The sequence below is a fragment of the Kineococcus rubinsiae genome (assembly GCF_011839805.1).
GTDB classification, from domain to species: domain Bacteria; phylum Actinomycetota; class Actinomycetes; order Actinomycetales; family Kineococcaceae; genus Kineococcus; species Kineococcus rubinsiae.
In genome coordinates this window covers 1-57,162 of record NZ_VWPY01000015.1, presented here as the reverse complement: position 1 = coordinate 57,162, position 57,162 = coordinate 1, and the positions used below count along the sequence as shown (strand labels likewise).

The 57,162-nt window shown below is 74.7% G+C and carries 51 protein-coding genes and 1 pseudogene (1 of these 52 only partly in view); 21 read left to right on the top strand and 31 right to left on the bottom strand.

Annotated elements, in window-relative coordinates:
* From F1544_RS10145 to F1544_RS10115, 7 genes are all read right to left on the bottom strand, one after another.
* On the bottom strand, window positions 1-975 hold the beginning of the coding sequence (locus F1544_RS10145) for an AAA family ATPase (RefSeq protein ID WP_308469989.1). It extends 1,047 nt beyond the left edge of the window; the window shows 975 of its 2,022 coding nt (coding positions 1-975); its start codon is at window positions 973-975; its stop codon lies beyond the left edge, outside the window.
* A 218-nt stretch (window positions 976-1,193) separates the two neighbouring features.
* On the bottom strand, window positions 1,194-2,279 hold the full coding sequence (mshB, locus tag F1544_RS10140; RefSeq protein ID WP_208971627.1) for an N-acetyl-1-D-myo-inositol-2-amino-2-deoxy-alpha-D-glucopyranoside deacetylase: 1,086 nt from the start codon (window positions 2,277-2,279) through the stop codon (window positions 1,194-1,196).
* 142 nt (window positions 2,280-2,421) lie between these two features.
* Window positions 2,422-4,314 (bottom strand): translational GTPase TypA, encoded by a 1,893-nt coding sequence (typA, locus tag F1544_RS10135; RefSeq protein WP_167584857.1) that lies wholly within the window; start codon window positions 4,312-4,314, stop codon window positions 2,422-2,424.
* A gap of 184 nt (window positions 4,315-4,498) precedes the next feature.
* Window positions 4,499-4,909 carry a (deoxy)nucleoside triphosphate pyrophosphohydrolase gene (locus tag F1544_RS10130; protein ID WP_167584854.1) on the bottom strand — a complete coding sequence of 137 codons (411 nt, stop codon included), beginning with the start codon at window positions 4,907-4,909 and terminating at the stop codon, window positions 4,499-4,501.
* Between the two features lie 13 nt (window positions 4,910-4,922).
* The gene (locus F1544_RS10125) at window positions 4,923-5,558 is read right to left on the bottom strand and encodes a DUF305 domain-containing protein (RefSeq protein ID WP_208971626.1); all 636 of its coding nucleotides are present in this window, start codon (window positions 5,556-5,558) and stop codon (window positions 4,923-4,925) included.
* Between the two features lie 5 nt (window positions 5,559-5,563).
* Window positions 5,564-6,205: a thioredoxin-like domain-containing protein gene (locus F1544_RS10120; protein ID WP_167584851.1), complete on the bottom strand. Its 642-nt coding sequence runs from the start codon at window positions 6,203-6,205 to the stop codon at window positions 5,564-5,566.
* 164 nt (window positions 6,206-6,369) lie between these two features.
* The gene (locus tag F1544_RS10115) at window positions 6,370-6,552 is read right to left on the bottom strand and encodes a hypothetical protein (protein WP_167584848.1); all 183 of its coding nucleotides are present in this window, start codon (window positions 6,550-6,552) and stop codon (window positions 6,370-6,372) included.
* Between the two features lie 91 nt (window positions 6,553-6,643).
* On the opposite strand from F1544_RS10115, the gene F1544_RS10110 reads away from it, so the two are divergent.
* Window positions 6,644-7,357, top strand: coding sequence for a VIT1/CCC1 transporter family protein (locus F1544_RS10110; protein WP_167584845.1), 714 nt, complete (start codon window positions 6,644-6,646; stop codon window positions 7,355-7,357).
* Between the two features lie 33 nt (window positions 7,358-7,390).
* Window positions 7,391-9,358, top strand: coding sequence for a S9 family peptidase (locus tag F1544_RS25815; RefSeq protein WP_167584842.1), 1,968 nt, complete (start codon window positions 7,391-7,393; stop codon window positions 9,356-9,358).
* A 101-nt stretch (window positions 9,359-9,459) separates the two neighbouring features.
* Here F1544_RS25815 and F1544_RS10100 read toward each other — a convergent pair whose 3' ends face one another.
* The 5 genes from F1544_RS10100 to ychF form a co-directional block, all read right to left on the bottom strand.
* Window positions 9,460-11,229, bottom strand: a complete 1,770-nt coding sequence (locus F1544_RS10100; protein ID WP_167584839.1) for a dipeptide ABC transporter ATP-binding protein — start codon at window positions 11,227-11,229, stop codon at window positions 9,460-9,462.
* Window positions 11,226-12,173, bottom strand: a complete 948-nt coding sequence (locus F1544_RS10095) for an ABC transporter permease (RefSeq protein ID WP_167584837.1) — start codon at window positions 12,171-12,173, stop codon at window positions 11,226-11,228. The genes F1544_RS10100 and F1544_RS10095 overlap by 4 nt, the downstream gene beginning before the upstream one ends.
* A complete protein-coding gene (locus F1544_RS10090) occupies window positions 12,166-13,092 on the bottom strand; it encodes an ABC transporter permease (RefSeq protein ID WP_167584835.1) in 927 nt (308 codons plus the stop codon). The genes F1544_RS10095 and F1544_RS10090 overlap by 8 nt, the downstream gene beginning before the upstream one ends.
* Window positions 13,093-13,218: 126 nt before the next feature.
* The gene (locus F1544_RS10085) at window positions 13,219-14,883 is read right to left on the bottom strand and encodes a peptide ABC transporter substrate-binding protein (RefSeq protein ID WP_167584895.1); all 1,665 of its coding nucleotides are present in this window, start codon (window positions 14,881-14,883) and stop codon (window positions 13,219-13,221) included.
* 354 nt (window positions 14,884-15,237) lie between these two features.
* Window positions 15,238-16,323: a redox-regulated ATPase YchF gene (ychF, locus tag F1544_RS10080; protein WP_167584833.1), complete on the bottom strand. Its 1,086-nt coding sequence runs from the start codon at window positions 16,321-16,323 to the stop codon at window positions 15,238-15,240.
* Between the two features lie 155 nt (window positions 16,324-16,478).
* On the opposite strand from ychF, the gene F1544_RS10075 reads away from it, so the two are divergent.
* A complete protein-coding gene (locus F1544_RS10075) occupies window positions 16,479-17,705 on the top strand; it encodes a DNA recombination protein RmuC (RefSeq protein ID WP_167584831.1) in 1,227 nt (408 codons plus the stop codon).
* On the opposite strand, the gene F1544_RS10070 is transcribed toward F1544_RS10075, so the two are convergent.
* Window positions 17,671-18,753 (bottom strand): 4-hydroxy-3-methylbut-2-enyl diphosphate reductase, encoded by a 1,083-nt coding sequence (locus F1544_RS10070; protein ID WP_167584829.1) that lies wholly within the window; start codon window positions 18,751-18,753, stop codon window positions 17,671-17,673. The two genes, F1544_RS10075 and F1544_RS10070, sit on opposite strands and share 35 nt — an antisense overlap.
* 142 nt (window positions 18,754-18,895) lie before the next feature.
* Between F1544_RS10070 and xseA the strand changes: the two genes are divergently transcribed.
* On the top strand, window positions 18,896-20,158 hold the full coding sequence (gene xseA / locus F1544_RS10065) for an exodeoxyribonuclease VII large subunit (RefSeq protein ID WP_167584827.1): 1,263 nt from the start codon (window positions 18,896-18,898) through the stop codon (window positions 20,156-20,158).
* A 9-nt stretch (window positions 20,159-20,167) separates the two neighbouring features.
* Window positions 20,168-20,479 (top strand): exodeoxyribonuclease VII small subunit, encoded by a 312-nt coding sequence (locus F1544_RS26280; protein ID WP_167584825.1) that lies wholly within the window; start codon window positions 20,168-20,170, stop codon window positions 20,477-20,479.
* A 30-nt stretch (window positions 20,480-20,509) separates the two neighbouring features.
* Here F1544_RS26280 and F1544_RS10055 read toward each other — a convergent pair whose 3' ends face one another.
* Window positions 20,510-21,169, bottom strand: a complete 660-nt coding sequence (locus F1544_RS10055) for a DUF4245 domain-containing protein (protein ID WP_167584823.1) — start codon at window positions 21,167-21,169, stop codon at window positions 20,510-20,512.
* A gap of 141 nt (window positions 21,170-21,310) precedes the next feature.
* Between F1544_RS10055 and glpX the strand changes: the two genes are divergently transcribed.
* Together glpX and F1544_RS10045 are read left to right on the top strand one after the other, a co-directional pair.
* Window positions 21,311-22,351 (top strand): class II fructose-bisphosphatase, encoded by a 1,041-nt coding sequence (gene glpX / locus F1544_RS10050; protein WP_167584821.1) that lies wholly within the window; start codon window positions 21,311-21,313, stop codon window positions 22,349-22,351.
* Window positions 22,348-23,265, top strand: coding sequence for a carbohydrate kinase family protein (locus F1544_RS10045; RefSeq protein ID WP_167584819.1), 918 nt, complete (start codon window positions 22,348-22,350; stop codon window positions 23,263-23,265). Before glpX ends, F1544_RS10045 begins: the two co-directional genes overlap by 4 nt.
* A 91-nt stretch (window positions 23,266-23,356) precedes the next feature.
* On the opposite strand, the gene F1544_RS10040 is transcribed toward F1544_RS10045, so the two are convergent.
* The 5 genes from F1544_RS10040 to F1544_RS10020 form a co-directional block, all read right to left on the bottom strand.
* Window positions 23,357-24,694, bottom strand: a complete 1,338-nt coding sequence (locus F1544_RS10040; RefSeq protein WP_167584817.1) for a GNAT family N-acetyltransferase — start codon at window positions 24,692-24,694, stop codon at window positions 23,357-23,359.
* A 211-nt stretch (window positions 24,695-24,905) separates the two neighbouring features.
* Window positions 24,906-26,177, bottom strand: a complete 1,272-nt coding sequence (locus tag F1544_RS10035; protein WP_167584815.1) for an ABC transporter ATP-binding protein — start codon at window positions 26,175-26,177, stop codon at window positions 24,906-24,908.
* A gap of 50 nt (window positions 26,178-26,227) precedes the next feature.
* Window positions 26,228-27,061: a carbohydrate ABC transporter permease gene (locus F1544_RS10030; protein WP_167584893.1), complete on the bottom strand. Its 834-nt coding sequence runs from the start codon at window positions 27,059-27,061 to the stop codon at window positions 26,228-26,230.
* Window positions 27,062-27,071: 10 nt separating this feature from the next.
* The gene (locus tag F1544_RS10025; protein ID WP_167584813.1) at window positions 27,072-28,028 is read right to left on the bottom strand and encodes a carbohydrate ABC transporter permease; all 957 of its coding nucleotides are present in this window, start codon (window positions 28,026-28,028) and stop codon (window positions 27,072-27,074) included.
* Entirely contained in the window at window positions 28,025-29,278 is a 1,254-nt protein-coding gene (locus F1544_RS10020) for an extracellular solute-binding protein (RefSeq protein WP_167584891.1), read from the bottom strand. The genes F1544_RS10025 and F1544_RS10020 overlap by 4 nt, the downstream gene beginning before the upstream one ends.
* Window positions 29,279-29,520: 242 nt before the next feature.
* On the opposite strand from F1544_RS10020, the gene F1544_RS10015 reads away from it, so the two are divergent.
* The 3 genes from F1544_RS10015 (at window position 29,521) to F1544_RS10005 (ending at window position 33,143) form a co-directional block, all read left to right on the top strand.
* Window positions 29,521-30,957, top strand: a complete 1,437-nt coding sequence (locus F1544_RS10015; protein WP_167584811.1) for a class II fumarate hydratase — start codon at window positions 29,521-29,523, stop codon at window positions 30,955-30,957.
* 87 nt (window positions 30,958-31,044) lie between these two features.
* On the top strand, window positions 31,045-31,416 hold the full coding sequence (locus F1544_RS10010; protein WP_167584809.1) for a VOC family protein: 372 nt from the start codon (window positions 31,045-31,047) through the stop codon (window positions 31,414-31,416).
* A gap of 107 nt (window positions 31,417-31,523) precedes the next feature.
* A complete protein-coding gene (locus F1544_RS10005; RefSeq protein ID WP_167584807.1) occupies window positions 31,524-33,143 on the top strand; it encodes a Na+/H+ antiporter in 1,620 nt (539 codons plus the stop codon).
* Between the two features lie 200 nt (window positions 33,144-33,343).
* Here the strand turns inward: F1544_RS10005 and rpsD are convergent, their stop codons facing one another.
* Window positions 33,344-33,952, bottom strand: a complete 609-nt coding sequence (rpsD, locus tag F1544_RS10000) for a 30S ribosomal protein S4 (protein WP_166607132.1) — start codon at window positions 33,950-33,952, stop codon at window positions 33,344-33,346.
* 170 nt (window positions 33,953-34,122) lie between these two features.
* Here rpsD and F1544_RS09995 point away from each other — a divergent pair, with 170 nt between their 5' ends.
* Window positions 34,123-35,010, top strand: coding sequence for a DUF2470 domain-containing protein (locus tag F1544_RS09995; protein ID WP_167584805.1), 888 nt, complete (start codon window positions 34,123-34,125; stop codon window positions 35,008-35,010).
* A 126-nt stretch (window positions 35,011-35,136) separates the two neighbouring features.
* Here F1544_RS09995 and F1544_RS23455 read toward each other — a convergent pair whose 3' ends face one another.
* The 3 genes from F1544_RS23455 to F1544_RS09980 all read right to left on the bottom strand — a co-directional run bounded on the left by F1544_RS23455 (window position 35,137) and on the right by F1544_RS09980 (window position 38,642).
* A complete protein-coding gene (locus F1544_RS23455) occupies window positions 35,137-35,835 on the bottom strand; it encodes an aggregation-promoting factor C-terminal-like domain-containing protein (RefSeq protein WP_208971625.1) in 699 nt (232 codons plus the stop codon).
* 386 nt (window positions 35,836-36,221) lie between these two features.
* Entirely contained in the window at window positions 36,222-37,604 is a 1,383-nt protein-coding gene (phoH2, locus tag F1544_RS09985; protein WP_167584803.1) for an RNA 5'-3' helicase PhoH2, read from the bottom strand.
* A gap of 276 nt (window positions 37,605-37,880) precedes the next feature.
* Window positions 37,881-38,642 (bottom strand): isoprenyl transferase, encoded by a 762-nt coding sequence (locus F1544_RS09980; RefSeq protein ID WP_167584801.1) that lies wholly within the window; start codon window positions 38,640-38,642, stop codon window positions 37,881-37,883.
* Between the two features lie 75 nt (window positions 38,643-38,717).
* On the opposite strand from F1544_RS09980, the gene trhA reads away from it, so the two are divergent.
* Entirely contained in the window at window positions 38,718-39,431 is a 714-nt protein-coding gene (gene trhA / locus F1544_RS09975; protein ID WP_167584799.1) for a PAQR family membrane homeostasis protein TrhA, read from the top strand.
* 15 nt (window positions 39,432-39,446) lie between these two features.
* Here trhA and F1544_RS09970 read toward each other — a convergent pair whose 3' ends face one another.
* Window positions 39,447-40,571, bottom strand: a complete 1,125-nt coding sequence (locus tag F1544_RS09970; protein ID WP_167584797.1) for a serine hydrolase domain-containing protein — start codon at window positions 40,569-40,571, stop codon at window positions 39,447-39,449.
* Window positions 40,572-40,655: 84 nt separating this feature from the next.
* On the opposite strand from F1544_RS09970, the gene F1544_RS09965 reads away from it, so the two are divergent.
* Entirely contained in the window at window positions 40,656-41,588 is a 933-nt protein-coding gene (locus F1544_RS09965; RefSeq protein ID WP_167584795.1) for a Gfo/Idh/MocA family protein, read from the top strand.
* 21 nt (window positions 41,589-41,609) lie between these two features.
* On the opposite strand, the gene F1544_RS09960 is transcribed toward F1544_RS09965, so the two are convergent.
* Together F1544_RS09960 and mca are read right to left on the bottom strand one after the other, a co-directional pair.
* Complete coding sequence (locus F1544_RS09960; protein ID WP_167584793.1) at window positions 41,610-41,927, bottom strand: hypothetical protein; 318 nt, start codon at window positions 41,925-41,927, stop codon at window positions 41,610-41,612.
* Window positions 41,924-42,820: a mycothiol conjugate amidase Mca gene (mca, locus tag F1544_RS09955; protein WP_167584791.1), complete on the bottom strand. Its 897-nt coding sequence runs from the start codon at window positions 42,818-42,820 to the stop codon at window positions 41,924-41,926. The genes F1544_RS09960 and mca overlap by 4 nt, the downstream gene beginning before the upstream one ends.
* A gap of 142 nt (window positions 42,821-42,962) precedes the next feature.
* Here mca and F1544_RS09950 point away from each other — a divergent pair, with 142 nt between their 5' ends.
* Window positions 42,963-43,388 carry a DUF4307 domain-containing protein gene (locus F1544_RS09950; protein WP_167584789.1) on the top strand — a complete coding sequence of 142 codons (426 nt, stop codon included), beginning with the start codon at window positions 42,963-42,965 and terminating at the stop codon, window positions 43,386-43,388.
* 214 nt (window positions 43,389-43,602) lie between these two features.
* Window positions 43,603-44,100 (top strand): transcription elongation factor GreA, encoded by a 498-nt coding sequence (greA, locus tag F1544_RS09945; RefSeq protein ID WP_167584788.1) that lies wholly within the window; start codon window positions 43,603-43,605, stop codon window positions 44,098-44,100.
* A 73-nt stretch (window positions 44,101-44,173) separates the two neighbouring features.
* Here the strand turns inward: greA and F1544_RS09940 are convergent, their stop codons facing one another.
* Complete coding sequence (locus tag F1544_RS09940) at window positions 44,174-45,355, bottom strand: AI-2E family transporter (protein ID WP_167584786.1); 1,182 nt, start codon at window positions 45,353-45,355, stop codon at window positions 44,174-44,176.
* Window positions 45,356-45,503: 148 nt separating this feature from the next.
* On the opposite strand from F1544_RS09940, the gene F1544_RS09935 reads away from it, so the two are divergent.
* Window positions 45,504-46,934, top strand: coding sequence for a sigma 54-interacting transcriptional regulator (locus F1544_RS09935; protein WP_167584784.1), 1,431 nt, complete (start codon window positions 45,504-45,506; stop codon window positions 46,932-46,934).
* A gap of 52 nt (window positions 46,935-46,986) precedes the next feature.
* Here the strand turns inward: F1544_RS09935 and F1544_RS09930 are convergent, their stop codons facing one another.
* The 3 genes from F1544_RS09930 to F1544_RS09920 all read right to left on the bottom strand — a co-directional run bounded on the left by F1544_RS09930 (window position 46,987) and on the right by F1544_RS09920 (window position 49,902).
* Window positions 46,987-47,952, bottom strand: coding sequence for an aldo/keto reductase (locus F1544_RS09930; protein ID WP_167584889.1), 966 nt, complete (start codon window positions 47,950-47,952; stop codon window positions 46,987-46,989).
* Window positions 47,953-48,041: 89 nt separating this feature from the next.
* Window positions 48,042-48,389 (bottom strand): hypothetical protein, encoded by a 348-nt coding sequence (locus F1544_RS09925; RefSeq protein ID WP_167584782.1) that lies wholly within the window; start codon window positions 48,387-48,389, stop codon window positions 48,042-48,044.
* A 7-nt stretch (window positions 48,390-48,396) separates the two neighbouring features.
* Window positions 48,397-49,902 (bottom strand): CoA-acylating methylmalonate-semialdehyde dehydrogenase, encoded by a 1,506-nt coding sequence (locus tag F1544_RS09920; RefSeq protein ID WP_167584887.1) that lies wholly within the window; start codon window positions 49,900-49,902, stop codon window positions 48,397-48,399.
* Between the two features lie 259 nt (window positions 49,903-50,161).
* Between F1544_RS09920 and F1544_RS09915 the strand changes: the two genes are divergently transcribed.
* On the top strand, window positions 50,162-52,177 hold the full coding sequence (locus tag F1544_RS09915; RefSeq protein WP_167584780.1) for a vWA domain-containing protein: 2,016 nt from the start codon (window positions 50,162-50,164) through the stop codon (window positions 52,175-52,177).
* Between the two features lie 85 nt (window positions 52,178-52,262).
* Here the strand turns inward: F1544_RS09915 and F1544_RS09910 are convergent, their stop codons facing one another.
* Window positions 52,263-53,429, bottom strand: a complete 1,167-nt coding sequence (locus F1544_RS09910) for a cystathionine gamma-synthase (RefSeq protein WP_167584885.1) — start codon at window positions 53,427-53,429, stop codon at window positions 52,263-52,265.
* Window positions 53,430-53,601: 172 nt separating this feature from the next.
* Between F1544_RS09910 and msrA the strand changes: the two genes are divergently transcribed.
* The 4 genes and pseudogenes from msrA to F1544_RS09890 all read left to right on the top strand — a co-directional run.
* Window positions 53,602-54,243, top strand: a complete 642-nt coding sequence (gene msrA, locus F1544_RS09905) for a peptide-methionine (S)-S-oxide reductase MsrA (RefSeq protein ID WP_167584883.1) — start codon at window positions 53,602-53,604, stop codon at window positions 54,241-54,243.
* 259 nt (window positions 54,244-54,502) lie between these two features.
* Window positions 54,503-55,213: a response regulator gene (locus F1544_RS09900; protein ID WP_167584778.1), complete on the top strand. Its 711-nt coding sequence runs from the start codon at window positions 54,503-54,505 to the stop codon at window positions 55,211-55,213.
* A 28-nt stretch (window positions 55,214-55,241) separates the two neighbouring features.
* A complete protein-coding gene (locus tag F1544_RS09895; RefSeq protein ID WP_167584776.1) occupies window positions 55,242-56,462 on the top strand; it encodes an ATP-binding protein in 1,221 nt (406 codons plus the stop codon).
* A pseudogene (locus F1544_RS09890) lies at window positions 56,459-57,162 on the top strand (hypothetical protein); the annotation flags it as partial. The gene F1544_RS09895 and the pseudogene F1544_RS09890, both read left to right, overlap by 4 nt.

Genomic DNA, 57,162 nt, shown 5'->3' with positions numbered 1-57,162 from the left:
GGGTTCGGCCACGGCGCGCTGCAGCTGGCGGTGCTCGGGCAGGAACCGGTTGACGGCGTCGAACACCTTGCCCTGCAGCGACTGCCAGCCCGTGGGCTCGTCGAAGGACTGCATCTGCACGAGGAGCTCGTTGACGACGCCGCTGGCGCCCTCGCTGCTGGCGACCCGGTCCACGCGCAGCGCCGGCGAGGCCGCCGAGGCGACGAGGCCCGTGAGCCCGCCGCACGACGACAGGGAGAACCCGGCGGCCGACGCGGCGGAGGCCACCGCGGCGTTCATCCCGCCGCGGGCGCCGGCGATCGCGTCGATCTCCTCGATGAACCCGATCGCGCCGCCCTCGGCGCGCGCGGCGCGGCGCAGGGCCTTGAAGTAGGAGCGCAGCTTGCGGGCCGTCGCGCCGTACCACATCGACTGGAACGAGGTCGCGGAGACGAAGAGGAACGGGACCCCCGCCTCGCGCGCCATGGCCTTGGCCATGTGCGTCTTGCCGGTGCCCGGGGACCCCTCGAACAGCAGCCCGCGCCGCGGGCGCCCGCCCATGTCCCGGCGGAAGCTGCGGGCCGCGAGGAACAGGTCGAGGCTGCGCTCGACGTCCTCCTTCACGGCCGCGAGGCCGACCACGTCGTCGAGGCCCACGTCGATCTGCTCGGGCCGGTACAGGACGTGCGGGGAGCGGCCCGCGACGACGGTCTGGCCCAGCAGCACCACGATCAGGACGGCGAAGAACAGCCCCGACATGAGGTAGATCGGGTCGATGCTCGGCAGGGCCGGCAGCAGCGAGCCGCCCGTGGCCAGCCGCACGTCGACGACCAGCAGCACCGCGAGCACGACGAGCAGCAGCACGCTCGTGCGGCGGAGGCGGTTGCGCTCCCGGGTCCGGCCGACGTCGGCGGCGTCGCGGCGGCGTCGCGGGGCCGTCCCGCCGGCCGGGTGCACGGTCGCGGCCGCCTCGGGGGTGCTGACCTGCGGGGCCACGGCCGCTCCTCTCGTCGCGACCGGGCGGGGAGCCGGGCCGTGGCCCCACCCAACCCCGGATGCGCGCAGGGTGCGCCCCTCATCGACCGTCCGTGACCGGAACGGGTGAGGGGTTCACCCGGGCGGCGCAACGACCTGCGCCCCGTGGCGGCCCGCCCGACGCCCCACCCCTCCGTGATCATGCAGGGATTCCCTGGGTGATCACGGGGGGAGGGTGTTCAGGACAGGGCGATGCCCGCGAAGAGGTCCGTCTCGCGGCCGTCGGCGTCGAAGGGCCCGCCGGGGACGCCGTGGGCGAGGTGGAAGTGCTCCAGCGGCTGCAGGGCCTGCGGGACCCCGTTGCTCAGGCGCATCGCCGGCACGGGGGCGTCGAGGTCCAGGGTGAGCTGGGTGGCGTGCGCACGCAGCGCGGCGAGCTTCGCGGCCGTCTGCCCCGAGGCGTCGACGACCGTGGTGACCTCGGCGTCGGGCACGACCGCGCTGGGCAGGGGCCCGTCGGGGTCCGCCGCGCCCTCGGCACCGGCCTCAGCGAGCGCCCGCACCCCCGCCCGGGCCAGGGACTCCGGCTGCACGCTCCAGTAGACCTTCGCGACCGACCACGGCACGACGTCGGGCTGCTCGCGGTCCTCCCCCGCCGCCAGGACGAGGGCGCGCACCGTGGCCTCGTGGACGCGGACGTGGTCGGGGTGGCCGTAGCCGCCGCCCGGCTCGTAGGTGACGACGACCTGCGGGCGCACCTCGCGCACGACGTCGGCGATGCGCTGGGCGACCTCCTCCGGGTCGGCCGCGGCCAGCGAGCGGGGGTCGACGTCCTCGCCCACGGCGGCCTGACCGGGGCGCAGCCACACCATCCCGGAGTCGCGGTAGCCCGTGCCGTCGCGGCGGACGAGGAAGCGGTGGTCCTCGACGCCGAGGGCCTCCATGGCCGTGGCCAGCTCGCCCGTGCGGTGCTCGGCGAGCTCGTCGGGGCCCAGGTGCGCGAGCTCGGCGGGGACGATGTCGCCCAGCTCCCCGCGCGTCGCGGTCAGCAGGGTCACCGCGGCGCCGGCCTGCGCGTAGCGGGCCATGGTGCCGCCCGTGCCGATGGTCTCGTCGTCGGGGTGGGCGTGCACGAACAGCAGCCGGCGCGGCTGGTCGAGGCGCTCCATCGACTCCAGCCCGGCCGGGTCCAGCTCCCCCGCGACGTCGTCGACGAGGTCGGCGGCGGCCTCGAGGGCGTCGTGCGACGCGGTGCCCGCGCCGGCGGTGTCGCCCGGCGCCAGCGCCGGGCCGGGGTCCTCGGACGGTCCAGGGAGAGTCGTCATGGGCTCATCCTGCACGCCGGCCCCGGGCGGGCGGCGCCGAGGGACCCCCCGCCGGAGGGGCCCGGGACGCGACGAACCCCCGGTGCGGGGCACCGGGGGTCCGTCGAGCGGTCGCGGCCGACGTGGTCGTCAGCCGTGCGGATCAGCCGCGGCGGGCCTTCGCGGAGTTCTTCGCGCGCGACGACGCGTCGAGCTCGACCTTGCGGATGCGCACGGCCTCCGGGGTCACCTCGACGCACTCGTCCTCGCGGCAGAACTCGAGCGACTGCTCCAGCGACAGGTGCCGCGGGGGCACGAGGCGCTCGAACTCGTCGGAGGTCGACGAGCGCATGTTGGAGAGCTTCTTCTCCTTGGTGATGTTCACGTCCATGTCGTCGGCGCGGGAGTTCTCGCCGACGATCATGCCCTCGTACACCTCGGACGTGGGCTCGATGAACATCTGCCCGCGCTCCTGCAGGTTCGTCATCGCGAACGCGGTGGCCGCACCGGCGCGGTCGGCGACGAGCGAACCCGACTGGCGCGTGCGGATGTCGCCCGCCCAGTGGTCGTACTTCGCGAACAGCGCGTGCGCGATGCCGGTGCCGCGGGTGTCGGTGAGGAACTCGGTGCGGAACCCGATGAGGCCGCGGGAGGGGACGTAGAACTCCATGCGCACCCAGCCGGTGCCGTGGTTGGTCATCGTCTCCATGCGGCCCTTGCGGGCGGCCAGCAGCTGGGTGATCGCGCCCAGGTACTCCTCGGGGGAGTCGATCGTCAGGTTCTCGAAGGGCTCGAGCGTCTTGCCGTGCTCGTCCTTGCGGGTGACGACCTGCGGCTTGCCGACGGTCAGCTCGTAGCCCTCGCGGCGCATCTGCTCGACGAGGATGGCCAGCGCCAGCTCACCGCGGCCCTGGACCTCCCACGCGTCGGGGCGCTCGGTCGGCAGGACGCGGATCGAGACGTTGCCGACGAGCTCCTTGTCGAGGCGGTCCTTGACCAGGCGCGCGGTGACCTTGGCGCCCTTGACGCGGCCGGCCATCGGCGAGGTGTTGATGCCGATGGTCATCGAGATCGCGGGCTCGTCGACCGTGATGAGGGGCAGCGGGTGCGGGTCATCCGGGTCGGCCAGGGTCTCGCCGATGGTGATCTCCGGGATGCCGGCGACGGCGACGATGTCGCCGGGGCCCGCCTTCTCCCCGGGCACGCGGGTGACGGCCTCGGTGACGAGGAGCTCGGTGACCTTGACGCGCTCGATGGTGCCGTCGTGCTTGCACCACGCGACCTGCTGTCCCTTGATGAGCTCGCCGGAGAAGATGCGCAGCAGCGCGAGGCGGCCCAGGAACGGCGAGGCGTCGAGGTTGGTGACGTGCGCCTGCAGCGGGGTCTCGGGGTCGTAGGTCGGCGCCGGGATCGTGTCGATGATCGTCTGGAACAGCGGGACGAGGTCCTCGTGGTCCGGCAGGCCACCGTCCTCGGGCTGGTTCAGCGAGGCGCGGCCGTTCTTCGCCGAGGCGTAGACGACGGGGACGCCGAGCAGCTGCTCGACGTCGATGCCCTCGATGTCCCCGCCCAGGTCGAGCAGCAGGTCGATGGTCTCCTCCACGACGGCGGAGATGCGCGCGTCGGGGCGGTCGACCTTGTTCACGAGGATCACGACGGGCATCCCGGCCGCGAGCGCCTTGCGGAGCACGAAGCGGGTCTGCGGCAGCGGGCCCTCGGAGGCGTCGACGAGCAGGACGACGCCGTCGACCATGGACAGCCCGCGCTCGACCTCGCCGCCGAAGTCGGCGTGGCCGGGGGTGTCGATGATGTTGATCGTCATGCCGCCCTCGGGCGCACCCGGGCCGCTGTAGCGGACCGAGGTGTTCTTCGCGAGGATCGTGATGCCCTTCTCGCGCTCGAGGTCACCGGAGTCCATGACGCGGTCGGCGACGTCGGCGTTGGCGCGGAAGGCGCCGGACTGCCAGAGCATCGCGTCGACGAGGGTGGTCTTGCCGTGGTCGACGTGGGCCACGATCGCGACGTTGCGCAGGTCGTCACGGGTGCTCAAGGGCATGGGGGGGCTCGCTCCACAGGAGGGGGTGTTGACAGGGGTCACGGAAGAGGTTCACCCCAGTCTACCTCTCGGGCCGCCCACCCCTCACCGCTCGCGCGGGTCGCAGGCCCCTGACCTGCGACGACACCTCCCAGCCCACCGTGATCACGCTGTTGGTACCTGCTCGTTCACCTGCAGCACGGGGTCACGGGGCGGAGGCGGCGGCCATCGCGGCGACCAGGGGCACGTCGCCCGGCAGCCAGTCGACCGACGCCCACGCCCCGGCCGGCAGCCAGCGCAGCTCGTCGTGGTCCTGCAGCGGTGCGGGGGTGCCGCACAGCAGCCGGGCCCACCACACGCGCATGACGAGGTCGCCCCCCAGGGGCCAGCCCTGCGCCGCGGGGGCGGCGACCTCCGCGCCGAGCTCGACGAGGACGCCGAGCTCCTCCGCGAGCTCGCGGTGCAGCGCCGCGACGGGCGTCTCGCCCGGTTCGACCTTGCCGCCGGGCAGCTCCCAGCGGCCCGCGAGCGCCGGCGGGGCGCTGCGCCGCGCGGCGAGCAGCCGCCCCGGGCGCGTGAGGTCGTCGACGATGGCCGCGCCGACCACGAGCCTCACGGCCGCTCCCCCGTCACGGCGCGGGCAGCGGCCGGGCGCCGCGGGCGCTCAGCAGGTCCGTCAGGACGGTGACCTCGCCCTCCTGGCTCGCCACGACCGCGGTCGCGAGGTCGCGCACCTCGGGGGTCGTCGCCCGGTCCGCGCCGACCTGCGCCATCTCGATGCCGCCCTGGTGGTGGCGCAGCATCAGCTGCAGGAAGTCCACCTCGAACGTCGCCCCGGTCTCCGACTGCAGGCGCGCCAGCTCGGCGGCCGTGGCCATCCCCGGCATGAGGTCGGAGCCGGTCGCGGCCTGGGTGGCGAGGTGGCGGCTGTGGGCGTCGGTCCCGCTCATCCACGTCATCGCGGGCGTGCTGGTCGCGAGCGGCCGGCCCCACACCACGAGCAGCTCCTGCAGGCGCCCCACCTGGTTCTGCTGCGTGCCGACGATGTCGACGGCGAGCTGGCGCACCTCGGGGGTGGGGGCGGTCTCGATCGCCTCGAAGGCCATCGACACCGCCTGCGCGTGGTGGGTGGACATGTCGCGGGCGAACCCGACGTCGACGGACTGGTCGCCGGGGGCGGTGGGCAGGGAGCGGCCGGCGAGGATGCCGCCGACGAGGACGAGCAGCAGCGCGACGAGCGCCAGCAGGACGCGGCGGGCGGTCACGGACGTCAGCCCGTCGGGGTCCCCGTGCCGTTGGAGCACAGGGCGCCGGGCTCGGGGGTCTGCGCCCCCTGGACGAACTTGGCCAGGAACGCGTCGATGCGCGGGTCCTCGGCGTCGGTGACCTGCAGCTGGTTGTTCCACGCGGACAGCACGATCGGCGACGGCAGCCCCTGGTACGGCGAGAGGACCGTGTACGCGTCCCCGCTGACGTCCTCCTTCAGCGTGTCGACGGCGTCGGCGGGCAGGTCGGGCGCGTACGTGATCCAGACGGCGCCGTGCTCCATCGAGTGCACCGCGTTCTCGTTGGGCACGGGCGCGTCGTAGACGCCGCAGTTCAGCCACTGGGGGTTGTGCGGGCCGCCGACCGGCGGGTTCTCGGTGTACGTCTGCTTCTCGGTCGTGTGCTGCGAGGCGGGGTAGCTGAAGGTCTTCACCGCAGCGAGCGACGGCGGTCCCGGCTGGTTGGCCAGCACGGCCGTGACCCCGCCGGCGACGCCCAGGACGACGACGGTCGGCACGGCGATGAGCAGGGCCCTGCGGCGGCTCGCCCGCTTCTTCTCGGCCCGCTGCATCGCGGCGACGCGCGCGGCCCGCTCCGCCCGGGTGCCCCCGGCGCTCGCGGTGCGCTCGTCCTGCGTGTCGGCCATCGACTCCCTCTCGTGCGGCTGCTCACCCGCGCCCCGGACCGGGACGCTCGGCTCTCAGTCTGCAACGACCGAGCACGCTCCGGGGTTCACGACCCGGCGGGGTGAGGTGCGCCACGCACCCGGACGGCGACGGCGGAGGGGTGGCGCAGCGGCTCGCTGCGCGGTCAGCGCCGGTGGTGGTGGTGCATCCCCGCACTCGGGGCGGAGGCGCCGTGCGGGTGCCGCACGCGCTCGTGGGTGAGGCCCTCGGCCGTGCGCTGCATGCGCCGGCGCGGGCTCAGACGCACCATGACGACGACGACCGCGACGACGATCGCCAGCACGACAGCCTCGACGACGAGCTCCATGGAACGACCCTACGCCTGCACGGCCCGTCACGGGAGGGGACTCGGTGCACCTGTCCGCGCCCGGCCGGGGGCCCCGCCGTAGGGTTCCCGCGTGGTCTCGACCCATCCCGAAGAGCCGGCCCTGCACGTCTCCGACGTCGACGCGCGCCTGAACCGGCTGCGCGCCGGGGTGCTCGGCGCCAACGACGGGATCGTGTCCGTGGCGGGCGTGGTGCTGGGCGTCGTGGCCGCCACCGACCACTCCACCGCGGTCCTGGCCTCGGGTGTCGCGGCGCTCGTGGCGGGCGCGCTGTCGATGGGGACGGGCGAGTACGTCTCCGTCAGCACCCAGCGCGACACCCAGCAGGCGCTGCTCGCGAAGGAGCGCTGGGAGCTCGCCGAGCTGCCCGAGCAGGAGCTCGCCGAGCTGGCGGAGATCTACGAGCGCAAGGGTCTGTCCCCCGCGCTGGCGCAGCAGGTCGCCGAGGAGCTGACCGCGCACGACGCCCTGGCCGCGCACGCCGAGGCGGAGCTGGGCTTCGACCCGGAGGAGTCGGCGGACCCGTGGCAGGCCGCGGCCGCCTCGACGGCCGCGTTCACCCTCGGCGCCCTCCTGCCGCTGGCCGCGGTCCTGCTGCCGCCCGCGGGCCTGCGGGTGGCGGTGTGCGTCGCGGCCGTCGTCGTGGCCCTGGTCCTCACGGGCTTCGTGAGCGCGCGCCTGGGCGGCGCCCCGACCCGCCCGGCCGTCCTGCGCAACGTCGGCGGCGGGATGCTCGCGATGGCCGTCACGTACGGCATCGGCCACCTCGTCGGCACGGCTCTCTGACCCAGGTCACGACCACCCCGAGGAGGGGCTCCCGTGCGACCCGACCACCTGGACCTCCTGCGCACCGTCTCGGCGCCGAGCCTCGGCCCGGACGGTGCGCGCGCCGTCGTCGCGGTCACCCGGCCCGACGTCGCGGCCGACGCCTACGCCAGCCGGCTCTGGCAGGTGCCCACCGACGGCTCGGCCGCCGCGACCCCGCTGACCCGGGGACCGCGCGACGACGCGCCCCGCCACTCCCCCGACGGCACGGCGATCGCGTTCCTGCGCAGCACCCCCGGCGGCCGCGCCCAGGTCCACGTCGTCCCTGCCGCGGGCGGTGAGCCGGTGGCGGTCACCGACCAGCACCTGGGCGTGGCGAGCTTCTCGTGGTTCCCCGACGGCCGCCGCCTGGTCTTCGCGGCCCGCGTCGCCGAGCCCGGCCGCTACGGCACCGACCCCGACGTCGAGCCCGCGGCGGAGCCCCCGCGCCGCATCACGACGCAGCGCTACCTCGCCAACGGCCTCGGCTACACCGCCGACCAGCGCCTGCACGTCTTCGTCGTCGACGTCCCCGACCCCGCGGCGGAGCCCGTGCCCGGCGTGCCCGCGGCGGTCCAGCTGACCACCGCCGACACCGACCACGCCCACCCGCGGGCCACGCCGGACGGGACGGGCGTCACGGTCGTCGCCGCGCTGCACGACGGACGCGACGACGACCTCCGCGTCGGCGCCCACCTCCTGCGGCTGCCCCGCGACGGGGCGGGCGCGGGCGTGGAGGAGCTCGTCGGCCCGGGCAGCGACCTCGAGGTCGCCGACGTCCTCGTCACGGCGTCCGGCACGGTGTTCCTGCTGGCGCAGCCGCTGGACGCGCGCGGCCTGGACACCGCGGGCCGCAGCACGGGCCTGTACGTCCTGCGCGACGGGCGCCCGCACCTGCTCACCGACCTGGAGACCGTGGACCTCGGCGAGAGCACCCTCGATGAGGGGGAGCCCGCAGGGGCGGTGCCTGACGCCGTCCTCGTCCAGGACCGCACCCGCGGCACGGCCGCCCTGCTGCGCGTCGACGCGGCCGGCGCGCTCACCCGGCTGACGTCGGGGCCGGTGGAGGTGACCGGCGCCGCCGCGGCGGGAGGCACGCTCGTCGTCGCGCTGCGCGACCCCGGCACCGCCGGTGACGTCGCGGTCGTGGAGGCCGGCGGGCTGCGCCGGCTGACGGACCTGTCGGCGCCCCTGCGCGCCGCGGGCGTCGTCACCCCGCACGAGGTCGTGGTGGCCGCCCGCGACGGCCGGCCCGTGCACGGGTGGGTCCTGCTGCCCGACGCGTCCCCGGGCGCCCCGCCGCCGCCCACCGTCCTGCTGATCCACGGCGGGCCGTACGCGCAGTACACCGGCTCGCTCTTCGACGAGGCGCAGGTCCTCGCCGCCGCCGGCTACGCCGTGGTGATGGGCAACCCGCGCGGCTCGGCGGGCTACGGCCAGGCGTTCAGCCGGTCGATCGCCGGCGCGATGGGCACGGTCGACGCGAGCGACGTGCTCGACCTGCTCGACGGCGCCGTGCGCGAGCACGGCCTCGACCCGGCCCGGGTGGGGATCATGGGCGGGTCCTACGGCGGGTACCTCACGGCGTGGACGACCGCGCACGACCACCGCTTCGCGGCCGCGATCGTCGAGCGCGGCTACCTCGACGCGGAGCTCTTCGTCGGGACCTCCGACATCGGGTCCTGGTTCTCCGAGCAGTACGTGGGCGAGGACCCGGCGCAGCAGCGCGCCCGCAGCCCGCAGTCGGTCGCGCACCTCACGCGCACGCCGACGCTCGTGATCCACTCCGAGCAGGACCTGCGCTGCCCGCTGTCGCAGGCCCAGCGCTACTTCCTCACGCTGCGCCGCGCGGGCGTGCCTGCCGAGCTGCTGGTGTTCCCGGGCGAGGACCACGAGCTCACGCGCTCGGGCCGCCCCCGGCACCGCCGGCAGCGCTTCGACGCCGTCCTGGAGTGGTGGGCGCGCCACCTGCCCGTCGGCTGAGGCGACCCGCCGGCGGGCGGCCGACGCGGAGAGGACCGGCCGCGACGGTGTCGCGACCGGTCCTCTCTGTGCCTCGGTGCTCGATCAGGCGCCCAGCTCGATCAGGCGCCCAGCTCGATGCTCCCGCCGGGGATGGCCTCGAGCAGGGCCCGCGTGTAGTCCTGCTGCGGGGCCTCGAAGACCCGGTCCGTCGGCGCGGCCTCGACGACCTTGCCGTTCTGCATGACGACGACGTCGTCGGCGATCTGCCGCACGACCGCGAGGTCGTGGGTGATGAACAGGTACGTCAGCCCCAGCTCGGCCTGCAGGTCGTTGAGCAGGGTGAGGATCTGCCCCTGGACGAGGACGTCGAGGGCGCTGACGGCCTCGTCGCACACGACGACCTCGGGGTGCAGGGCCAGCGCGCGGGCGATCGCGACGCGCTGGCGCTGCCCGCCGGAGAGCTCGTTCGGGAAGCGCCGCATCGACGAGGCCGGCAGCGCGACCTTGTCGAGCAGGTCGCGCACCCGCGCCTCGCGCGAGGTCGAGTCCCCGATCCCGTGCACCCGCAGGGGTTCCTCGACGACGCGGAAGATGCTGTACGTCGGGTCCAGCGAGGCGTAGGGGTTCTGGAAGATCGGCTGCACGCGGCGGCGGAAGTCGAACGCCTGGCGCTTGTCGAGCGTCGTGATGTCCACGCCGTCGAAGAGCACCCGGCCCTCGGTGACGGGGATCAGGTTGAGGACCATCTGCGCGACGGTCGACTTGCCCGACCCCGACTCCCCCACGATCGCCGTGGTCGTCCCGCGGCGGACCGCGAAGCTCACGTCGTCCACGGCCCGCAGCTTCTCGCCCCGGGCGCCGGAGCCGCGGATGGTGAACACCTTGGTGAGGTTCTCGACGCGGATGACCTCCGGCGTCGCCTCCTCGGTCTCCGGCAGGTCGGCCAGCGACTCGGCGACGGCGACCTCGTGGGCCTCGACGGCGGCGTGCTCGGCCTGGCGGACGACGTTCGCCCGCACCACCGAGGACTCCAGCCGGCGCGAGGCCAGCGACGGGGCCGCCGCGACGAGGCGCTGCGTGTACGGGTGCTGCGGGCGCTGCAGGATCTCCAGCGCCGGGCCCGACTCGACGACCTGGCCCTTGTACATGACGACCAGGTGCTCGGCCCGCTCGGCCGCGAGGCCCAGGTCGTGGGTGATGAGCAGCACGGCCGTGCCCAGCGAGGCGGTCAGCGATTGCAGGTGGTCCAGGATCTGGCGCTGCACCGTGACGTCGAGGGCCGAGGTCGGCTCGTCGGCGATGAGCAGCCGCGGGCGCGAGGCCAGGCCGATCGCGATGAGCGCGCGCTGGCGCATGCCGCCGGAGAACTCGTGCGGGAACTGCTTGGCGCGGCGCTCGGCGTCTCCGAGCCCCGCCTCCTTCAGCAGCTCCGCGGCGCGGGCCTTGGCGTTCACGCCCTTGTCGAGGCCGTTGGCGCGCAGGGCCTCGCGGACCTGGAACCCCACGGTCCAGACGGGGTTGAGGTTCGACATCGGGTCCTGCGGGACCATGCCGATCGAGGAGCCGCGCAGGGCGACGAACTCGCGCCGGCTGGCGTGGGCGATGTCGCGGCCGTCGAGCAGGACCTTCCCGCTCGTGACGCGGCCTGTGCCGGGCAGCAGGCCGATGACGGCCTGGGCCGTCGTGGACTTGCCGGAACCGGACTCGCCGACGATGGCCACCGTCTGGCCCGCGTGCACCGTGAGGCTCGCGCCGCGCACGGCGTGCACGTCGCGGCCGTTGGAGCGGAAGTCCACGTGCAGGTCCTCGACCTGCAGGAGCGGGGTGCCCGCGGGGGCCGGGTCCGGCCGCTTCGACAGGTTCGGCTGGTTCGCGTCTCGGGGGCTCATCGGGTCCGCGCCTTCGGGTCCAGGGCGTCGCGCACGACGTCGCCGAGCATGATGAAGCTGAGGACGGTGACCGACAGCGCGGCGGCCGGCCAGAACAGCACCTGGGGGGCGCTGCGCAGCGACGTCTGGGCCGCGCTGATGTCGCCGCCCCAGCTGACGATGCTGGAGGGCAGGCCGACGCCGAGGTAGGACAGCGTCGCCTCGGCGGCGATGAACGTGCCGAGCGAGATGGTCGCGATGACGATGACCGGACCGAGGGCGTTCGGCACGACGTGGCGGACCAGCACCTGCAGCCGGCTCAGGCCGAGGGCCCGGGCGGCCGTGACGAACTCGGCGCTGCGGGTCTGCAGGACCGAGCCGCGCATGATGCGCGCGGTCTGCGGCCACGCGAACAGCGACAGCACCAGCGACACGGTCAGCGTCGAGCGCGACTGCAGCGAGGTGATGAGGACGATCGCGCCGAGCACGAGCGGGACGGCGAAGAAGATGTCGGAGATGCGCGAGAGCAGCGCGTCCCAGATCCCGCCGTAGTAGCCCGCGATGGCCCCGACCACACCGCCGACGACGGTCACGAGCACCGTCGACAGCAGGCCGACGACGACCGAGGCGCGGGCCCCGTAGATGGTGCGGGCGTAGACGTCCTCGCCGAGGCGCGTGAAGCCGAAGGGGTGCCCGTCGCGCGGGTCGCCGAGGCTGTCGGCGAGGGTCTGGAACCGCGGGTTCGTCGAGGTGAACAGCGACGGGACGGCCGCGACCACGACGACGAGCAGGATGAGGACGACCGACACCCAGAACAGCGGGCGGCGGCGCAGCTGGCGCCACGCCTCGCCCCACTGGCTGGAGGGGGGCGCGGAGTCGTCGACCGCGTCCACGGCCCGCAGGGGGGTCTCCTCCAGCGGGGCGACGAAGTGCTCCTGGCCGGGACGCACGGAGGTGTCAGACATAGCGGATCCTGGGGTCGAGGACGGCGTAGAGCAGGTCGACGAGGAGGTTGACCACCAGGTAGATGATCACCAGGACGGTGACGAAGGCGACCACGGTCGCGCCCTCGGTGCGGATGATCGCCTGGTAGAGCGTGCCGCCGACCCCGGGGATGTTGAAGATGCCCTCGGTGACGACCGCGCCGGCCATCAGGCCGCCGACGTCGGTGCCGAGGAAGGTGACCACGGGGATGAGCGAGTTCCGCAGCACGTGCACCGTGAGGACGCGGCCGGGCTTGAGGCCCTTGGCGGTCGCGGTCCGCACGTGGTCCGCGGTGAGGTTCTCGGCGACGGAGTTCCGCGTGAGCCGGAGGACGTAGGCGAAGGAGACCGAACCCAGGACGATGCCGGGGATGAGCAGCTGGCTCCACGTCGGGTCGGGCCCGACGGAGGCCTTGATCCAGCGCAGCTTCTCCGCGAACACGTACCGGGCCACGAAGCCGATGACGAAGATCGGCACCGCGATGACCAGCAGCGAGACGAACAGCGAGAGGGAGTCGAACCAGCCGCCGCGGCGCAGGCCGGCGAGCAGGCCCACGACGATCCCGAGCACGGCCTCGACGATGATGGCCACGACGGTCAGGCGGATGGTGACGGGGAACGCGCGGGCCATCACGTCGATGACGGGCTGCCCGGAGAACGTGTTGCCGAGGTCGAGGGTGAAGACCCCCTTGAGGAACAGCAGGTACTGCACCAGGAACGGCTGGTCCAGGTGGTACTGCGCCCGGAGCTGGGCCGCGACGCCCGGGCTCACGGGCTTGTCGCCGAACAGCGCGGCGATGGGGTCCCCCGGGAGCAGGAAGACCATCGCGTAGATCAGCAGGGTCGCGCCGATGAACACCGGGATCATCTGCAGCAGGCGCCGCCCGATGTAAATACCCATCCTTGGCCTCCTCCGACGGGTACCCCGCAGGGCCCGTCCGCTTCCTCGGCCGCGGGGCGAGGGGCCGCCCACGCGGCGGGGGTGGGCCGACCGTCAGGCCGACCCACCCCCGTCGTGCAGAGCCTCTCAGGCCTGCTTGGTGATCGCGTCGTAGATCGGGACGCTGTTCCAGCCGAACTTCACGTCGGACACGCTCTCGCCGAACCCGCCCGTGGCGTTGGAGTACCACAGCGGGATCGCGGGGAGGTCCTTGAAGAGGAGCTCCTGCGCCTGCTGCAGCAGCTTCTGCGACGCGTCCGCGTCGGTCTCGGCCGCGGCCTGCTTCAGCAGCCCGTCGAACTCGGGGTTGGTGTAGTCACCGTCGTTGGAGCCCGCACCGGTCGCGTAGATCGGGGCGAGGAAGTTGTACAGACCGGGGTAGTCGGCCTGCCAGCCCGTGCGGAACGCGCCCTTGATGGTGCGGTCGGTGACGTCGGAGCGCAGCTGCGCGAACGTCGCGTACGGCGCACCCTCGGCCTGGATGCCGAGGGTCTGGCGGATGCTGGCGGTCGTGGCGTCCACCCACGTCTGGTGCCCACCGTCGGAGTTGTAGCCGATGGTGAAGGTGCCGGAGTAGGGCGAGATCGCCTCGGCCTGCGCCCAGAGCGCCTTGGCCTTGGCCGCGTCGAAGCTCAGGACCTCGTTGCCCGGGATCGTCTCGGAGTAACCGGCGATGACGGGGGACGTGAAGTCCTTGGCCGGCGTGCGGGTGCCCTGGAAGACGGCCTTGCAGATCGACGCGCGGTCGATCGCGTAGGAGATCGCCTGGCGGCGCAGCTTGCCCTCGTCGCCCTGGAAGTGCTCGAGCCCCTGCGGGATGGTGAAGGACTGGAACACCGCGGAGGGCTGGTTGACCGCGCGGTCGCCCAGGTCGGACTCGAAGGTCGCCAGCGCGCTGTCGGGCAGGGCGTCGAGGGTGTCGAGGTTGCCCGAGGTCAGGTCGGAGTAGGCGGTGTCGAGGCTGGCGTAGAAGACGATGGACAGGCCACCGTTCTTCGCCTTGCGGCCACCGGCGTAGGCGTCGTTGACGACGAGGTCGATGCGCTCGTTGTGCTTCCAGGCGCCCGTCTCGGCCAGCTTGTACGGGCCGTTGCCGACCGGGTTCTCGCCGAACGCCTTGATGTCGGTGAACGCCGAGGCGGGCAGCGGGTAGAACGAGGAGTAGCCGAGGCGCAGCGGGAAGTCGGACTCCGGCTGGGTCAGGGCGACGGTGAACGTGTTGTCGTCGACGACCTTCAGGCCGGACATCGTCTGCGCGGTGGGCGGCTCGGCGCTGACCTCGGCGTAGCCGACGATCGGCTCGAAGAAGTAGCTGTTCAGCTGCGCGTTCGTCACCAGCGCGCCGTAGTTCCACGCGTCCACGAAGGACGTCGCGGTGACCGGGGAACCGTCCGAGAACTTCTGGTCGGCCTTGATCTTGATGGTGTAGTTCTGCGCGTCGGTCGTCTCGATCGACTCGGCGAGGTCGTTCACGGGCTTGCCGTCGGCCTGGTAGAAGACGAGGCCCGCGAAGATCGCGTCGAGGATCTTGCCGCCGCCGGTCTCGTTGGTGTTGGTCGGCACCAGCGGGTTCTGCGGCTCGCCGCCCCACGCGGTGACGGGCTCGGTCGAGCTCGCGCCGCCGGTCGACTCGTCGCCCGAGGGCTCGTCGTCGTTGCCGCCGCAGGCAGCGAGGGCGAGGAGGGCCGCGGCGCCGAGGGCGCTGCGCAGGCCGTCACGGCGGGAGAGGACGGGACCGCCGACCCGGCCGATGCGGGTGGGCTTCTCGTCCGGCTGGAAGCTGCTCAAGGTGGAACTCCTCCTGTGACACGTCAGTTGGTCACGATGACCAAGCACGGGGACTCCTGCCGGGCAGGATGTCCACCTAGAACGATCGGGCAGAACGCTAACACTTCACCTTCGATGATCCCGCCGAGCCCGGCCTGAGCCCGCGGCGCGTCCCGGCCCCGTCCGGCCCCCCGCACCGCGGGCCGAGCGTGGTCGCGGGCGGTGAGGACCGTTTGCCGACGGTACACAATCGCCCGGGGCAACAGGTGACGATCGTGTTGCGTTCCGGTCACCCTGCACCGGCTCCCAGCTCCCCCGCGGTCGGCTCCCGGCCCGTCCTCAGACGTTGAACCGGAACTCGACGACGTCGCCGTCGGCCATGACGTAGTCCTTGCCCTCGATGCGCACCTTGCCCGCGGCCTTGGCCTCGGCCATCGTCCCGGCGGCGACGAGGTCGTCGAAGGAGACGACCTCGGCCTTGATGAAGCCGCGCTGGAAGTCGGTGTGGATCACGCCGGCGGCCTGCGGGGCCGTCCAGCCCTGGTGGATCGTCCAGGCGCGCGACTCCTTGGGGCCGGCCGTCAGGTAGGTCTGCAGGCCCAGGGTCGCGAAGCCCACGCGGGCCAGCTGGTCGAGGCCGGACTCGGTCTGCCCGACGCTCGCGAGCAGCTCGGCCGCCTCGTCGGGCTCCAGCTCCACGAGCTCCGACTCCAGCTTGGCGTCGAGGAAGACCGCGTCGGCCGGGGCCACGATGGCGCGCAGCTCGTCCTTGCGGGCCTCGTCGGCGAGGACCGTCTCGTCGACGTTGAAGACGTAGAGGAACGGCTTGGTCGTCAGCAGGCCCAGCTCCTTGAGCAGGCCCAGGTCGACGTCGTCCTTCGCCTTGGCGGCGTACAGGGTGCGGCCGTCGTCGAGCACGGCCTGGGCGGCCAGGACGGCCTTGAGCACGGCCGGGTCCGCCCGCTTGCCCTTGACCTCCTTCTCCAGCCGCGGCACCGCGCGCTCGAGCGTCTGCATGTCCGCGAGCACGAGCTCGGTGTGGACCGTGGAGATGTCGTCGGCCGGGTCGACCGCGCCCGCGACGTGCACGACGTCCGGGTCGGCGAAGGCGCGGGTGACCTGGCAGATGGCGTCGGCCTCGCGGATCGTGGCGAGGAACTTGTTGCCCAGGCCCTCGCCCTCGCTGGCGCCCTTGACGATGCCGGCTATGTCCACGAAGGACACCACGGCCGGGACGACCTTCTCGCTGTGGTGCAGCTCCGCGAGGCGCCCGAGGCGCTCGTCGGGCAGCGGCACGATCCCCACGTTGGGCTCGATGGTCGCGAACGGGTAGTTCGCAGCGAGGACGTCGTTCTTCGTCAGCGCGTTGAAGAGGGTGGACTTGCCGACGTTGGGCAGTCCGACGATGCCGATGGTGAGGGCCACGGGTACAAGACCTTACCCGCGCCCGGCGCGTCGCCCCGCCGCGCACGGTCCGCGGGCGGCTCCCGCGGGGCCTGCGGAGGGCTCCCGGCCGGCCCCGCGCCGCCGCCCGCCGTGTCGCGCCGGGCCTGTCCGCACCGGCTGGCACAGTCCGCGGCATGGACGTGTCCACCTCCCTGCCCGTGCTCGCCGCCCTGCTGCTGGGCGCGCTGCTCGTCGGGGCGCTGCTCGGCGCGCTCGTGGCCCGCTGGGGCCTGCGCGCGGCCGCGGCCCCGGCCACCGCGGCCCTGGCGGCCGAGCGGGACCTGCTGCGCACGCGCGTCGGGGAGCTGGAGCAGCGCGCCGGCGAGCAGCGGGGCCTGAGCGCCGCCCTCGACCCGGTCGCGGCCTCGCTGGGGCGCGTGGAGCACCAGGTCGCGACCCTGGAGCGCGACCGGGTGGCCCAGTACGCCCGCCTCAGCGAGCAGCTGCTCGCGGTGCAGGCCGGCTCGGAGGCGCTGCGCAGCGAGACGGCGAGCCTGGCCGGGGCGCTGCGGGCCTCCAGCTCGCGCGGCTCGTGGGGCGAGGTGCAGCTGCGCCGGGTCGTGGAGCACGCGGGGATGCTCGACCGCGTCGACTTCACCGAGCAGGCCTCGCTGACCACGCGCTCGGGGCGCGCGGTGCGCCCGGACCTCGTCGTCAACCTGCCGGGGGGCAAGCACGTCGTGGTCGACGCCAAGGCGCCGCTGGCCGCCTTCCTGCGCGCGGGCGAGGCCCCCGACGAGCTGGGCCGCCGCGCCGAGATGACCGCCCACGCGCGGGCCCTGCGCGGCCACGTCGACGCCCTCGCGGCCAAGGAGTACGCCACCGCCGTCGAGGACTCCCCCGACGTCGTCGTCTGCTTCATCCCAGGCGAGGCGTTCCTGGCCGCCGCGTGCGAAGCGGACCCGACGCTGGTCGAGCACGCCATGTCCCGCCGCGTGGTGCTCGCGACGCCGACGACGCTGCTGGCCCTGCTGCGCACGGTGGCGCTCACGTGGCAGCAGGACGCCGTGGCCGGCAACGCCCGGGAGCTGTTCGCCGTCGGGCGGGAGCTCTACGAGCGCCTGGGCACCCTCGGCGGGCACACGGCGTCGCTGGGCCGCACGCTGCACCGCGCGGTGGAGGACTACAACCGCTTCGTCGGGACGCTGGAGCGCCGGGTGATGGTCTCGGCGCGGCGCATCCGCGAGCTGGACCTGGCCGACGACGAGCTGCCCGTCGTGGCGCCGCTGGAGGACGCCGTGCGGCCGCTCACCGCCCCCGAGCTGCTCGGGGACGGCGAGACCGGCCGTGGGGCCGACCAGAGGACCGGTGAGGGGGCCGTCCCGATCAGACGGGCGTCACGGGCAGCTGGCGGCGCTTGATGTCCTTGCGCAGGTCCGTCGGCAGCGAGAAGACGAGGTCCTCCTGCGCCGTGGTGACCTCCTCGACGGAGCCGTAGCCGCGCTCGGCGAGGTAGGTGATCACGTCGCGCACGAGGACCTCGGGCACCGAGGCGCCGGAGGTGACGCCCACGGTCGTGACGCCGTCGAACCAGGACTCCTCGATCTCGAAGGCGCCGTCGACGCGGTGCGACGAGCGCGCCCCCGCCTCCAGCGCCACCTCGACGAGGCGCACGGAGTTCGAGGAGTTGGCCGAGCCGACGACGATGACGAGGTCGGCCTCGGGCGCGATCTTCTTCACGGCCACCTGGCGGTTCTGGGTGGCGTAGCAGATGTCGTCGCTGGGCGGGTCCTGCAGGTTCGGGAACCGCTCGCGCAGCCGGCGCACCGTCTCCATCGTCTCGTCGACGCTGAGCGTGGTCTGCGACAGCCACACCAGGTGGTCGGGGTCCTTGACCTGGATCAGGTCCGCGGCGGCCGGGGAGTCGACGATCGTGATGTGCTCGGGCGCCTCGCCCGCGGTCCCCTCGACCTCCTCGTGGCCCTCGTGGCCGATGAGGAGGATCTCGTAGTCCCGCTCGGCGAACCGGGTGGCCTCGCGGTGCACCTTGGTGACCAGCGGGCACGTGGCGTCGATGGTCTTCAGCGAGCGCGCGTCGGCCTCCTCGCGCACCGCGGGGCTGACCCCGTGGGCGGAGAACACGACGGTCTCGCCCTCGGGCACGGCGCTCGTCTCGTCGACGAAGACGGCCCCGCGCTCCTCCAGCGTCCGCACGACGTGCTTGTTGTGCACGATCTCCTTGCGCACGTACACGGGGGCGCCGTAGAGCTCCAGCGCCTTCTCCACGGCGATGACGGCGCGGTCGACCCCGGCGCAGTAGCCGCGGGGCGCCGCGAGCAGGACCCGCTTGCCGCCGTCCCACGCGGCCCGCTGCGTGCCGCCCGCGAGCGCCGCCGTGTCGTTGCAGTCGTCGGCGGAGGCGGCGCCGTCGGGGGCGGTCGCGGGGGCGAGGGTGGGCTGCTGCGTCACGCGCCCATGGTAAGTCGCCGCGGGCCGACCCCACCCCGCCACCGACCCCTGCCCGCCGTGATCGTGCAGGGACCACCTGCACGATCGCGGCAGGGAGGGCGGGGTGCGGCGGCCCGCGCGGCCGCCGCGAGAGGATCGGGGGGTGACGCCCTCCGCCGACGCCGCTCCCCCGCGCCGCCCGACCACCGCCGGCGACACCACGGCGGAGAACCCGTGGCCCGTGCGGATGCTCGCCGCGAAGATGGACGCCTACATCGCGAAGATGCCGTGGACGTGGGTCGAGGGGCAGGTCGTCCAGGTCAGCGACCGCCCCGGCTCCTCCGTCGTCTTCGTGACCCTGCGCGACGCCGACACGGACATGTCGCTGCCCGTGACCCTGTCGCGGCGCGTGCTGGCCCGGCTGCGCGACGTCCTGCCCGACGGCCTCGGCCACGGCACGCGCGTCGTCGTGCACGCCAAGCCGGAGTTCTTCGCCAAGCGCGGCTCCCTGAGCCTGGCCGCCGACGACGTCCGGCCCGTGGGCGTGGGCGAGCTGCTGGCCCGCCTGGAGCACCTCAAGCGGCTGCTCGGCGCGGAGGGCCTCTTCGACGCGGCCCGCAAGCGCCCTCTGCCCTTCCTGCCCGCCGTGGTCGGGCTGGTGTGCGGGCGCGCGAGCGCCGCCGAGCGCGACGTCGTGGAGAACGCGCGGCTGCGCTGGCCGGCCGTGCGCTTCGAGGTGCGGGAGGTGGCGGTGCAGGGCCCCAACGCCGTGACCGAGGTCGTCGCGGCCCTGCGGGAGCTGGACGCCGACCCGGCCGTGGAGGTCGTGGTGCTCGCGCGCGGCGGCGGCAGCGTCGAGGACCTGCTGCCCTTCAGCAACGAGGCGCTGGTGCGGGCGGTCGCGGCGGTGCGCACCCCCGTCGTCTCGGCCATCGGCCACGAGGTCGACGCCCCGCTGCTCGACCTCGTCGCCGACGTGCGGGCCTCGACCCCCACCGACGCCGCGCGGCTCGTCGTCCCGGACGTCGCCGAGGAGCTCGCGGGCCTGGCCCAGCTGCGCTCGCGCGCCCGGCGCGGGGTGCAGGGGCGCGTGGAGCGCGAGGTCGCAGGCCTCGCGGCCCTGCGCAGCCGGCCCGTGCTGGCGCGCCCGCAGACGCTCGTGGACGTCCGCGCCACCGAGGTCGACGCGGCCCGGGGCCGCGCCCGGACGGCGCTGGCCGCGCGCCTGGACCGGGCCGGCGTCGACGTCGTGCACCTGCGCTCGACCGTGCGGGCCCTGTCCCCCGCCTCCACGCTCGCCCGCGGCTACGCCGTCGTCCAGCGCCGCGACGGCGCCCTGGTCCGCGCGCCCGGCGACGCCCCCGCGGGCACGGACCTGCGCGTGCGGCTGGCCGACGGCGAGATCGCCGCGACGGCGACGTCCTAGGCTTCCGGCGTGCCGAAGACCCCGACGACTCCCGCCGCCGCACCGGAACCCGACGCCGCCGACGACGCTGCCCCCGGTGCGGCAGCTGCTCCCGATGCGGCCGCGGCCCTCGCGCAGGAGCTCGACGCCCTGACCTACGAGCAGGCGCGCGACGAGCTCGTGGACGTGGTCCGCCGCCTGGAGACGGGCGGCGCCGGCCTGGAGGAGTCGCTGGCGCTGTGGGAGCGCGGCGAGGCGCTCGCCGACCGCTGCCAGCGCTTCCTCGACGGCGCCCGGGCGCGGCTGGACGCGGCGCGCGGCGCGGCGGCGCCCCCGGCCTGAGCGCCGGGTCGTCCCCGCCGGGCGGGAGCCTCAGGCCGCCGCGGTGTCCGTGGGCGTCGGGACGGGCGCGGCCGGGTCCGCCGGGTCGCCCCACGTGACGCCGGCGGCCTGCCAGCCGGCCTCGAGCGCGACGACGAGCTGCTCCAGGACGGGGTACCCGCCGTCGCCCGTGGCGATGACGGTGACGCCGCCCTCCTCGCGCACCAGGCTGTGCCGGTTCCGCTCGGGCTGCAGGAAGCGCTGCCAGGGCTGACCGGCGATCACCTGCTCGCCGTCGGCGGCGCCGCCGGCGATCTGGGCGCGCTGCCACGTCGGCGTCGCGTCGCGCGCCACCTCGATGGAGACGTACTCCTCGTCGTCGGTGCGGTAGCCCACGTGCCAGGTGCGGACGTCGTCGGTGGAGCGGTTGACCGACGCCGACGTCGCCTCCCAGCCGTCGAGGCCGATCGGGACGGGCGGGGTGAACGACAGCGTCCGGACGGCACCCGCGGCCGCGTTCGGCACGTCGGCCGCGGGCTGCTGGACGCTGCTGGGCCGCGGCAGGAGCAGGACGACGGCGGCCACGATGCCGACGATGACGGCCATCGAGATGACCATAGAACGCACGTTGCCCCCGCCGCGCGCGGGGCGCGGGACCCCGCGCGGGTCCTCGGAGGTCTGGGTCGAGACGGGGTCGCCGGTACTGCTCACCCCGTCATGGTGACCGACCGGACGCGGCGCCGTCGCACCGACCCCGTGCGCACGGCGGGGCCCGCGGGGGGCCCGGCGGGCGGCGAGGCGCGGAGCGGCTGCGCCGCTACGCTTCGCCCCAGTCGAGCCTGGAGGTTCCCGATGTCGCAGTCCCCCACGTCGCTGGTCCCACCGTCCCTGGCGGTCGGGACGGAGGCTCCCGACCGCAACCTGGCGATGGAGCTGGTGCGGGTCACCGAGGCGGCCGCCATGGCCGGTGGTCGCTGGGTCGGGCGCGGTGACAAGAACCGCGCCGACGGGGCCGCGGTCAACGCCATGCGCACCCTCATCGGCACGGTGAGCATGAACGGCGTCGTCGTCATCGGCGAGGGCGAGAAGGACAACGCCCCGATGCTCTACAACGGCGAGCAGGTCGGCGACGGCACGGGCCCGGAGTGCGACGTCGCGGTCGACCCGATCGACGGGACCACGCTGACCGCGCGCGGCATGAGCAACGCCGTGGCCGTCCTCGCGGTCGCCGAGCGCGGCACGATGTACGACCCGAGCGCCGTGTTCTACATGGAGAAGCTCGTCGTGGGGGCCGAGGCCGCCGACGTGGTGGACATCCGGCTGCCCGTGAAGGAGAACATCCGCCGCCTGGCCAAGGCGCGCAAGCGCGCCGCGGAGGACATCACCGTGTGCGTGCTGGACCGCCCGCGGCACGCGCAGCTGGCCGAGGAGATCCGGGCCGCCGGGGCGCGCATCAAGTTCATCTCCGACGGCGACGTCGCCGGCGCCGTGATGGCCGCCCGCGAGGGCACCGGCGTCGACATGCTGCTCGGCATCGGCGGCACCCCCGAGGGGATCATCACCGCCTGCGCGATCCACTGCCTCGGCGGCACGATCCAGGGCCGGCTGTGGCCGCAGGACGACGAGGAGCGGCAGCGGGCGATCGACGCCGGCCACGACCTGGGCGCCGTGCTGGACACGCAGACGCTGGTGGACAGCGACAACGTCTACTTCGTCGTCACGGGCATCACCGACGGCGAGCTCGTCGGCGGGGTCCGCTACGACGGCGACTCGATCCGCACCTCCAGCATCGTCATGCGCTCGAAGTCCGGCACGATCCGCCGGGTCGAGAGCGAGCACCGCCTCTCCAAGCTGCAGGCCTACTCCGCGGTCGACTTCACGGGGCCGCGGTGAGCGCGCGGGCGGTCGTCGTCGGCGAGGCGCTCGTCGACGTCGTCCGCGCCGCGGACGGCCGCACCACCGAGCACGCGGGCGGCAGCCCCATGAACGTCGCCTACGGCCTCGGCCGCCTGGGCCACGACGTGTCGCTGCTGACGCGGATGGGCGACGACGAGCACGGCCGCCTGCTGCGCGAGCACCTGGCCGCGGCCGGGGTCGCGCTGCTGCCGGGCGCCGTGGACGCGGGCCGCACCGCGGTCGCGCGCGCGGAGATCGACGCCGAGGGCAAGGCCACCTACGACTTCGACCTGGAGTGGTCGGTCCCGGACGTCGCGCTGCCCGACGGCCTCGACGTGCTGCACACCGGGTCGATCGGCGCGGCCGTGGCGCCCGGGGCCGACGCGGCGCTGGCGCTGCTGAGCGCGGCCCGCGGCCGCACGACCACGAGCTACGACCCGAACGTGCGCCCGGCCTTCTTCGACTCCCCCGCGCAGGCCCTGGCCCGGGTCTTGGAGTTCGTGGCCGTCGCGGACGTCGTGAAGGCCAGCGACGAGGACATCGCTTGGCTGCTGCCGGGCGCCGACGTCACCGAGGTGGCCCGCGACTGGCAGTCGCGCGGGCCCGCGCTCGTCGTCGTCACCCGCGGCGGTGCGGGCGCCGTGGCCGTGGGCGCCTCCGGGTCGCTCGCGGTCGCGGCCCCGCGCATCGAGGTCGTCGACACCGTGGGCGCGGGCGACGCGTTCATGTCCGGTCTGCTGCACGCCCTCGCGGTCCACGACCTGCTCGGGCGCGACGCGCTGCCGGCGCTGCGCCGCCTCGACCTCGGCACCCTCGAGGCGCTCGTGGCCACGGCCGTGCGCTCGGCCAGCATCACCGTCCAGCGCGCGGGGGCGAACCCGCCCGACCGCCGGGAGCTCGACGCCGCCTGAGGCGGCCCGCCGGCGCGGCTCCTCGACGGGGTCCGCGCCGGCGGCTGAGCGCCTGCGGAGGACCGGCCCGTCGGGAACCAGCCCGCGGGGGTCAGCGCCGGCGGCGGGGCAGCCGCAGCAGGGCCGCGCGGCTGGCGGCCACCTGCGCGACGCGGCGGCCCGCGTCGGCCGCGGCGCTCGCGCGGCGCACGAGCCGCTCGTGGCGGCGCAGCTCGTCGCGGTAGGTCCGGCGCAGCAGGCTGAGGCGGTCCACGAGCCCGGGCACGAGGCCCTGCGCGGCCGGGGCCAGCACCAGGCGGACCGTGCGGCGCGTGCGCGTGGTGAGGCGCCGCTTGTAGTCCTCCTCGCCGCGGAGCAGGTCGAGCTCGCGGTAGCCCGAGGCGATGGCCCGGCGGCGCACGCGCAGCAGCAGCAGCGCACCGGGGCCGTAGGCCGCGTGCTCGGCGCGGTAGGACTGCAGGTAGCCGTGCAGGGCGCGGGGGCCCGCGAAGCAGAGGGTGTAGGCGACGAGGACGCCGTCGACGCGGATGCCGGTGAGCTGCACGACCGCGCGCGGGGCCGTGCTCAGCACCTGCTCCAGCAGCCGGCCCGACTCCCCCGCCCACGGCTGGCGGCGCAGCTCCGCGTGCGGGTGCGCCCGGTCGACGGCCGCGAGCTCACCGACCACGGCGCCGACCTCGCGGTCGGCGAGCAGGTCGTCGACGACGTCGACCGTCCCGGTGGCCGCGAGGCGGCGCCACTGCCGCCGCTCCTCGTGGCGGGCGTGGCGGCCCAGGGACGCCTCGTGCTCGGCCAGGGTGTCGGGCAGCCGCAGCGAGGCGACGACCGCCTGCTGCAGCCGTCGCACCGAGTACTCCCGGGCCGCGGCCCACGCGTCGACGGCCTCCAGCAGGACGTCGCCGACCCGCACCTGCTCCAGGTCCAGCAGCGCGCCGGGGACCGCGTCGACGACGGCGTCCAGCACGGCGGCGACGAGCCGCTCCTGCGGGACGCCGCAGTCCGGGTCGGTGAGCACGGTGGCGTAGTCGCTGCCCCCGGCGCCGAGGAAGGTGAGCAGCGGGCGCGGCCCGGCGAGCGCGGCGAAGGCGCCGAGCGCCAGCAGGCGGCCCTGGCGGCGGACGAGGACGAGCAGCGGCTCCCCCGCGCCCAGGTGCTCGTGCACCGCGAGCAGCCAGTCGGGCCCGCAGAACGGCGGGGCCCCGGCCGCGACGGCGAGGACGCGCCACTCGGGCACGGGGGCGCCGTCGAGGGTGTGCCGCACGCTGACCTGCAGCCCGGCCGCCGGGTCGCGGACCACGGAGAGGCCCGGCAGGTCGCGCGGCAGGGGCAGCGGCGTGCGCCCGGGCCGGGCCCCGCGGCCCACGGGCAGCGCCACGGGCGGCAGGGAGGTCGGCGGCGGGAGGGGGAGGTCGGCCAGGGCGTCGCTCACCGTCAACGCCCCCCCGAGGTCCGCGGCCCGCGGTCGTCCACGGGTCCGTGCGGGCACAGTAGCCGCGCCCTGCGACATCATCACCGCACTCCCGCACGATCGCGCGGCGCGTCGCCAGACCGCCACCGAGCGTGGAAGAGGGGTCACGCTGGGCCACCGAAACGGCCCTGCGTAACCCCTCTGCGGGAGCGGGCGAGCAGCCCGCCCGCGCTCAGCTGCGGGCGCCCATGGGCTCCTTGCGACCGCCGCTCTGCTGCGCGGCGCGCTCGAGGGAGCGCACGCGCAGCTTCTCGGACAGCTCCCCGATGGCCTTGGCCCGCTCCTCGTCGCGCGTGAGGTTCTCCCCCGTCGAGGGGTCGAAGACGTGCATCCGGTCGGGGTTGAACCACAGCTGCGCGGTGTCCCCGTCGCGCACCGACGTCATGGCGTCGAGGGTGACGACGAGCTGGCTGCGCATGCTCTCGCCGTCGAGCTCGCGGTCCAGCTCGGCGAGCTGCTCCTTCGTCTCGGCGGCCGCCTCGAACGGGATGTAGGCGTAGAGCTCGTTGCCGAGCCACTCCGTCACGTCGACCTGCGCCGAGAAGGTCACCGCGCCCGCGGGCGCCTCGGTGACCTCGACGTCGTCGAAGTGCTCCGGGCGCACCCCGACGATGAGCAGCTGGCCCTGCCGCTCCGCCGCACCGATGGCCGCCGGCGCCGGCACGTCGCAGAACGGCAGCTGCAGCCGGTCGCCCTCGACCCGCGCGGGCAGGAAGTTCATGGGCGGCGAGCCGATGAACCCCGCGACGAAGAGGTTGACGGGCTGTTCGTACAGCTCGCGCGGGCTCGCGACCTGCTGCAGCAGGCCCTTGCGCAGGACGGCCACCCGGTCGCCCAGCGTCATGGCCTCGGTCTGGTCGTGCGTCACGTAGACGGTGGTCGTCGCGAGGCTGCGCTGCATGCGGGCGATCTCGGTGCGCATCTGGCCGCGCAGCTTGGCGTCGAGGTTCGACAGCGGCTCGTCGAAGAGGAACGCCTTCGCGTCGCGCACGATCGCGCGCCCCATGGCGACCCGCTGGCGCTGCCCGCCGGAGAGGTTCGCCGGCTTGCGGTCGAGGTGCTCGTTGAGCTCGAGCATGTCCGCGGCCCGCTTCACCCGGGACTGCACCTCCTGCTCGGAGACCTTGCCGTGGGCCAGGCGCAGCGGGAAGGCGATGTTCTCCCCCACCGTCAGGTGGGGGTACAGGGCGTAGTTCTGGAACACCATCGCGAGGTCGCGCTCGCGGGGGGCCAGGTCGTTGACGCGCTTGCCGTCGATGAGCAGGTCGCCGGAGGTGATGTCCTCCAGGCCGACGATCATCCGCAGCAGCGTCGACTTCCCGCAGCCGGACGGGCCGACCAGGATCAGCAGCTCGCCGTCGGCGATGTCGATGCTGACGTCGTTGACGGCCGGGAAGCCGTCGCCGTACTTCTTGACGATGTTCTTGAGCTCGATGCGGGCCATCGCGGGCGCTCCTCGACTGCGGGAAGGGGATCGGGTCGGTGGGCGGGCGGTCAGCCCTTGACGGCACCGTTGGTGAGCCCCGCGACGATCCGGCGCTGGAAGACCAGCGCGAGGAGGACGACGGGGATGGTGACGATGACGGCCGCCGCGGAGATGGCGCCCGTCGGCTGCACGAAGTAGCTGGACCCGGTGAAGGAGCTCAGCGCCGCGGGGACGGGCTGGGCCCGCGACGTCGACGTCAGCGAGATGCCGAAGACGAAGTCGTTCCACGCGATGAAGAAGGCGATGATCGCCGTGGTGAAGACGCCGGGGGCGGCCAGCGGCACGATCACCTTGCGGAACGCCTGCCAGCTGGTCGCGCCGTCGACCTGCGCGGCCTGCTCCATGTCCCAGGGGATGCCGCGGAAGAACGCCGACATCGTCCAGATGGAGATGGGCAGGGTCAGCGCGAGGTAGGGGATGACCAGGCCGGGGATCGTGTCGTACAGCCCGATCTGGCGCCACAGGTTGAACAGCGGGGTGACCATCGTGATGACCGGGAACACCGCGACGGCCAGCGCGCTCGTGAGCACCAGCCGCTTGCCCGGGAACTCGAGCCGGGCGATGGCGTAGGCCGCGAACATGGCCAGCACGACCGCGATGAGCGTGGAGATGAGGCACACGACGATCGAGTTGCGCAGCGCCGGCAGGAACAGGTCGGCGCCGTCGCCGGAGAAGATGCCGGAGTAGTTCGAGCCCGTCGCGTTCGTCGGGAGGAAGCTCTTGTTCGCGAGGTCGCTCTCGGCCTTGAGGCTCAGCGAGATGATCCACGCCACGGGCAGCAGCGCGTAGAGGACGATGACGAGCGCTCCGACGTACCAGAGCGCCTTCTCCTTGCCGGACATGGCTCCCACGTCAGGACTCCCCCCTGGCTCGGGCGAGGTCGACACCGAACACCTTGATGGCGATGAAGCAGATGATGAGGACGCAGACGAACAGCAGGACGGAGACCGCGGACCCCAGGCCGATCTCGAGCCTCGAGATGGTCTGGTTGTACGCCAGGGCCGACAGCGTCTCCGTCCCGGCGGCGCCCTTGGTCATGATGTAGACGTTGTCGAAGATGCGGAACGCGTCCAGGGCCCGGAACAGCAGGGCGACCATGATGGACGCCTTCATGTTCGGCAGGGTGACCCGGAACAGCCGCTCGCGCGCCGTGGCGCCGTCGACCTTCGCGGCCTCGAGCATGTCGTCGGGGACCTGCGCGAGGCCCGCGAGCAGCAGCAGCGAGATGAAGGGCGTGGTCTTCCAGATCTCCGACAGGCAGATGACGGTGAGCGCCGTCCACTTGTTGGCGAACCAGTCGAAGTCGGCCCCGACGCCCGGCAGCACCGCGTTCATGAACCCGGTGGTGAGGCCGAACGCGTACTGCCAGGCGTAGGCCGAGACGACCGTGATGACCGCGTACGGCACCAGGATCGCCGTGCGGACGATGGGCCGCAGCCAGCCGAGCACCTTGTGCATGACCATGGCCAGCGCGAACCCGATGACGAGCTCCACGGCCACCGTCACGAGCGTGATGAGGACCGTGTTGAGCATGGCCGACCACCACAGGGAGTCGGTGAGGATGACCGAGTAGTTGCGCAGCCCGATGAACTCGCGGTCCGCGGGCGCGGTGAGCCGGAAGCTGAACAGCGACTCGTAGAGGGCCTGCAGGATCGGGTACCCCGTGACGCCCACGAGGATGACGAACGCCGGGCCGGCGAGGTACCAGCCGAGCCGGGCCTCCGCCTTGGCCCGGTCGGTCTTGCCCACCCGGCCCTTGCCCGGGGCGGCGGCCGTGGCGCCCGCCCGTGCCGTGGTCGTCGAGCTCACAGCAGCTTCTCCCCTCGGAGGACCTCACCGATGAACGTGGACGAGGCACCCGGGGTCGCGTCCGTGACGCCCGAGACGGGCTGCCAGCGGTCCTGGATGCCCTGGCTGACCTCGTTGTAGTACGCCGTCTGCGGACGCGGCGCGGCCTGCTGCAGGGACTGGCGGATGGTGTCCGCCATGGGGAACTCCTGCTTGACCTTCGGATCGTCGTAGACGGCCTCGAGCGCGGCCGGGTTGCCGTCGGAGAGCATGTAGGCGGCCTGGTTCTCCTGGGACACGATGCACTGCACGGCTTCGAAGGCCGCCTCGCGGTGCTCGGAGAACGCGCTGACGCCGACGTCGATGCCGCCCAGCGGCGGGGCGCTCTCCTGGCCGGCCGTGACCTGGGGGTACAGCGCCCAGCCGTAGTCGTCGAAGATCGCCTGGTCCATCGTCCCGCCCTCGGCGGCGGACTTGCCCTGGGCGTAGACGAACGGCCAGTTCACCATGAAGTCCGCGCCGTCCTGCTGGAACAGGTTCGCGGTGGCCGACTCGTCGCGGTTGTCGATGCCCGGCCCGGCGACGCCGGCCGCGGTGATCTGCTCCATGACCTTCGCCGCGGCCCGCCCCGCCTCGGAGTCCAGGCCCAGCTCGATGTCCGGCCCCTTGGCGTCGGGGTTCTCGATGACCTTGCCGCCCGCGGAGGTGATGAGCGCGTTGACCCACACCGTCATGGACTCCGCCCGCGTCCCCTGGACGCCGATCGCGGTGCCCTCGGCCTTCGCGGCGTCGATGAGCTGCTGCCAGGTGATCGGCTTGGTCATGTCCAGGCCCGCGGCCTCGGCCACGGACTTGCGGTACCAGAGCAGCTGCGTGTTCGCCCAGAACGGGGCGGCGACGAGTTCGCCCTTCCACGTCGCCGCCTGGACCGCGCCCTGGACGACGCCGTCCGAGAGCGTCTGCTTCAGGTCGTCCGGGATGGGCGCCAGGAACCCCGCCTCGGACGTCTCCGGCACGAACACCGGGTCCAGGCTCATGAGGTCGATGGACGTGTCGTTGCCCGCCAGGCGGCGCATCAGCTGCTCGCGCTGCGCGGCGGCCTGGCTGGGCAGGATCGAGGTCTCGATCGCGTAGGCCCCGTTCGAGGCCTCGCTGCAGCTGGCCGCGATCGCGGCCTGCCCGCCGTTGTCCGGGTTGATGTACCAGTTCAGGGTCGGCGTCCCGGTGGCCGCCGATCCGCTCCCGCACGCTCCGAGGGTGCTCGCGAGCATCACGCCCGCGCTCACCACCCCGACGCGAGTGCGCCAATGGCCTGCCACAGCCCCTCCTCGGACGTGTCGAACCTCGCGGTCAGCGCCATGCCTACACCTGACGCACGGGTGGGGCCAGGTGAAGATCCAGAAAAGGGTGCATCGTGATCCGACCGTTGCGGCGCGTTCGGACGCCGGTCCTCGCGGGCCGCGGGCACCACCACCCGTGACGCGCGCGGGGACGGACACGGCAGGATGAGCCCATGGCCACCGATGACCTGACGAGCGGCGTGCCCGCCGAGGGCAGCACCGAGTTCCGCATCGAGCACGACACCATGGGGGAGGTCCGGGTCCCCGCCGCCGCCAAGTGGCGCGCGCAGACCCAGCGGGCCGTGGAGAACTTCCCGCTCTCCGGCACCGGGCTGGAGCGCTCGCACATCGAGGCGCTCGCCCGGATCAAGAAGGCCGCGGCGACGGCGAACGCCGAGCTGGGCGTCCTGGCGCGCGACGTCGCCGAGGCGGTGGCCGCCGCCGCCGAGGAGGTCGCGACCGGCCGCTGGGACGGGGAGTTCCCCGTCGACATCTTCCAGACCGGCTCCGGCACGTCGTCGAACATGAACGCCAACGAGGTCATCGCCACGCTCGCCACGGAGCGCCTCGGCAGCCCCGTGCACCCCAACGACCACGTCAACGCGTCGCAGTCCTCCAACGACGTCTTCCCCACCTCCGTCCACGTCGCCGCGACGTCGGCGGTCGTGCGGGAGCTCGTCCCGGCGCTGGAGCACCTCGAGGCGTCCCTGCGGCGCAAGGCGGGCGAGTGGGCCGAGGTCGTGAAGTCCGGGCGCACCCACCTCATGGACGCGACCCCCGTGACGCTGGGCCAGGAGTTCGCGGGCTACGCCGCGCAGGTGCGCCGGGGCGTGCAGCGCGTGCAGGCCACGGTCCCCCGCGTCGCCGAGGTCCCGCTGGGCGGCACCGCTGTCGGCACGGGCATCAACACCCCGCCCGGCTTCCCGCAGCGCGTCATCGAGCTGCTGGCCGAGGACACGGGCCTGCCCCTGACCGAGGCGGAGGACCACTTCGAGGCCCAGGGCGCGCGCGACGCCCTCGTCGAGCTGTCCGGCGCGCTGCGCACCGTCGCGGTGAGCCTCACCAAGGTCTGCAACGACCTGCGGTGGATGGGCTCCGGCCCGCGCACGGGCCTGGGCGAGCTGCGGCTGCCCGATCTGCAGCCCGGCTCCTCGATCATGCCCGGCAAGGTGAACCCCGTCGTGCCCGAGGCCGTCCTCATGGTCTGCGCGCAGGTCGTCGGCAACGACGCCACCGTCGCCTGGGCCGGGGCCAGCGGCGCCTTCGAGCTGAACGTCCAGATCCCCGTCATGGCGCGCAACGTCCTGGAGTCCACGCGACTGCTGGGCAACGCGGCCCGGCTGCTCGCCGACCGCACGGTCGACGGGCTCGAGGCCGACGTGGAGCAGTGCCGCCGCTACGCGGAGTCCTCGCCCTCGATCGTCACGCCGCTCAACCGCGCCATCGGCTACGAGTCCGCCGCGAAGGTCGCCAAGCACGCCGTCGCCGAGGGCCTCACCGTCCGCGAGGCCGTGGTGGCCCTGGGCTTCGTCGAGCGCGGCGACGTCACCGAGGAGCAGCTCGACACGGCGCTGGACGTCATGTCGATGACGTCGCCGAAGAAGGCCTGACCCGCTCCCCCGCCGTGCCCGGGCCGGGCGCGGCGGGGCGGCGCGCACCACGGGCGCGGGAGCCGGGGCCGTCCTAGGGTCGGCGCTGTGATCGGACGCGTCGACGAGGTCGTGGTGGACTGCGCGGAACCCCTGGTGCTGGCGGGGTTCTGGGCGCAGGTGCTGGGCGGTGAACCCCGCTCGCGCGACGACGCGTGGGCCTACGTCGACCCGCCCGGCTGGACGCGGCTGGCCTTCCAGCTCGTGCCCGAGCCGAAGCGGGGCAAGAACCGCCTGCACGTCGACGTGCTCGTGGAGGACGTCGCCGCGGCCACGGCCGCGGCGGAGGAGGCCGGCGCGGTCCGCGTCGGGGACGTGCAGAGCGACGACGCCGGCTCCTTCCAGATCCTGCTGGACCCGGAGGGCAACGAGTGGTGCGTCGTGCTCCCCGCCGAGCCGGTGGTCGACGCCAGCGTCTGAGCCCCCTCCCTGAGCCCCCTGCCTGAGCTGCCGTCGGGGACCGCGGCCGCCGGGCGGCACCGCTGCTCGCCCGGGCGGGCCGGCGGGGGTCCCGGCAGACTGGCCCGGTGCTCGTCCCGCAGGTGCTCCTCGTCGTCCTCGGCGCGCTCGCGCTGACCATCCTCGCCGACCGCCGGGGCCTGCAGGCCCCGCTGGTCCTGGCGGTCGCGGGGGCCGTGGTGTCCTTCGTCCCGGGCCTGCCGCGGCTGGAACTGTCCCCCGACGTCATCCTGTCGGTGGTCCTGCCGCCGCTGCTGTTCTCGACCACCACCGACTTCTCGTGGTCCGGCTTCAAGCGCCGCTGGCGCTCGATCACCAACCTGGGCGTGGTGCTCGTGCTCGTCACGACGGCCGCCGTCGGCGCCCTCGCCGCGTGGGCCGTGCCGTGGCTGACGCTCCCCCTGGCGCTGGTCCTGGCGGCGGTCGTCTCCCCGCCCGACGCCGTGACGGCCGTGGCCATCGGGGGCCGGCTCGGGCTGCCGGTGCGGGTGCTGAACACCCTCAAGGGCGAGAGCCTCGTCAACGACGCCGCGGCGCTCACCCTGTTCTCCGTCACGACGGCGCGGGTGACCGGGGAGGACACCGTCGTCGACGGGCTGATCCCCTACTTCCTCTTCAGCGCGGTCGTCGGCATCCTCGTCGGCGCGGTGCTGGGCCGGCTCGTGCACCTGGTGCGGACCCGCATCGAGAGCCCGACCACCATGACGGCCTTCGCGGTCCTGCTGCCCTTCACGGCCTACGCCGTCGCGGAGGCGCTGGAGGCGTCCGGGGTGCTGGCGGTCGTCGCGGCCGGGTTCGCGCTCTCGCGCCGCTCGGTGCGCGCCGTGTACGCCACGCGCATCGCCGAGCGCGACGTGTGGAACGTCCTCGACGTCCTGCTCGAGGCCTTCGTGTTCGCCTACCTCGGGCTGCAGCTGCGCTTCCTGCTCGAGGACGCCGCGCAGGACGGCTCCCGCACCGGCGAGCTGCTCCTGGGCGGCCTGGCCGTGCTCGTGGGGGTCGTGCTCGTGCGGGTCGCCTGGGTGCTGCTCGGCGGGGTGCTGATGCGGGAGGTGCTGGGCGGCCGGTTCTCCCCCGACGGCCGCCACTACGGCCGGCGCGAGGACGTCGTCATCGCGTGGACGGGCATGCGCGGGGTCGTGACCCTGGCGGCCGCGGCCGGTATCCCCGCGCAGCTGGGCGACGGCACCCCCTTCCCGCACCGCGCCGACCTGCAGGTGATCGCCTTCCTCGTCGCCGTCGGCACCCTGCTGCTGCAGGGCTCGACCCTGCCCCGGCTCATCCGGCGCCTCGACCTCGACGTCCCCGAGGAGCGGGCGTGGCAGGAGGAGCAGCGCCGCCGGGCGCGCGAGGTCGCCACGGGCAGCAACCACCGCATCCTCGCGGCCGCCCGGGAGCAGGCCGAGTCCGCCGGGGAGCGGCAGGTCGTGGACGCCGTCGCGCAGCGGATGGACCGGCTCGCCGCGCTGCGCGAGGAGGACGCCGACGACTCCGACGACGCCGTGACCGGCCGGCGCGCCGCGACCCGCGCGGTGCAGGTCCGCCGCGCGATGATCACCGCGCAGCGGGCCGCACTCGTGCAGGCGCAGGAGGACGGCCACGTCGCGGAGGACGCCGTCCGGGACCTGCTGGAGCAGCTCGACCTCGACGAGGCCGCCCTCACCCACCGCGGGTCGCCCCGGCTCTGACGGCCGCGGCCCGCGGCGCGACGTGCGTCGCGGCAGGCAGACGGTCGCCGGGGCCACCGGACGCCTGCCGCCACGGGCGTCGCCACGCCCGCCCGGCCGAGGGGCCCGGGAACGCCGGAGGGCGCCGGCCCCGAGACGGGACCGGCGCCCTCCGGCGTCGTGGTGCCGGCCCGGGTCCGCGAGGACTCAGGCCGGGTGGATCACCGCGAGTAGTACTCGACGACCAGCTGCTCGTCGCAGGTCACGGGGATCTGCTCCCGCACCGGCAGCGCGAGGATGGTCGAGGAGAGCTCGTCGCGCTTGACGTCGAGCCAGCCCGGGATCTCGTTGTCGGCCCAGCCGCCCTCGGACGCCACGATGAACGGCGTCTTCGTCTTGCTGCGGGGGGCGACCTCGACGACCTGGCCGGGGACGACCCGGTAGGACGGACGGTCGACGCGACGGCCGTCGACCACGATGTGGCGGTGCACGACCATCTGGCGAGCCTGGTAGATGGTGCGGGCGAAGCCGGAGCGCCAGATCACCGCGTCGAGACGGGTCTCGAGCAGGGTGACGAGGTTCTGGCCCGTCTTGCCCGGCTTGCGCTTGGCGAGGTCGTAGGCACGACGCAGCTGGGTCTCGCTGACGTCGTACTGGAAGCGCAGGCGCTGCTTCTCGCGCAGCTGCGTGGCGTAGTCCGACGCCTTGCGCTGCTTGCGGCCGTGCATGCCCGGCGGGTACGGACGACGGTCCATGTACCGGGCGGCCTTGGGTGTGAGGGCCACACCCAGGGCGCGGCTGATGCGCACCTTGGGACGAGCGTTGTTCATTCTTCCTCCAGATCGTAAGGTTAGCCTGGCCTCAGTCGAGATCAGCTCGACGACGCTTCCACGTCAGACCAGGACGATCGCGCTCCGAGGAGACACACGTGACCCGATGGACCACGGCATCCGACGGACGTTCGGAGCGCACCGCGTCCAACTCTACGGCCTCGCAGGGGGTGCCCCCGACCGCCGGCGGCCCCGCCGGGAGCGGCGCCGCGGCCCGCACGACCCCCGCCCAGTGGGCGCGCACGCTGGCCCGGGGCACGGTCCCCGGCACGCTGCACCTGCCGCGCACCACCCGCGGCGAGGGCGAGCACCTGCCCGGTGCGGCGACCGGCCGGGGTGCGCGGCGCGGGGAGACGCGCACCGAGTCGCTGCCCGTCACCCACCTCACCGACGCCCACGGCGACCTGCTGCTGCTCCTCGAGCGCGGCGCCGCCCTGCACGAGCGCCTGCAGGAGCTCGGCGCGCAGGCGGGCGACCTGGGCGTCCCCGTCGTCCTCGACGTGCTGGACGTGCCGCCGGGCCAGGCCTCGCTCCCCCGCGCCCGGCTGACCGTGACCGGCTGGGTCCTGCCCGTGCCCGCCGCCGACGAGCGCCGCGTGGCGCAGGCGGCCGCGTCGGCCCGCCCGCTGGGCGCCCTGCTCGACGTGGGCCGCACGCAGCAGCTGTGGCGCCTGGAGGTCGGCGAGGTCCGCGTCACCACGCCGCAGGGCGTGCACGTGGTCGGCGACGAGGAGGTCACGACGGCCACGCCCGACCCCCTCTACGAGACCGAGGACGTCGTGGTCGCCCACCTGGAGACCCACCACGGCGACGAGCTCGTCGGCTGGGTGCTGCGGACGCTGCCGCTGGAGGCGGCCCGCGCGGTCCGCGAGGTCTCGGTCGTGGGCGCCGACCGCCACGGCCTGGACGTCCTGTGCACCATCGGCGCCTCGACGACCGTGCTGCGGGCGGCCTTCGACATCCCGGTGCGCGGCGAGGAGGAGCTGCCCGCCGCGCTCTGCCGGCTCTTCGACTGCCCCTGCGCGCGCCACGAGTCCCTGGCCGGCGCCCACCGCTGACGTCCGCGGCACGCCCCGGGCACGACGGACGCCCGTCCCCTCCGAGGGAGGTGGCGGGCGTCGGTCGTGCTCAGCGGCTCGGGCTCAGCGGCTCGGGCTCAGCGGCTCGGGCTCAGCGGGTGGTGCTCAGTACCAGTTGCTCGACTTCGAGTGCGACCACGCGGAGCACGGGGTGCCGTAGCGGTTCTCGATGTAGCCCAGGCCCCAGGCGATCTGCGTGACCGGGTTGGTCGCCCAGTCGGCGCCGGCGGAGGCCATCTTGCTGCCGGGCAGGGCCTGCGGGATGCCGTAGGCGCTGGAGGAGGGGTTGTCCGCGCTGACCTTCCAGCCGCTCTCCTTGGTCCACAGCGAGTCGAGGCAGGAGAACTGCCCCTCGCCCCAGCCGCGCTCGGCGACCATGACCCGGGCGACCCCGCGGGGGTCGCGCAGCGCGTTGCGGGTGGCCTCGGCGGCGGCGGCCGCGCGGGCCTCCTCGGCCTGGCGCGCGGCCTCTGCCTGGCGGGCCTCCTCGGCGAGGCGGGCCTCCTCGGCCAGGCGGGCGTTGGTGGCCACGCGCTGCGCGGAGGCGTCGAACCACGCCTGCGCGCGCTCCGTCTGCACCTGCTCCTGCACGGCCAGCATCACGTGGTCCGGCACCGCGGCCTCGGCCCGCGGGGCGGGCACCTGGCTGAACGAGGCGCCGGCGAGCACGGCGGCGGCGAGGGCGACGACCCCGGGCGCGGCGGCGCGGGTCCAGCGGCGCGGCCGGGCGGCCTGCGTCGCGCGCCCGTCGCGGCGGGTGGCCGGGCGGTCGGAGTGCTGGGAGTGGCGGGGGGGAGTCGGCAAGCCGGACCTCTCCTCGTTCGCCCGGCCCACGCCCGGTCGAGTGCGTCCACCCCTCCGCGAACGGGCCGTCCGGGTCCGCGGGGGCGGCGCTCCGGTCGTGGGTCCCGGCGGGACGCCGGCCCGGTGAGGGGCCTCGTCCCGACGTCGCCGGGCGTCCTCCAGGGGAGGCGCGCCGGCGCAGGGGGTGCTGTCGGGAGCGCACGTTGCCCCGGAACCGGGTGCCGAAGCAAACCCGGTGACCCCGTTTCGTCACAGCGAGGTAACGCGACCGCAACGATCCGTCGACTTATGTGGAACATCTCACACGTTGCGCACCCTTCGGCGAGGTTTTGACGCTAAGCGTCGCGGGGAGGTTCCCTCCTCCCCGCGACGACCTGCGCCGGCGCCTACTGGAAGTCCGCCAGGAGCTCCGTGACGAGCGCCGCGACGGGCGAGCGCTCCGAGCGCGTGAGCGTGACGTGGGCGAACAGCGGGTGCCCCTTCAGCGCCTCCACGACGGCAGCGACCCCGTCGTGGCGACCCACCCGCAGGTTGTCGCGCTGGGCGACGTCGTGGGTGAGGACGACCTTCGAGCCCTGGCCGATGCGCGAGAGCACCGTCAGCAGGACGTTGCGCTCGAGCGACTGGGCCTCGTCGACGATCACGTAGGAGTCGTGCAGGGACCGGCCGCGGATGTGGGTCAGCGGCAGCACCTCGAGCATCCCGCGGTGCATGACCTCCTCGACCACGGCCGGGCTGACCAGCGCCTCGAGCGTGTCGAAGACGGCCTGCCCCCACGGCCCCATCTTCTCGGCCTCCGACCCCGGCAGGTAGCCGAGGTCCTGGCCGCCGACGGCGTACAGCGGCCGGAAGACGACCACCTTGCGCTGCTCGCGCCGCTCGAGCACCGCCTCCAGCCCCGCGCACAGCGCGAGCGCCGACTTCCCCGTCCCCGCCCGGCCGCCGAGGGAGACGATGCTCACCTCCGGGTCCAGCAGCAGGTCGAGGGCGAGGCGCTGCTCGGCCGAGCGCCCGTGCACGCCGAACGCCTCGCGGTCGCCGCGCACCAGCTTCAGCTGCTTGTCCGCGGTGACCCGGCCCAGCGCGTGCCCGCGCGGGGAGGACAGCACGACACCCGTGTTGGTGGGCATCTCCCGCGCCTCGGCGTGCTCGATGCGCCCGGCCTCGTAGAGCTCGCCGACCTCCTCGGCCGTCGCCGTCAGCTCCGCCACCCCGGTCCAGCCCGAGTCCGGCGCGAGCTCGGCGCGGTACTCGTCCGCCGTCAGGCCCACCGCGGACGCCTTCACGCGCAGCGGCACGTCCTTGGTGACCACCGTGACGTCGAAGCCCTCGTCGGCGAGGTTGCGGGCCACGGCGAGGATCCGGGTGTCCCCGCTGGTGGCGAGCGACCCGCCGCGCAGCCCGGCCGGCAGCGTCGAGACGTCGGAGTGGTTGAGCTCCACGCGCAGGGTCCCGCCCTGCGCGCCCAGCGGCATCGGCTGGTCGAGGCGGCCGAACTCCACGCGCAGGTCGTCCAGGCGGCGCAGCGCCTCCCGGGCGAAGTAGCCGAGCTCGGGGTGGTGCCGCTTCCCCTCCAGCTCGCTCACGACGACGATCGGCAGGACCACGTCGTGCTCCGCGAAGCGCGTCAGCGCCCCCGGGTCGGACAGCAGGACGGAGGTGTCGAGGACGAAGGTCCGGCGGCCGTCGCCCGGCTCGGGGCGGGCCTCGGAGTTCGCGGTGGAGGTCGCGGTGGGGGTGTGCGGCGTGGGGGCGGAGCTCTGGACCACGGACGTCTCCCGTCTCGGGAGCCCCGGCGGCCAGCGCCCGGGCCCCCCTCGGCAAAGGGGCCGGGACCTCAGGTCGCGGGTGCGGGCGAGGCGCGGTGAGGCCCCTCGGCCGTGCTGGACAGCGTGCGCACCCAGGACCTCCCGTACGGGCGGCGGGCGCCTCCCGACACCGTCGACGCTATCCCGGACGCGCTGCCGCGGAGGCGGAACACGCACGGCAGCGGCTGTTCGGGGGACGGCGGGCGGGTGACGCGCAGGTGTCCGGCGGGGGCCCGCTCAGGAGCCGAAGCGGCGCTCGCGCTCGGAGTAGGCGCGCAGCGCCCGCAGGAAGTCGACCTTGCGGAAGTCCGGCCACAGGACCTCGCAGAAGTAGAACTCCGAGTGCGCGCTCTGCCAGAGCAGGAACCCGGACAGCCGCTGCTCCCCCGACGTCCGGATCACGAGGTCCGGGTCGGGCTGGCCCTTGGTGTAGAGGTGCGCGGCGATGTGGTCGACCTGCAGGACCTCGGCGAGCTGCTCGATGCTCGTGCCCTTGGCCGCGTGCTCCAGCAGCAGCGCGCGGACGGCGTCGGCGATCTCCTGCCGGCCGCCGTAGCCGATCGCGACGTTGACCACGCCCTTGCCGACGTCGGCGGTCTGGCGCTGCAGCTCGCGGATGCGGTCCGCCGTCTCCTGCGGCAGCAGGTCCAGCGCGCCGACGGGGTGCACCTTCCAGCGCCGCGTGGCGGCCACCCGGGCGACGGCGTCCTCCACGATCTCGATGAGCGGGGCCAGCTCGTCCTGCGGGCGGTGCAGGTTGTCCGTGGACAGCAGGTAGAGGGTGACGACCTCGATGCCCTCGTCGTCGCACCACTGCAGGACTTCCTGGATCTTGTCCGCCCCGGCGCGGTGGCCGTGGGCCGTGGTGGTGCCGAAGGCCTTCGCCCAGCGCCGGTTGCCGTCGAGGATGATCCCCACGTGGCGGGGCAGCGCGGAGCGGTCCAGCGACCGCTCCAGGAGCCGCCCGTACGCGCCGTAGAGGAGTTCGTGGAGGGCCATCGGCGCTCACGCTATACCCCGGTCCCCCACGCCGATCGGCGTCGATCGGCCACCCGGGTCACGTAGCCTCCCGGCATGCCGGTCGAGCCCCTCGCCACCCCGCCGACCTCCCCGGCGCCCCTCGCGAGCCGGCACCTGGCCGAGACGCTCAGCGCCAACAAGCCCCGGCTGCGGGGGTGGCTGCACGCGGGGTCGTTCCCCGTGGTCCTCGTGGCGGGCGTCGTCCTCGTCGTCCTCGCGCCGACGGACGGCAGCCGCGCGGCCGCCGCGGTCTTCGCCGCCAGCGCGGCCCTGCTGTTCGGCACGAGCGCCCTCTACCACCGGCTGCCGTGGGCGGCCGCGGCCCACGGGCGCCTCAAGCGCCTGGACCACAGCAACATCTTCCTGCTCATCGCGGGCACGGCGACGCCGCTGGCGGTGACCATGCTGGCCGCGGGCACGGCGCGGGTCCTGCTGACCGTGGTCTGGGCGGGGGCCGTGGCGGGCGTGCTGTTCCGCGTGTTCTGGGTCGGGGCCCCGCGCTGGCTGTACGTGCCGCTGTACGTCCTGCTCGGCTGGGCCTCGGTCGGCTACGTGGGCGAGTACGCGCGCGTCGGCGGCTGGCTCGTCGCGGCCCTCGTCCTCGCCGGCGGCGTGCTCTACACCGCGGGGGCCGTCGTCTACGGGACGAAGCGCCCCGACCCGGCCCCGCGCTGGTTCGGCTTCCACGAGATCTTCCACGCCTGCACGGTCGTGGCCTTCGCCCTGCACTACGCGGCCGTCTCGATCGCGACGTACGCGGTCGCCTGACGCCCCCGCGCCGCGTCAGCCGTCCGCGAGCGCCCGCCAGAACCCCGCGAACCCGCCGCCGGGGGTGTGGTCGAAGCACGCCTGCGTGAGCACGACGACGACGAGGTCGCGCACCGGGTCGGCCCACAGGTGCGTTCCGAGTCCGCCCGCCCAGCCCCAGGTCCCGGGCCGGCCCACCTCCTGACCCTCGGCGACGACGACCCCCGCCCCGCAGGTCCAGGACGTCCCCTCGTCGAGGACCGGCGCCCCCGACGTGCGCTGCGCGGGGCTCAGCTGGTCGGTGGTCAGCCGCCGCACCGCCGCACCGGACAGCACCCCGCGCCCGCCGTCGCGCACCGCCGCGGCGAAGGTCAGCAGGTCCGCGGCCGTGCTCACGAGGCCGGCGGCCAGCGACGGGAACCGCGGCGGCGTGGCCCAGGCGCCGTCGGGCGGGTCGATGACCTCCAGCCCGCCCGCCCCCACCTGGTAGGCCGTCACGAGGTCCCACGGGGCGGCCCAGAAGCCCGTCGCCGTCAGGCCCAGCGGCCCGAGCAGCCTCTCCTGCAGCAGGTCCGGCAGGGCGCGGCCCGTCCGCCGGGCGAGCAGGGTGCCCAGGACGTCGAAGGCCGTGTGGTAGAGCCAGCGGGTCCCCGGCTGCGCCGCGAACGGCAGGGCGGCGAGGCGCGCGAGGTGCTCGTCGGGCGACATCCCGGGCGCCCCGCCGGAGGGCCCGAGGCCCGCCTCCTCCATCGCCCGGGGCAGCGGCCCGTCCTGCGGGACGTAGCCGAACCCGGGCGTCAGGAGCAGGAGGTCGCGCACGAGGACGGGACGGTGCGCGGGCTCGGTGGCGTCCAGCGGCCCGGCCGGATCGAGGAGGACGCGGGGCTCGGCGAGCTCCGGCAGCCAGGTCGCCACCGGCGCGTCGAGGTCGAGCACGCCGTCGTCGGCGAGCGCGAGGGCCAGCGCCGCCCCGACCGGCTTGGTGATCGAGGCCGTGCGGAACCGGGCGTCGGGCCGCAGGGGCTCCCCGTCGACGGCGTCGCAGCCGCCGGCGCGCACCTCGTCCCGGCCGCCGGCGCGGGTGGCGAGCACGTAGCCGGGGAAGCGCCCGGCGGTGACCTGGTCGTCGAGCGCGCGGCGCGCGGGGGCGAAGCGGTCCACGGGTCCTCCTGCGGTCGGGTGCGTGCCCCTCCGACCCGGCCCGGTTCCCGAACTGAGCGGTACGGCTGCGGCAGGCTGTCCCCCGTGAGCGCACCCCGCCGGTTCGGCGTCCTCGGCACGGGCTACTGGGCCCGCTGGTGCCACGGCGCGGCGCTGGCCGCGCACCCCGACGTCGAGCTCGTCGGGTTCTGGGGGCGCGACCGCGCCAAGGCGGACGCGGCGGCCGCCGAGGCGGGCGGGCGGGGCTTCGCCGACCTCGACGAGCTGCTGGCCGCGGTGGACGCCGTGAGCATCGCGCTGCCGCCGGACGTGCAGGCCCCGCTGGCCGTCCGCGCCGCGCGGGCGGGGCGGCACCTGCTGCTGGAGAAGCCCGTCGCGCTCGAGCTCGCGGCCGCGGACGCGGTGCTCGCGGCCACGCGGGAGGCGGGCGTCGCCTCGGTGGTGAACGTGACCTACCTGTTCCAGCCGGACATCACGGACTGGCTCGACCGGCTGCGGGAGCTGGCGGTGCGGCACGGGCCGTGGGAGGGGGCGCTCGTGCGCTGGGGCGGGAGCATCGACGCCCCCGGCAGCCCGTTCCGGGACTCGCCGTGGCGGCGCGAGCACGGTGGTCTGTGGGACGCGGGCCCGCACGCGCTGTCGGTGCTCGGGGCGCTGCTGCCGCCGGTCGAGCGGGTCACCGCCGCCCGGGGCGTCCGCGACGCCGTCACCGTGCTCGCCGAGCACGCGGGCGGGGCGAGCACCGCGATGTCTCTCACCGGCACGGCCCCGCCCGGGATCGGCGGGCCGTCGGCGATCGTCTGGGGCCCCGGCGGCCGGCACGAGATGCCGTGGTTCACCGGGACGCCCCAGGAGGGGTTCGCGCGGGCCGTCGACGACCTGCGCGCGGCCGCCCTCAGCGGCCGGGAGCACCCCGCGGGGGCCGCCGACGGCCGCGACACCGTCGCCGTGCTGAGCGCGGTGGCCGGGCACCTGGCCCGGCCGCTCGCCGAGCGCGCGACGACGGTGCCCCGCTGAGGGACCACACCGCCCGACGCCTCAGCGCGGGGCGGGCGGGTCCTCGTCCGCGACGGCCGCCGAGGTGTCGAGCCGCTCGTGCCCGCCGCTCCCCGCGCCCTCGCCGGGCCCCTCATCGGAAGCCTCGGCCTCCTGCAGCTCGGCCTCGAGGCGCGCGCGCTGGTTCACGCGCCGCACCCGCCGGGCCATGCTGCGGCCCAGGAAGTAGACCGCGAGCGCCAGGAAGAACAGCAGGACGAAGCCCCAGAGCCCCGGCGTGACCAGGTCGGCGTCCACCTTGGGGGTGGTCGTCGTGGTCGGCGACGGGGTCGCCGCCAGCAGCAGCGCGGCCGTCCTCACCCGGGGCTCCCGCCCGCCGTCTCGCGCAGGCCGGCGAAGAGGTCGTCCTCGGGGGTCGTCGTCGGGACGTGGGACAGGGCGAGGGAGTAGTCCTCCGTCGACCACAGCTCGCGCTGCAGGTCCATCGGCACCTTGAAGAACCAGCCGTCCGGGTCGATCTGCGTGGCGTGGGCCAGCAGGGCCTGGTCGCGCGCGGGGAACCAGTCGGCGCACTCGACGCGCGTCGTGATCTCCAGCTCCTGGCGCGGCACGCCCGACTCCTCCCAGCGCTTCATCCACTCGGCGAACGGCGACTCCAGGCCCCGGTCGAGCATGGCCTGGTGGAAGGTCGTCATCCGGTCCCGCGAGAAGCTCGCGTGGTAGTAGAGCTTCGACGTCTGCCACGCGGGGCCGGCCTTCGGGAACCGCTCCGGGTCGGCCGCGGCGTCGAACGCCGCCCGGCTCACCACGTGGGTCATGATGTGGTCGGGGTGGGGGTAGCCCCCCGACTCGTCGTACGTCGTCATGACGTGCGGCCGGAACTCCCGCACCACGTGCACGAGGGCGTCCACGGTGAACTCCTCGGGCTCCAGGGCGAAGCAGCCCGCGGGCAGCGGCGGGAGCGGGTCGCCCTCGGGCAGCCCGGAGTCCACGTAGCCCAGCCAGCGGTGCTGGACCCCGAGCACGCGCGCGGCCTCGGCCATCTCGCGCCGCCGGTACTCGGCCATGTCCCGCAGCATCCGCGGGTCCCCCTGCAGGCGGGGGTTCAGCACGTCGCCCCGCTCACCCCCGGTGCACGACACGACGAGGACGTCGACGCCCTCGGCCGCGTAGCGCGCCATGGAGGCCGCCCCCTTGCTGGACTCGTCGTCCGGGTGGGCGTGCACGGCCATCAGCCGCAACCTCTCCGCCACCTCTGCTCCTCTCGCACTGCACGTCCGTCGTCGTCGGCCCCGGCCGGTGCCCGCCCGGTCGTCGGGGCGCGGCGGCCGGGGTGCGACCATCGGGGTCCATCCTCGCCGATCGGGTGGGGACCACGACCACCGGGAGCGCCCCGTGCCCGACGACGCCCGCCTCGACGCGGGGGACTCCCTCGACGAGCGCTACGGCCGCCGCCACGGCGGCCGGCCCTGGTGGCGCCGTCCCGGGCCCCTCGTCGCGGCCCTGCTGGGCGGCGCCCTGCTGACGGCCTACTTCGTGTGGGTCGCCGTCGCGCAGTCCTCCGGCCCCTCGGCCACGGAGATCAGCCACCGGATCCTCGACGACACGACGGCGGAGATCCGCTACTCCGTGACCCGCAGCCCCGGCACGGCGGTGCGCTGCACCGTGCAGGCCCTCGACGACGCCTCGACCGAGGTGGGCCTCGCCCAGGTCGACATCCCCGCGGGCACCGAGCGCGACGTCGAGCAGACCACCGACGTCCGCACGACGGCGCGGGCCGTGACCGTCGGCGTGCAGGGGTGCGTCCAGGTCGGCGGCTGAGCAGCGGGGCTGGGCGGGGCGGCTGAGTCGAACGGTCTGGGCGGGTCGCGCGAAGCGGTGCAGGGCCGCCCCGCGAGCGGCTACGGTTGCCGTTCGAGTCGCTCTCCCGCCGCGCGCGGGACGGGCGACTCGGTCTTTGGGGCCGCAGGCGGCCCCGGTACCGCGGACCGCTCACCACCCGGGTGAGCCGGTCCACCAGCATGGAGGAGTCATCGTGAGCGAGACGACCAGCGGGAGCGTCACCTGGCTGACCCAGGACGCCTTCGACCGGCTCAAGGCCGAGTACGACCGTCTCTCCGGTGAGGGCCGCAGCGAGCTCGCCAAGCGCATCGAGCAGGCCCGCGAGGAGGGCGACCTCAAGGAGAACGCCGGCTACCACGCGGCGAAGGAGGAGCAGGGCAAGCAGGAGCTGCGCATCCGCCAGCTCCGCCAGCTCCTCGAGACCGCCCAGGTGGGCTCCGCGGCGGCGTCGGTCGCGGGCGAGGTGACCCTCGGGTCCGTCGTCACGGTCGAGCTGGCCGGCGACGAGATGCGCTTCCTGCTCGGCAGCCGCGAGGTGGGCGACGGCGCCGGCCTCGACGTCTACAGCGAGAAGTCGCCCCTGGGCGCGGCCATCATCGGCCAGCAGCCGGGGACCGAGGTCAGCTACACCGCGCCGAACGGCGCGAAGGTCCCGGTCCGGATCATCAGCACGGAGCCCTTCACGGGCTGAGCACCGCGCGCCGCCGCCGGGCAGGACCGCGCCCCGGGACCCGTCCGGGTCCCGGGGCGCTGTCGTGGGCTCCTCAGCGGTCCACGGAGGCGTGCGGCTCGCCGTCGCCGGCGCGCACCGGGGTCGCGTCCGGGGTGTCGGGCGCGAGCGGCGCGTCGGAGTCGTCGATCTCCGCGACCTCGGCGGTCGTCTCGTCGTCGCCGCGGGCCAGGGCGCTGACGCCCGTGTTGAGCACGGCCACGAGCGGCACCGCGAAGAGCGCGCCGACGATGCCGAAGACCGTGGCGCCCGAGGCGACCGCGAGGATCACCGCCAGCGGGTGCACGGCGACCGCGCGGCCCATGAGGAACGGTTGCAGCAGGTGGCTCTCGACCTGCTGCACGAGGATGACGACGGCCAGCATCACCAGCGCCGTGACGGGCCCGTGGGCGACGAGCGCGACCAGCACGGCGACGGCGCCGGACAGCAGGGCCCCGACGATCGGGATGAACGCGCCGAGGAAGACGACCAGGCCCAGGGGGACGGCGAGCGGCACCTGCAGGATCGCCGCGCCGATGGCCACGCCGGCCCCGTCGACGAGCGCCACGATGATCGTGGCCCGCATGTAGTGCGTGAGCGTCACCCAGGACTGCCGGGCCGCGTTGTCCAGCGGGCTGCGGGCGGGGTGCGGCAGCAGGTGCAGCAGCCACGACCAGATGCGGCGGCCCTCGAGCAGGTAGAAGAACGACGCGAACATCGCGATGAAGAAGCCCGCGACGACGTGGCCCGCGGTCGAGGCGACCCCGACGACGCCCGTGACGATGGTGTCGCGGTTGGCGGTGACGGCGTCCTGCGCCTGCCCGACGTAGTCGCTGATGGCGGTGGTGCTGAGGTTCAGCGGCCCGTCCTTCAGCCACTGCTCGACCTGGTCGACGCCCTGCACGGCCGAGTCGGAGAGGTCGGAGAAGCCGGAAGCGGCCTGCGTGCCGACGAGCGTCACGAGGCCCGCGAGCAGGGCCAGGGCCGCGAGGAGGGTGATGAGGGCCGCGAGGACCTGCGGCACGCCGATCCGGTGCAGGGCCGCGACGACGGGCAGCAGCAGCGCCGCGACGAGCATGCCGATGAGCGCGGGGATCGCGACCTCGCTGACGAAGCTCAGCCCGTAGACGAGCAGGGCCACGCCGGCGACCACGACGATGAACCGCCACGACCACTCCGCGGAGGTGCGCAGCGCGGAGCTGACGTAGGGGGACTCACGGACCGGATGCGAGGGCACGCGCCCATCCTCCTCCGCCGGGGCACCACCCGGGCACCGCACGGGGAACGCCCAGGGACGCCGGGGCACCGCCCAGGCACCGCCCGGGGGGAACACCGGGGGACCCGCGCCGTCGCGCGGGGCCGAGGTCGGACGTAGGTTCGGACGCGTGACGACCAGCGCCTCCACGCCGCTACCCCTCGAACCCCCCGCCTCCCTCCCCCGCACCCTGGGCGCCCTGCGCGCCGCCGGCCACGAGCACGTCGGCGTGAAGGAGGAGCTGCGCCGCAACCTGCTGCAGCGCATGCGCTCCGGCGAGGACCGCTTCCCCGGCGTCGTCGGCTACGAGGACACCGTCGCGCCCGAGCTCGAGCGCGCCCTCCTCGCGGGCCACGACGTCGTCCTGCTCGGCGAGCGCGGGCAGGGCAAGACGCGCCTGCTGCGCTCGCTCGTCGGCCTGCTCGACGAGTGGACGCCCGTCATCGCGGGCAGCGAGCTCAACGAGCACCCCTACTCGCCCCTGACCCCCGCCTCGCGGCGCCGGGTCGTGGCCGAGGGCGACGACCTGGCCGTCGACTGGCTGCACCGCTCGCTGCGCTACGGCGAGAAGCTGGCGACGCCCGACACCTCCGTCGGCGACCTCATCGGCGACGTCGACCCGGTCAAGGTCGCCGAGGGCCGCACCCTGGGCGACCCGGAGACCATCCACTTCGGCCTGGTGCCCCGCACGAACCGCGGCATCTTCGCCATCAACGAGCTGCCGGACCTCGCCGAGCGCATCCAGGTCTCGCTGCTGAACGTCCTGGAGGAGCGCGACATCCAGGTCCGCGGCTACCAGCTGCGGCTGCCCCTGGACGTCCTGCTCGTGGCGAGCGCGAACCCGGAGGACTACACCAACCGCGGGCGGATCATCTCGCCGCTGAAGGACCGCTTCGGCGCGGAGGTCCGCACCCACTACCCGCTCGAGGTCGCGCTGGAGGTGCAGCTCGTCCAGCAGGAGGCCGACACGGTCGCGGAGGTCCCCGAGCACCTCGTCGAGGTCCTCGCCCGCTTCACCCGCGCCGTGCGCGAGTCCCCCGCCGTCGACCCCGCCTCGGGCGTCTCGGCCCGCTTCGCCATCGCGGCCGCCGAGACCGTCGCCGCCGCGGCGCTGCGCCGCTCGGCGCTGTCCGGCGAGACGGGCGACCCGGTGGCCCGCGTGGGCGACCTGCACACGATCGTCAGCGTGCTCGGCGGCAAGGTCGAGTTCGAGCAGGGCGAGGAGGGCCGCGAGGTCGAGGTGCTGGAGCACCTGCTGCGCACCGCGGTGGCGGAGACCTACCGGGCCCGCCTCGGCGGCGCGGAGCTCTCCGGCTTCTCCGACCTCGTCACGGGCGGCAGCACGATCGAGACCGGCGACCTCGTCCCGGCGCAGCGGCTGCTGGAGCAGGTGGGCACCGTCCCCGGCCTCGGCCGGGTGCTGGACCGCCTGGGTCTGGGTGACGAGCCGTCGCCGGGCCGGGCCGCCTCGGGCGTCGAGTTCGTCCTCGAGGCCCTGCACCTGACCCGCCGCCTGGACAAGGTCGTCCTCGAGGACGGCCGCACCGTCTACGGCAGCTGAGCCGCCGCGGGTCCACGGCCGGGCAGCGCCCGGCCGTGGACCCGGCCCCCCGTCAGGCGCGGGAGGAACCCAGCGCCGCGTCGATGCGAGCCAGCTCCTCGGGCGCGAAGTCGAGGTGCTGCACCGCGGCGACGTTGTCCTCCAGCTGCCGGACGCTGCTGGCCCCGATGAGCGCCGAGGTGACCCGGCCCCCGCGCAGGATCCAGGCCAGCGCCATCTGCGCCAGCGTCTGGCCGCGCTCCCTGGCCACCGCGTCGAGCGCGCGGACGGTCGCCAGGACGTCCTCGGTGAGCCGGCCCGTGGACAGGAACGGGCTGTCGCCCGCGGCGCGGGAGTCGGCGGGGACCCCGTCGAGGTAGCGGTCCGTCAGGAGCCCCTGCGCGAGCGGGGAGAACGCGATGGACCCCACGCCCACCTCGTCGAGGACGTCGAGCAGGCCGTCCTCGGCCTCGCGGTCGAACATGTTGTAGCGCGGCTGGTGGATCAGCAGCGGGACCCCGAGACCGTCCAGGACGCGCGCGGCCTCGCGGGTCTGCGCGGGCGAGTAGTTCGAGACGCCCACGTAGTACGCCTTGCCCTGCGCGACCGCGCTCGCCAGCGCGCCCATGGTCTCCTCGATCGGCGTCTGCGGGTCGGGGCGGTGGTGGTAGAAGACGTCGACGGAGTCGAGGCCCATCCGCCGCAGGCTCGCGTCGAGGCTGGACAGGACGTGCTTGCGCGAACCCCACTCGCCGTACGGGCCGTCCCACATGCCGTACCCGGCCTTGGTGGAGATGACCAGCTCGTCGCGGTGCGCGCGGAAGTCGCGAGCGAGGTGGCGGCCGAAGTTCGTCTCGGCGGAACCGGGGGGCGGGCCGTAGTTGTTGGCCAGGTCGAAGTGCGTGACGCCCAGGTCGAAGGCGCGGCGCAGGATCGCGCCCTGGCGCTCCGCCGGCTGGGCGTCGCCGAAGTTGTGCCACAGGCCCAGCGACACCGCCGGCAGCAGCAGGCCGCTGCGCCCCGTGCGGCGGTAGGGCATGGCGTCGTAGCGGGTCGGGCTCGGGACGTGGGTCACGGTTCTCCTCGGGCGGGCGCACCGACGGCTCCGGTGCGGTCTCGGCCGCCACGCTAGCGCCGGGGTGGCGCCGGCCCGCGCTTCGGCCGCTTGCCCCGCCAGGCGAGCGAGCGGGCGTCCAGCTCGCGCAGCAGCGCGTCGCCCTCGGCGAGCAGCCGCTCCCCCGTCGCGACCGCGTGCGCGAGGCGGTCGTCGTCCAGCTGCCGGAAGGCCGCGCCCGCCCGGCGGTCCAGGACGGTGTACCAGCACGCCCCCACCGCGTCGTCGAGCAGGACCCGGCCGAAGCAGTGGTCGGCCCGCAGCGACCACGCCCCGCGCTCGGCCGCCGCGGGCAGTTCCGCCCTCACCAGCTCCGCGTAGCGGCGCAGCAGCGCCTCGCGCTCCTGCGCCGCCTCGCTCACGGACCCGTCAGTCGTTCTGGGGGAAACCCAGGTTCAGGCCGCCGTGGGAGGGGTCGAGCCAGCGCTCGGTGACGACCTTGCCGCGGGTGAAGAAGTGCACGCCCTCGGTGCCGTGCGCGTGGCTGTCGCCGAACAGCGACTGCTTCCAGCCGCCGAAGGAGTAGTACGCCACGGGGACGGGCACCGGCACGTTGATGCCGATCATCCCGACCTGCACCTCGTTGCGGAACCGGCGGGCCGCGCCGCCGTCGTTGGTGAAGATGGCCACGCCGTTGCCGTAGCGGTTGCCGTTGATGAGGGCGAGGCCCTCGTCGTAGCCCGCCACGCGCAGGACGGACAGGACCGGCCCGAAGATCTCGTCGGTGTAGATCGACATGTCCTTCGTGACGTTGTCGAACAGGGTCGGCCCGAGCCAGAACCCGTCCGCCGCCGCCGCGTCGTCCTGGGCGTCCGGGACGACCTCGCGGCCGTCGATGACGAGGTCCGCGCCCTCGCCCACGCCGGCGTCGACGTAGCCCGTGACCTTGTCGCGGTGCGCGCCGGTGACCAGCGGGCCCATGTCGCAGCCGCGGCGGCCGTCGCCCGTGCGCAGCGTCGCCACCCGCTCCTTGATCTTGGCGATGAGCTCGTCCGCGATCGTGTCGACGGCGAGCAGCGCGGAGACGGCCATGCACCGCTCCCCCGCCGAGCCGAAACCGGCGTTGACGGCCGCGTCGGCGGCCAGGTCCAGGTCGGCGTCGGGCAGCACGAGCATGTGGTTCTTCGCCCCGCCGAGCGCCTGCACGCGCTTGCCGTGCGCGGTGCCGGTCTCGTAGACGTAGCGCGCGATGGGGGTGGAACCCACGAACGACACCGACGCGACGTCGGGGTGGGTCAGCAGGCCGTCGACGGCGACCTTGTCGCCGTGCAGGACGGTGAAGACGCCGTCGGGCAGGCCCGCGTCCTTCCACAGCTGCGCGATGAAGTTCGCCGCGGACGGGTCCTTCTCGCTGGGCTTGAGCACCACGGTGTTGCCCGCGGCGATCGCGATGGGGAAGAACCACATCGGGACCATCGCGGGGAAGTTGAACGGCGAGATGACGGCGACGGTGCCCAGCGGCTGGCGCACGGAGTACACGTCGATCTTCGTGGAGGCGTTCTCGGTGAACCCGCCCTTGAGCAGGTGGTTGATCCCGCAGGCGAGCTCGACGACCTCCTGGCCGCGGCTCACCTCGCCGAGGGCGTCGGAGAGGACCTTGCCGTGCTCGGCGGTGATGATCGCGGCGAGCTCGGGCTTGCGGGCGTCCAGCAGCTCGCGGAACTTGAACAGCACCGCCGTGCGGCGGGCCAGCGACGTGTCGCGCCACGCGGGGAACGCCGCGGTGGCCGAGGCGACGGCGGCCTCGACGTCGCCCGCCTCCGCCAGCGCGACGTGCTTGGTGACGCGGCCCGTGGCCGGGTCGTACACGTCGCCGCGGCGCTGCCCCGACCCGGTCGTGGCGGCACCGGAGATCCAGTGGCCGACGACGGGCAGGTCCCCCGCGGCGGCGCCGGCGTCGGTGGAGCTGGCGGTGGTGGTGGACACGGGGGCCTCCTCGGCGGGTGCGGCGGGACCTCCCCGCCCAGCGGTCGAACGGGGAGCATCATGCCACCGCCCGACCCCCCTTTGTCCAGACAAAGTCCGCGACTCCGTCGTCCCCGCGCGAGGGGTGGCGGGGGTGCTGCGCGTCCCCGCGCCGGGGTGGTGGGGGCGGGCGTGGCGCCCCGGGGGAAGCCGACGTAGCGTCGGGCTCATGAGCGACGCACGGGGACGCCGGCGGTCCGGCCGGTTCCGCTACGGCGAGTGGGCGGGCGGCCCGGACCCCCTGGCCCCGCCCTACGACGTGCGCGCCGCGCTCGACCAGGTCGGGCAGGAGGTGCTGCGCGGCGGCTCGCTGCGCGACGCCCTGCGGGACCTGCTGCAGCGCGGCCCGGACGGCCGCTCCGGCCTGGAGGAGCTGCGCGCCCGCGCCGCCCGGATGCGCCGCGAGGCCTCGCGCCGCGGGGACCTCGACGGAGCGCTGACCAAGGCCCGCGCCCAGCTGGACCAGGCGCTGGCCGCCGAGCGCGAGGAGCTGGCGGGCCGCGACGGCGACGACGCCCGCTTCTCCGAGGCGCGCCTGGACGCCCTGCCCCGCTCCACCGCGCAGGCGGTGCGCGAGCTGGAGGACTACCCGTGGGCCTCGCCCGAGGCGCGGGCGCAGTACCAGCAGATCCTCGAGGGCCTGCGCTCCGACGTCGTCGACCAGCAGTTCCGGGGCATGCGCGACGCCCTGGAGCAGGGCGGCGCCGAGGCGGCGCAGGCGATGAAGGACATGATGTCCGACCTCAACGAGCTGCTCGAGAAGAAGGCCGGGGGTCAGGACACCCCCGAGGACTTCGCGGAGTTCATGGAGAAGCACGGGGAGATGCTCGGCGAGGACGCCGAGGGGGTCGAGAACCTCGACGACCTCGTCGACACCCTCGCCCGCCGGGCCGCGGCCGCCGCCCGGCTGATGCGCTCCCTGTCGCCGCAGCAGCGCGCGGAGCTGGGTGAGCTCATGGACCAGGCCTTCGGCTCCGACGCCGACCTGCAGGCGCAGATGGCGGCCCTGTCGGACAACCTGCGGGCGCTGCGCCCCGACCTCGACTTCAGCCGCGGCGAGCGCGTGCGCGGTGCGCAGGGCAGCGAACCCCTCGGCTACGGCGAGGCGGCCGATGCGCTGCAGGACATCTCCGAGCTCGACGACCTGCTCGACGCGCTCGGCCAGGACCACCCCGGCGCCACGCTGGACGACGTGGACGTCGAGGCGCTGGAGCGCCAGCTCGGCCGGGGTGCCGCCGACGAGCTCAGCCGCCTGCGCGAGCTGGAGCGCGAGCTGCAGCGGCAGGGTTGGCTGTCCCGCTCCTCGACCGGTCTCACGCTGTCCCCCAAGGCGTTGCGGCGCCTGGGCCAGACCGCGCTGCGCGACGTCCTGCAGCGCGTGGACACCCGCGGCCGCGGCGACCACGAGAACGCCGACGCGGGTTCGGGCGGTGAACCCACGGGGGCGACGCGGCGCTGGGAGTTCGGCGACGAGCAGCCCCTGGACGTCGTGCGGACGGTGTCGAACGCGCTGAAGCGCGGCGCCGCCGCCGGGACGAGCGGCGCCGTGAAGCTGTCCTGGGAGGACTTCGAGGTCGTCGAGACCGAGCGCCGGGCCGGCGCGGCCGTGGCGCTGTGCGTCGACCTGTCCTACTCGATGGCGGCCGAGGGCCGCTGGGGCCCGATGAAGGAGACGGCCCTGGCGCTGTCGCACCTCATCGCGACCAAGTTCCCCGGCGACGCCCTGCAGATCGTGGGCTTCGGCCTGCACGCGCAGCAGATGTCGCTGTCGGAGCTCGCCGAGGTGGAACCCGACTTCGTGCAGGGCACCAACCTGCAGCACGCGCTGAGCATCGCCCGCCGGCACCTGCGCAAGCACCCGGACGCCGAACCCGTCGTCCTCGTCATCACCGACGGGGAACCCACGGCGCACCTGCAGGACGCCGAGGCGGTGTTCAGCTGGCCGCCGACGTCGGCGACGATCCGGGCGACCGTGGACGAGGTCGACCGGCTCACCCGCTTCGGCGCCAAGATCAACCTGTTCATGCTGGGTGAGGACGCCGGCCTGCGCCGCTTCGTCGACGCCATCGCCCGCCGCAACGGCGGCCGGGTGCTGACCCCGAGCCCCGAGCGGCTGGGTGCGTTCGTCGTCGACGACTACCTCAAGTCGCGCACGGGGAGCCGCTCGGCCCGCCGCGCCTCCTGACCCTCCGGCGGTGACCCGCCGGACGACGACTCCCCCGCCGTGATCATGCAGGTAATACCTGCATGATCACGGCGGGGAGGTCGACTCAGCGCAGCGCGCGGTCCAGGTCGGCGATGAGGTCGTCGGCGTCCTCGAGGCCGACGGACAGGCGCACGAGGTCGTCCGGCACCTCCAGCAGGGAACCCGCGACCGAGGCGTGGGTCATCTTGCCGGGGTGCTCGACGAGGGACTCGACGCCACCGAGGGACTCCGCGAGCGTGAACAGCTGAGTCCCCTTGCAGACCTGCAGCGCGTCCTCGGCGCTCGCGGTGCGGAAGGAGATCATCCCGCCGAAGCGCTTCATCTGACGGGCCGCGACGTCGTGGTTGCGGTGCTCGGGGCGGCCCGGGTAGAGGATCGCCGTCACGCGCGGGTGCTGCTCCAGGAACGCGACGACCTTCTCCGCGTTGTCGCAGTGGCGCTCCATGCGGACCGCGAGGGTCTTCAGGCCGCGCTGCACGAGCCACGCGTCGAACGGGCCGGGGACGGCGCCCATCGCGTTCTGGTGGAAGCCGATCCGCTCCGCCAGGGAGTTCCCGCGCCCGTCGTCGCCGTCGCGCACGACGACCGCGCCGCCGACGACGTCGGAGTGCCCGCCGGCGTACTTCGTCGTGGAGTGCACGACGAGGTCGGCGCCCAGGGTCAGCGGGGTCTGCAGGTACGGCGTCGCGAAGGTGTTGTCGACGACGAGCAGCGCGCCCGCCTCGTGCGCGATGGCGGCGATGGCCGCGATGTCGCCGACGGTCAGCAGCGGGTTCGTGGGCGTCTCGAGCCACACCAGGCGCGTGCGGCCCGGGCGGATCGCGGCGCGCACGGCGTCGAGGTCGGCCAGGTCCGCCGGGCTGTGCTCGACGCCCCACGGCTCCGCGACCTGCTTCACGAGCCGGTAGGTGCCGCCGTAGGCGTCGTTGGGGATGACGACGTGGTCGCCGGGCTTCAGCAGGGCGCGCAGGATCGCGTCCTCCGCGGCGAGGCCGGAGGCGAAGGCGAACGCCGCCGCCCCCTGCTCCAGGGAGGCCAGCTGCTCCTCCAGCGCCGTGCGGGTCGGGTTGCCGGACCGGGAGTACTCGTAGCCCGTGCCGAGGCCGGTGCGCAGGCCGCCGACGCCGTCCTGCTTGTACGTCGAGACCTGGTAGATGGGCGTCACCACCGCACCGGTCGAGGGGTCGGCCTCCTGCCCGGCGTGCAGCGCACGCGTGGAGAAGCCCTGCATGAGGGAGTCGTCGCTCGGGGTGCTCACGAGGGTCCAGCTTAGGAGACGGGCGCGCGCCGGCGGCGCGCAGGAACCGCGGGCGGCGGGAACGTCCGGGCGGTGCTCGCGGTTGGACCGGGTACGACAGCGGAAGGAGCACCCAGTGCTGTTCGGCAACAAGTACAAGTCCCAGATGGTGACCGCCGAGGACGCCCTCCCGGGCCGTGCGCAGCGGATCTTCGAGGTCCCCCGCGACCACGCCGTCCTGGGCACCCCGCTCGAGGGCCCGTGGCCCGAGGGCACCGAGGTCCTCTACGTGGCCATGGGCTGCTACTGGGGCGCGGAGCGGATGTTCTGGCAGCTGCCGGGCGTCGTCACGACGGCCGTCGGGTTCCAGGGCGGGTTCACCGAGAACCCGACGTACGACGAGTCCACGACGGGGCGCACCGGCCACGCCGAGACGGTGCTCATCGCCTACGACCCGACGCTCACCAGCCCCGAGCAGCTGCTGAAGGTGTTCTGGGAGAACCACGACCCGACGCAGGGCTTCCGGCAGGGCAACGACCGCGGGACCGAGTACCGCTCCGCGATCCACACCACGACCGACGTCCAGCTCAAGGCCGCGGAGACCACGCGGGACACGTTCCAGCGCGAGCTGGACCGCCACGGGCACGGCCGGATCACCACCGAGATCCGCCCCGTCTCCGACGCCGGCCCCTTCTGGTACGCCGAGGACCATCACCAGCAGTACCTGGCCAAGGTGCCCAACGGGTACTGCAACCACGGCCCGAACGGGCTGACCTGCCAGATCGGCCTCGTGAGCACCGAGGACTGACGGCACCGGCCCCGCACCGGGGCCGAGCACGAGAGAGGGCGCTGTCGTCGTCGACAGCGCCCTCTCCACGCGCCGGGGCGCAGGGCGCCCCGTCCCCCCGGCGGGGCGCTGCGACGATCCTCCCAGAGCCCGACCGACCCCCGGCGCCATCTGCTGACCCCCTTTGGGGGGCGATGCGGTCCCCGGTCGCGGACCTGGCGGAGTGGGCCTCGCGGGCCCCGGAACCTGGGTAGCCTTCCGCGGCAGAGGAGGCCCGCACGTGATCCACAGCACCGACGCCCCGGCGTCCCCCGGGACCCCGGAGCCGCGTCTCCGCGTCGCCGCGGTGGACGACCACCCCGCCCTGCTCAGCGGCCTGCGCGCCGAGCTCGCCGCGCTCGACCCGTCCATCGAGTTCGTCGCCACCGCCTCCACCGTGGGCGGTCTGCTGGCCGTCGCCGGCGGCACCGTCCTGGACGTCGTGCTGCTCGACCTGCGCCTCGGCGACGCCTCCACGCCCACCGCCAACGTCGGCGCGCTGGTCCGGGCCGGCTGGCGGGTGCTCGTCTACACCGAGGGCCGCCAGCACGACGCGGCGCTGGAGGCGCTGCGGGCCGGGGCCCAGGGCGTCCTGCTCAAGGACCGGCCCGTGGCGAGCGTGGCCGCGGCGCTGCGCTCGGTCGCCGACGGCGACACGCTGCCGTCGGCGGAGACCGCGGCCGCCCTGCAGCACGCCGACGACCTCACGAGCCACCTCTCGCCGCAGGAGCGGCGGGTGCTGCAGCTGTACGCCGGCGGCATGCCCGCGCGCTCCGTGGCGCTGCGCATCGGCGTCACGCACGAGACGGCCAAGAGCTACCTCAAGCGGATCCGCGCCAAGTACGCGGCCGTCGACCGGCCCGCCTACACCCGCATGGAGCTGTACCGGCGCGCGGTGGAGGACGGGGTGCTGCAGCCCCACGACCCGCGCGCCGTCGTCGAGCAGGAGTGAGCCCCCACCCGCCGCGGGGCGCGCGCCGGTGACGCTGCGCACCGCGCACCGCCTGCAGCTGGTCGTGCTGGTCCTCGCGCTGCTGTCCGTGGTGCCGACCGTGGCCGCCGACCTCGCGCAGGGCCGCACCGCCGCGGCGCCGCTGTGGACGGCGACGGTCGTCCCCGTCTACCTCGTCCTGCTCGCCGTCCTCGTGCGCGACCTGCTGCGCGGCGGCGACCCCCGGCCGGCGTCCTGGGCCCTCGTCCTGGCCGGCGACGCCGCCCTGGCCACCTTCCCCCTCGCGGCCGGTGCGGAGCCCTCCGCCCCGTGGGTGCTGGCGCTGTCGCCGCTGACCGTGGGGGCCGGAGCCGTCGCGCTGCGGCTGCGGGGCGCGCTGCTGGCCGCGCTGGGGCACCTCCTCCTGCGCCTCCTGCTGCAGGTCACGGGCGTCTGGGCGGTCTCGAGGACGTCGCTGGTCCTCGACTCGCTGCTGCTGCTGGTGGTCGTCGCGGCCGTCTCGGTGACCGTGCAGGCCGTCCAGGCCGCGGCCTCCCAGGTGGCCACCGCCCGGGAGGCCGCCGACACCGCGCGCGCCGCGGCCGCCGCGGCCCGCGCGGCCGAGCGCGAGCACGTGCGCTGGGACGGCATCGTCCACGACGACGTGCTCGCCTCCCTGTCCCTGACCGCGCAGGCCCGCGACGCCGCGGAGCGGGCCGTCGCCGTCGCGGCCGCCGCGCAGGCGCTGGAGCGGCTGCGCCGCGAGGACCCCGACGCCGCGGACCACCCCGACGGCCGGCCCCCCGAGGTCCCCGTCCCCCTCGGCGACCTCCTCGACCGCCTGCGTGAGGCCGCCGGCCGCGAGCACGCCGCGGTGCTCGTCACGGACTCCCTCGCCGGGGTGGACGCAGAGGCTGGAGCGGGTGCCGGGGCGGTGCTGACCGCCGAGGCGGCCGACGCCCTCGTGGCCGCGGCGGCCGAGGCCGTCCGCAACGCCGTCCGCCACGGCGGCGGCGGCACGGGACGCCTGCCGGACGTGCACGTCGAGCTCGCCCGCGCCGGGGCCGCGGCGCAGGTCACGGTCACCGACGACGGCGTCGGCTTCGACCCCGCCCGCCCGGCCCCGGGCCGCTTCGGGCTCGCCGTGTCGGTCCACCGGCGCACCGCCGTGGTCGGGGGCAGCGCCGAGGTCACCTCCTCACCCGGCGGCGGCACGGTCGTGCGCCTGCGGGTGCCGGTCGAGGTCGCGCCCGCGCGGGCCGGCCGGTGACCGGGTTCCAGCGGGCCTGCGCCCTCGGCGCGGTCCTGTGGCTGCTCACCCACGCCCCGCTCGTCGCGGTGCTGGGCCTGCGCGACTCGCACGCACCCGTCCTGTCGCTGCTCGCGGTCGTCGTGGTGTGCGGCGTCAGCGCCGTCCTGGCCCGGCCGCTCACGGGCCGTCCCCTCGCGCTGTCCGCGCGCGCCGCGTGGGCCGCGGCCCTCGTGCTGCCCGCCTCGGGTCTCGCGGTCATGCCCTTCCTCGACGCCGAGTCGTGGCGGACCTACGCCAACTGGTGGCCCGGCGCGGGGCAGGTGATCGTCGCCGCCCTCGTGGTGCGCCGGCGACCGCTCGCGGCCCTGGCGGCCGAGCTGGGCGGCGCGGCCGTCATCGCGGGCTGCGTCCTGGCGCAGGACGGCCCGCCCGGCGGGAGCCCGGACCTCGTGACGATCCTGGCGCTCAACCAGCCGGCCACCCTGTGGCTGCCGGCCGCGCTCGGCATCCGCGCGGTGTTCGACCGCACGAGCCGCGAGGTCGCCCGCCTCGAGGCCGACGCCGGGACCTCCGTCGCGGAGCGGGCGGCCGCCGAGGCGCGGGCCGCGAGCGCCCGCTCGCGGCGCGCCGACCTGGAGGCCGGCACCGTGCCCCTGCTGGAGCGCGTCGCGGTCAGCGCCCCGGCGGCGCCCGCGACCGCGTGGGCGGAGCTGGCCCG

What these genes read in the sequence shown, in the direction of transcription:
- F1544_RS10120 (WP_167584851.1), bottom strand. Translation starts at nt 6,205, where the DNA reads ATGGCCGACACGCAGGACGAGCGCACCGCGAGCGCCGGGGGCACCCGG.
- F1544_RS10020 (WP_167584891.1), bottom strand. Translation starts at nt 29,278, where the DNA reads ATGCTCGCGAGCACCCTCGGAGCGTGCGGGAGCGGATCGGCGGCCACC.
- F1544_RS09980 (WP_167584801.1), bottom strand. Translation starts at nt 38,642, where the DNA reads ATGGCCCTCCACGAACTCCTCTACGGCGCGTACGGGCGGCTCCTGGAG.
- F1544_RS10095 (WP_167584837.1), bottom strand. Translation starts at nt 12,173, where the DNA reads ATGTCTGACACCTCCGTGCGTCCCGGCCAGGAGCACTTCGTCGCCCCG.
- F1544_RS10015 (WP_167584811.1), top strand. Translation starts at nt 29,521, where the DNA reads ATGGCCACCGATGACCTGACGAGCGGCGTGCCCGCCGAGGGCAGCACC.
- rpsD (WP_166607132.1), bottom strand. Translation starts at nt 33,952, where the DNA reads ATGAACAACGCTCGTCCCAAGGTGCGCATCAGCCGCGCCCTGGGTGTG.
- glpX (WP_167584821.1), top strand. Translation starts at nt 21,311, where the DNA reads ATGTCGCAGTCCCCCACGTCGCTGGTCCCACCGTCCCTGGCGGTCGGG.
- F1544_RS10115 (WP_167584848.1), bottom strand. Translation starts at nt 6,552, where the DNA reads ATGGAGCTCGTCGTCGAGGCTGTCGTGCTGGCGATCGTCGTCGCGGTC.
- msrA (WP_167584883.1), top strand. Translation starts at nt 53,602, where the DNA reads ATGGTGACCGCCGAGGACGCCCTCCCGGGCCGTGCGCAGCGGATCTTC.
- F1544_RS10100 (WP_167584839.1), bottom strand. Translation starts at nt 11,229, where the DNA reads ATGAGCCCCCGAGACGCGAACCAGCCGAACCTGTCGAAGCGGCCGGAC.
- mshB (WP_208971627.1), bottom strand. Translation starts at nt 2,279, where the DNA reads ATGACGACTCTCCCTGGACCGTCCGAGGACCCCGGCCCGGCGCTGGCG.
- F1544_RS09915 (WP_167584780.1), top strand. Translation starts at nt 50,162, where the DNA reads ATGAGCGACGCACGGGGACGCCGGCGGTCCGGCCGGTTCCGCTACGGC.
- F1544_RS09930 (WP_167584889.1), bottom strand. Translation starts at nt 47,952, where the DNA reads ATGCCCTACCGCCGCACGGGGCGCAGCGGCCTGCTGCTGCCGGCGGTG.
- F1544_RS10035 (WP_167584815.1), bottom strand. Translation starts at nt 26,177, where the DNA reads ATGGCCCGCATCGAGCTCAAGAACATCGTCAAGAAGTACGGCGACGGC.
- F1544_RS10090 (WP_167584835.1), bottom strand. Translation starts at nt 13,092, where the DNA reads ATGGGTATTTACATCGGGCGGCGCCTGCTGCAGATGATCCCGGTGTTC.
- F1544_RS09910 (WP_167584885.1), bottom strand. Translation starts at nt 53,429, where the DNA reads ATGCAGGGCTTCTCCACGCGTGCGCTGCACGCCGGGCAGGAGGCCGAC.
- trhA (WP_167584799.1), top strand. Translation starts at nt 38,718, where the DNA reads ATGCCGGTCGAGCCCCTCGCCACCCCGCCGACCTCCCCGGCGCCCCTC.
- F1544_RS10075 (WP_167584831.1), top strand. Translation starts at nt 16,479, where the DNA reads ATGGACGTGTCCACCTCCCTGCCCGTGCTCGCCGCCCTGCTGCTGGGC.
- F1544_RS10030 (WP_167584893.1), bottom strand. Translation starts at nt 27,061, where the DNA reads ATGTCCGGCAAGGAGAAGGCGCTCTGGTACGTCGGAGCGCTCGTCATC.
- typA (WP_167584857.1), bottom strand. Translation starts at nt 4,314, where the DNA reads ATGCCCTTGAGCACCCGTGACGACCTGCGCAACGTCGCGATCGTGGCC.